The sequence below is a fragment of the Comamonas humi genome (genome assembly GCF_054782535.1).
In genome coordinates this window covers 225,603-283,273 of the sequence record NZ_BAAGSH010000024.1, presented here as the reverse complement: position 1 = coordinate 283,273, position 57,671 = coordinate 225,603, and the positions used below count along the sequence as shown (strand labels likewise).

Genomic DNA, 57,671 nt, shown 5'->3' with positions numbered 1-57,671 from the left:
GGTCGCCGCTCAGGCCCCGCATCAAGCCCACCCCTGTCACCCAGCGACGCTCATCGCCCCACTTGCGGAACACCCCCACATCGACGCGCATGCGGTACTGGAAGTCGGCGGTGCCGCCACCGATGCCGCCCATCACGAACCAGTCCGGCGATACATCCTGCAGCACCGAAAGCGCGCCCAGCGTGCCACGCTGATTGAAATGGCCCTGGCTGGCCAGTTCCGCGTTGAGCGTGGTGCCGGGTGCCACGCGGTACATTCCGCGCACGTAGGCATCACGCCAGTCACCGCTGGCTCCGCGCAAGTGAGCCATTCCTACGCCGGCTTCAATCTGACCCCGCGATGCCACCGGCGCAGGCACTGGCGCCGAAGTGGCAGCCTCCGGCAGGAGTGGCTGTGCAGGAGGCATGTCGACGACGTCCGGTGCTGTCTGCGCTGCACAGGTAGCGCCCACGCCCAGCAGTCCGATCAGGACCATCAGCGGCAACGAGGCAACGGTCGTACCCCAAAAGGGCGATAAAAGCTGGAATGAACGGGGCATGTGGTTTATCCATGGAGTGGTCGCGCCTTCAGCGCGGGCATTGGGTGCCTATGCCACGCTTTTCCAGCGCGGCGTCGGCGGCGGCATCCAGCACCGTCCAGCCAATGTCGAAAGAAAAGGGACGCACCGAGCGCCGCCAGCAGGCCGCCTCAATCGGTGCCAGGCGATGCAGACCCCATGCCACCAGCCCCCACGCGAAGTTGTCGTCGGCGCGCCTGCGCCAGCGATCGCCATACTGCGCCATCCAGCCTGCCATGTCGGCACCGGCTTCAGCCGTCGGCAGCAGCCCGTTGTTCCATAGGTAGCTACGCGCCAGCCCGTGGGGATAAAAGCTTTCTTGCTCATATTTTGGTATCGCCGGCTGCCACGCCATGCCTTGCCGGAACCCTTGTTGCATGGCCTGCGCGAGGTTTTCGGCCTCCGTGCTCTTGCCGCTGGCGCGCAGGGCCGAGTAAATCTCAGCGTTGTCCATCAGGTAGTAGAGTTCCTTGTCCTCGAACACGCGATAGAGGCCGCTGGCGGGATTGCGCAGGCGCCCCAGCATGCCTTCGCTGCCGCGCACGGCGGTCTGCGTGCTGGCCCGCATGCGCGGAGGAATCCAGCGCTTCTTCTGCGCCAGGCTGATCATCTCGATGACAGAGGCAGCGGTGGCGTCGTCGGCATCCGCTACCTTGCAGGCGGACCAGCGCTGCTCCTGGTCGCGGCAGAAGCGATCAAAGCCACCATCGGCACGCATGCGCGGCAACAGCCAGTCCAGCCAGTCACTCAATGGCGCACGCACGTTGACATCTGCTTCCAGCAGGATGATGAAGGACTTGTTGACGAAGTACGGGTCCACAATGCCGCTGTCGAAAGTGGTCATGTAGGCGCCGTCGCCGGTATGGAAGGCCTGGAAAGCTGGCGGTTCGCCACCCGCAGACACCTGTGCGCCACCCAGCAGCGCCAGCCCGGCCAACAGCTTGCCCACCCAGCGCAGCCTGAACCAGACGCGCTGCGGCCGCACGGGCACCACCTCGCCGCGCTCAACCGCCACGATGTCGCCGTGCACGGCCACGCCCGGTTGCAACAGTACTTCCCATCCCGTCACGCTGCAGGGCTCCTGCCTGCTGCCGGCAGCGCTGCCCTCGCCCAGGAATATGCGGTGGCCAGCCGCGACCGGACCAGACAGGCAGTTCTGGCCCTGACAGTAGATGCTGCCCTCGGTGAACAGCGCGCCGTGCAATGCCGCGCCAGTTCCCAGCCGCGCGTCGCCATGCACCTTGACATGCCCGATCAGGCGCGCACCGTCCCCCAAGGTAAGGTCACCCGTCACCACCAGATCTGCCATGGTGATGGTGCGGGCCTTGAGGCGCAGGGTTCCGAAGTGGCGTCGGTGCTGACGGGGCAGCGCCGGCGGCACGGGCAGCGCTGGCGCAGCCTCACCCGCGGCTGGACCGGACTCGGTCACGACAGCGATAGTCGGTGAGTGCAGCCGGTGAAAGCGCGAGCCCACCCGTAGCTCGATGCGCTCGGAAGCTTGCAGCACAGGCGGCAGCGGCTGGCCCGGGCAGCGCAGCACGCGCGTACCGCCGAGCATGGGATTGCCCGGACTTGGCAGAATGCCTACTTCGCCCTGCCCCTCAAGGTCCAGAGGCTGTGCATCCGTGGGATGGCGCCACTCTTGCCAAGCCGGCCACAGGGGCAGCAGAAAGGTCAACAGTGTGGTGCTCAGCCAGGCAGCCACTTCCCAGCCAGGCATCAGATCTAGTTCCATGCTGTGCTCACAATTCCGTGCCCGGCCGACGATAGCGGACGGTTTTGTCCCAGATGAGGGGGCGACGCAGCAGTTTGTCTGCCACCCAGCCGTCCCAGGCGGCCTTGGACACTGCCACCAGGCTGACCACGAAGCCGGCCAGCAACCAAGGCATGAGCCGCAGGCGAGCGTGGTGGCCATCCAGATGCACGGCCGCAGCCACCTCGAAGAAAGCGGCAAAATTGCCCAGACAGCCGCAGGCGGCGACCATCGTCAGCGCCAGCAGCGCGGTCAGAGGTGCCGGTGTCGCATCACCGCCCATCAACAGCGCCAGTACCGCGGCCACCCAGCCCACCAATAGCACCGGGGCCATGGCATACACACCGAGCAGCGCCAATCCATCCAGGCGCGCCGCCCAACCGATCGGCCCGCGCACCGCCACACCCAGCGCATGGTTCGTCAGGGCCTGGTTGTGTCCCTTGGCCCAGCGCCCAATCTGGCGAAAGCGCACCGCCCAGTTCTGCGGCACTTCCTCGTGGCACTCTGCATGTGCCAGGTAAGCCATGCGCCAACCGCGCAGCAGCAACCGGTAGGTGAGATCCGTATCTTCTGCCAGCATGTGCTCGTGCCAGCCACCCACCTGCGCCAATGCCGACAGACGCACCCCGCCAACGGTACCGCCGTACTGAGCCACCGCGCCCAGGCTGAAGCGCGCCTGTTGGTCGACCTGGTAGCCAGCCGAGCGCTCCAAATCCAGCAGCCGGGTGAGCAGATTCACACCCGTGTTCTGCGGCACGACTCGCCCCATCACCGCCCCGACTTCGGGGTCCAGGAAAGGCACGGCCAGTTGTTTCAGGAGTTGCGGGCCGGGCAGATAGTCCGCATCGAACACGACGATCACGTCGGCCAATTTCTCGCGCACCACGATGGCAGTGGCATCCTTGAGCGCGGCTGCCTTGCCAGGCGTGCCACCCAAGCGGTGGAGCGGACGCAGGAGCGCCGGGTGCGTGCTGGCGTAGCGATCGATGATGGCTCGCGTGCCGTCCGTCGAGCGGTCGTTCATCGGCATGATGAGCAAGCGATCGGGCGGGTAGTCTGCGGCCAGCAGACGCGAAATGCAGTCCGCGATCACTGCTTCTTCGTTATGTGCGGCCACCAGCACTGCCAACCGAGGCCAGGGGGCCGACACGATACCCGCATATAACGAGCGCTGGCGCGCGAACATGCGGTGCAAGGTGAATAGGTAGTGGCGCGCGGCGTAGACCGCCAGCAGGCAGGCCACCACCGCCAGTACGGTGTATGCACCGTTCAACACCATTTGCTGAGCGGGCGTCAGAACAATCACTTCGGCCTGCACGGCACCAGCGTGAGCGGCGGGCAAAGTGGGTTGGTCTTGCCCATGTGTGCTCATCTCAGGATTCGATATAGACATGACGCCCCCCGACTGCAGCGGGCCTGCATCCTCGCCGCTCCAGGCTCCCCGGCGCGGTCCGCCCTGTGGGATCGGTTTGGCAGCATCCCGGCAGTTGGCCTATGGCATGGACGATGCCCTGCGCAACGTATAACCTCATGGGAAATCGCCCTGCATGGCCGATAATACCGTCGATATCGAAAGATTGGCATTTCATTATTCTTACCACCTGTACATGCCATAGAGCGGCAATAAAACGATTGCTACCGAATAACCAGCCGATCAGAGAGAAGAGATTTCATTCAAACGACATCAATTGCCGAAAATCCCTCAATTGCCTCAATGGCTTTTGTTTTTGACTCCTCATCGCCAACAAAAATTCTCTGACCGAGCGGCTAGTGCAACGATATGACCATATCGGACGATATCAAACACACAAAGCATTTTTTTACAAAACGTGATTTCTGAAGAATTACCGATCAATACTCTCAAAATGCGAGCATTAAATTGTGCAATATAAATTCACAAAGCAAATCAAGCCCAATAAATTCATCCACCCATTAATTCACAAAACCATAAAATATGTGAATTCGTGTATATTTCAGAGATAAAAGCGGTTTTCACCGCACCGCCCCACCGATTGCATCCCCAGCGTGTCATGGGCACACAGCGCTGGATTAGCCCTGGCACGTCCAGGTCGCTGACGCATACACCCTCACGGATCACGAGGGCTATGCGCCTCATGCCGTCGAGGCAGGCCATGCATGCATACAGGCCCCACCCTCTGCAGCCTCGAATCCTGAAGATATGCTTTCCGGCCTCAGCATTTGATACAGCCTCCTCTCTATGCGGTACGCTGCCGTTCCGTCGCCAAATGGATTGGCCGCAGCCTGCATGCCACGATAGGCGGCTTCGTCAGTGAGCAAATGGCGCACCCATTGCACAATCGCCTTGCGATCGGCACCGACCAACTTGGCACAACCAGCCTCCAAGACTTCCGGGCGCTCCGTCTCGTCGCGCAGCACCAGCAGCGGCACCTTGAACGTTGGCGCCTCTTCCTGTAGTCCGCCGGAATCCGTGAGTACCAAACAAGCATCGGCCAATGCCTGCTGCATGGCCAGGTAGTCCAGCGGTGCGGTCAGCTTCACATTGGGAAGGCCACCCAACAAGCGATGCACGGGCTCTTTGATGACCGGGTTGAGATGGACCGGGAACATCACCGTCAGCCTCGGGAATTCGCGAGCAATGTCGGCGATGGCGACGCAGACGTTCTCCACGTCTCCCCCCCAGTTCTCACGCCTGTGCATCGTCACCAGGATATGACCCGCGCCTTGCACCTGGCGCTGGATGCCATGATGCTCGCAGGCCCACAGTTGGGCATCCACGACGGTGTTGCCTGTCACCGCGATATCGCTCGCCGCCACGCCTTCATGCATCAGTGCGCGCGCCGCGCCAGTGGTCGGTGCGAGATGCAGACTGGCGATGCGCCCGATCATCTGCCGCAACCCCTCCTCCGGGAAAGGCCGCTGCAGGTTGTAGGTCCGCAGACCAGCCTCGACGTGCACTACTGGCGCCCCGTGGTAGAAGCCGCCCAGCGCACCCTGGAACGCACTTTCAGTGTCGCCTTGCACGATCACGGCATCGCAGTCCGCCTGCTCCAACACGGATTCCAGCTGGGTACGGCAACCGATGGTGAAGTCCAGCAACGAACTGCCGACCCTGCGCAGCACATGATCGGGTCGAATCTGGAAGCACTCCAGCATCTGCGTCGCCATTTCACCGTGCTGCCCGGTGTGCAGCCAGATGGGGCGAGCCCAGCCCGAGCGCTGCAAAGCGTGGTAAACGGGGGCCAGTTTGATGATCTCGGGCCGCGTGCCCGAGACAATCAACAGTTGCGCGACGCTTGACTGGGTGCCCAGAGGCATGGGTTTGGTATTCATCGCAGTTCCGAGGTTCGCTGGGAATCACGTGCACCCAGAGGTGCGGTTGCCCCGAAAACCATTGGCTCCTGTGGAGGTTGTATGGATGCGCGCATTCAGCATGCACGGACTGACTTGACTGCGGCCGCAGAACCGGGATGCCCTGCCGCACGCTCGTCCTGGAGTCGCAGCGCCCAGCGCAGCAGCTGCGCCACTGCGGAAGATCACCCCTCTCGCACAGCAACGGCTAGCCGCTCGGCGCAGCGGCCCGCCTGCTCCCTGTCACGCGCCTCCACCATCACGCGTAGCACCGGCTCCGTGCCGCTAGCCCGGACCAGCACCCGGCCGGCTTCACCCAGTTCGGCCTGCACCTCCTTGGTAGCCCGAACAAGCAATGTGTTGCTTTTCCAATCCTGGCCCGGCCGCAGCCGCACATTGAATAAAGCCTGGGGAAAGAGCTGTACCGGCAACAGCCACTGCGACAGCGAGCGCCCGGTCCGCACACAGGCTTGCAGCACCTGCAGCGCACTGACCAAACCATCGCCCGTCGTGTGCCTGTCCAGCACCAGCAGGTGACCCGAACCTTCGCCACCGAAGCTCCAGCCCTGGCGGCCCAGCTCCTCCAGCACGTAGCGGTCACCAACTCGAGCACGCACGAAACCAACACCTTGGGCAGCAAGCGCCTGCTCTACAGCCAGGTTGGTCATCAATGTGCCCACGGCCCCGGGCACCTTCTCGCCACGCGCCAGGCGATCTGCCACGATCAGATACAGCAATTCATCGCCGTTGTACAGCCTGCCGGTGGCATCCACCAGTTGCAGACGATCGGCATCGCCGTCAAGTCCCACCCCAAAGTCGGCATGGCAGACAGACACGGCCATCATCAACGCTTCAGGGTGGGTGGCCCCCACACCCTCGTTGATGTTGAGCCCATCGGGGGTGCAGCCGATCTCAACTACCTCGGCCCCCAGTTCATGGAAGACCTTGGGTGCGATCTGGTAGGCTGCACCATGGGCCGCGTCAACGACGATCCTTAACCCCTTCAGGGTGAGCGCATGATCAAAGGTGCTCTTGCAAAATTCTATGTAGCGGCCAGCAGCATCATGCAAACGACGGGTCTTGCCCAGCGCCGTCGGTTCCGCCCATATGGGCTCCTCGGCCAGCAGTTCCTCTACTTCCAACTCCCATGCGTCGGGCAGCTTCGTGCCCTGGGCGCTGAAGAACTTGATGCCGTTGTCCTCGAACGGGTTGTGGCTGGCGCTGATGACCACGCCCAGGCTGGCACGCTGCGCCCGCGTGAGGTAGGCCACGCCCGGCGTGGGCAGCGGGCCCAGCAGCACCACGTCCACGCCGGCTGAGTTGAAGCCCGACTCCAGCGCGCCCTCCAGCATGTAGCCGGAGATGCGCGTGTCCTTGCCGATCAGCACCGTGGGGCGATCTTCGGTACGGCGCAGTACTCGGCCTACCGCATGGGCCAGACGCAATATAAAGTCGGGCGTAATGGGAAAGTTACCCACCTGACCACGAATACCGTCAGTACCGAAATATTGGCGTTGCATCATCTTTCCCATCTGGGTCTGCCATAGCGCGTCGATAAAACGATCACTCCTAGGCAACCTGCCAGTCAGAGATGAGAAATTTCACTTTAACGACATCAACTACTGATATTCATTCAATTGGATCAACGGATGTTAATTTTCATTTCCATCGTCGATGAAATACATCTAGTCAGCACTAAGCGCCTACCTTAAATCCATATCAAATCATTTCAAACATACAAAACAAAGAATTACAAATGAGATTTTGCAATCCATCAACCCATCAAAACTCTTAATACAAGAGTACTCGTTGAGATATTAATGACAAATTTGCCATGCATAAGAAATCTGCTTTCAATACGATGGCATTTTCTCCATTCATTTATAAAACTTTCGAAAAATGAGCAACCACGTATGCAATTAAAAATCCGTGCGTTCTCTCCACCTCCCAGCGATGCTTGCCAAGCGCTTCGCTGCTTTCTATTCTTCGCTTGGTAAGCCGGCTGGTTACGTCGTCGGCGTGAAGCTTCGTAGGTCGCTTGCGAGGTCAGCCTTGCAAGCGACCTGCGAGTACGGAACCACGTCCAGCGAGAACCATCGTAGCCATCGCTACGGAATGCGCAGCCCCGGGCCTGCAGGCCGAGAGCCTACGCCACGGCGTTCTGTATCTCGATGAAACACCGCTGCAGACGCTTAAGCCCGGTGAGGGAAAGACGTACCGGGCCCACCTGTGGGCCTACGCTCCGGGGCGTTCGAGGACATGAAGGCCGTCGTGTACGACTTCCACGAGTCCCATGCGGGTGAGCTTGCCCACAAGTTCCTCGGCGATTGGAAGGGCGCAGCCTGCAGTGCAACGACTTGCTCGGCCACCGCCAAGGCACTGGACTACAGCCTGCGGCGCTGGGGCGCGTTCACCCAGTTCGTCGATGACGGGCCTACCGCAGCGGTGTGTTCGGCTCGGTTACCGCCACCCGCTATGCGCTCAAGGATGCGGCTCAGGCCCATGCCGATATCGCAGGGCGGCAAAAAGCGGGATCGCTGGTGCTGATTCCGTGAGACGAGGCCAAATAGCTCCCGGCCGCATCCATCTAGCCCGAAGCCCGTGTCCACGCCCATCGAACTGCGCCACGGGCCAGGCGTGGCGACCCACGGGCTCAGCGCAGGTGCAGCAGGAAGGCGTCCACCTGCCGCTCCTTGGTAGCCCATGAGGTGACCAAGCGAATCACCGAGCGCTCGTCATCCGCCTTGTCCCACACATAGAACGCAAAGGCCTCGCGAAGTGCCGCCACGACCGGATTCGGGACGATGGCAAACACCTGATTCGTTTCGGTCTCCGCGGCCAGGCCATACCCCGCAGACGTGATGCCTGTGGCCAGCTTCGCAGCCATCGCATTCGCATGCTGCGCCATGGAGAAGAACAACCGGCTGTCCCCGAACAACTCCTGGAACTGGATTCCCAGCAGGCGCCCCTTGGCCAGCATGCCACCTCGCTGCTTGAGATGAAAGGCGAAATCTTCTTGGAGCAAGGGATTGCATACGACAATGGCTTCCCCCAACAATGCGCCGACTTTGGTGCCACCAATCCAGAACAGGTCGACCATCGCGGCAATGTCGGCCAGCGTTGCATCGTTCTTGTGCGAGGCCAGCGCTGCAGCCAGGCGAGCCCCGTCGAGAAACAGGATAAGCCCGCGCTGCCTGGCGAGGGTTGAAATTTTGCGCAACTCCGTGAGCGTGTAGATCGTTCCGGTCTCTGTCGCATTCGAAAGATAGATGAGCCGCGGCTTGGCCATGTGCGGGAAATGCGCATTGGCCGCCAGCGCTGCCTCGATGGCTTCAGGAGTGATCTTCCCATTGACCGCGGGCACGACAATGAGCTTGTGGCCCGTGGCTTCGATCGCGCCGGCTTCCCGGGTAACAATGTGGCCGGAACTCGCCGCCAGCACGGCCTCGTGCGGCCGCAGGCAGCTCGCGATCGAAACGATGTTCGCCATGGTCCCGCTGGCCACGAAGTGGATCGCGCCATCGAACGTCTGGCCCAGGTGGGCTTTGATCCTTGACGCCGCATTGGAAGAGAAAGCGTCGCTCCCGTATGGCGCCTGCTGCGTGAGGTTGGTTTCCACCAGCATGCGCAGGATGTCGGGGTGCGCCCCTTCGCTGTAGTCGTCTAGAAAGCTGAAAGTACCCATGGCTCTATTCCCTGGAGGCTATGCCGACCCAGAACCAATCTGGGCATCTGCCTCCCAGGCTATCCCTCGAGTGCCCCATCGTCTTGTAAAAAATTGCCAGAGGGGCGCTGGAATCGAGTCGGGGTCACGCCGTATGCCCTGCGGAATGCATTCGTGAAATGGCTCTGATCGAAAAATCCCACCGCATACGCCACATCGGCCATCGGCACGCCGTGCTGCATCTTGATCAACTCCACGGCCTTCTCCAGCCTCCAGCGCAGCAGCCAGGCATGGGGCGTCATACCGACGGTGCGCTTGAAAAGCTTCAGAAACCTGAACCGGTCGAGATCCAGCATGCGGGCGAGATCGTCCAAGCTCACCTTATCGCTCAGATGCGCCTCCATGTAGTCGCGCACCTGCATGAGCTGCCGAGCTGTCAGTTTCCCAACGAAGCTTTGCGGCATTGGCCTCAGCAGCCGGGCAAACAAGGATTCGAAGAGCTCGATGACCTGGGTTTCTTTCAGCAGCGGGCTGGCTGATGCACTTTGCAGCGCGACATGCAGCCTGGCCAACTGGTCCGCAAGCTGCAGATCGTGCAGCACCATGGATGCTTGAGACGGCAAGTTATGCCTACCTGTGATCTCCTCGCCCAAGCCCTTGAGCAACGCAGGCGATAGCCTGAATGTCTGCAGCGTATAGGTCTCATCCGCGCCTGCGATTCCGTCGTGGACCTCTCCCGCCGGCATCAGCTGAATCGCACCGCGGGCAAGCACCAGCGACTCGCCCTTGAACGACTGGCGCTGCACGCCGTCGGTCACAAGTGCAATATGGCAGTCCAGGTGGTAGTGAGGTTCAAAGCGAAATGCGGAAAACCTGGCCGTGCTCAAGACCAGGCCCGGCAGCTCGGTCGCTCGGCTGTATTGAACCCTGTCACGCACGCAGTGCCTCCCGCAGCCCGGAGCGCCAACTATCGATCGAACGCGGCCTGCAGTTCCGCCTTGCTGTGCTTGCCCTGGTGCAGCAGCAGCATCAACAGCAGCCGCGCCTTCTGCGGATTCAGATCGCCTGCCATGACGGCTCCGGCATCGAAAGTGGTCTTGCCTCCGCCCGGAAACCCATAGACCGGCATGGTGCGACCGTTGGGTACCCGGGTCGCGATGACCACCGGCACGTTCTTGCCAAGGGCGTACTTCACGGCCTCGAACATCGACACGTTCATGTTGCCCATGCCTACCGCCTGCACCACGATGCCCTTGGCGCCCTGGTCCACGGCGTAGCGCAGCAGATCGCCATTGGCACCGCCGAACATCTGCAGGATCTCCACACGCGGCATCTCGCCGCTGCCGATGTCGATGTGCTGGCGCCGCAACGGCATGCGCGAAAACTGCACACGATCCTCCCAGACCTCGCCGAGAAAACCGAAATCACCCGACTTGAAGGTCTCGACATCAGCAGTATGGGTCTTGGTCGCCGTGCGCGCGGCATTGATCTGGTTGTTCATGGCCACAATCACACCCATGCCTCTGGCCTCTGGCGTCGTGGCGATCCGGATGGCATTGAGCAAATTGCGCGGACCGTCGAAATCGGGCGAGGAGGCATTGCGCTGCGCGCCTATCATGATCACCGGCTTGTCGGATTTCACGGTCAGATCGAGCCAGTACGCCGTCTCCTCCATCGTGTCGGTGCCATGCGCGATCACCACGCCGGCCACCTCGGACCTAGCCAGCGCATCGTCCACGGCCTTGGTCAGGCGCGACCACCATTGGGGTTCGACATAATTGGCCGACATGGACGAGAAATTGTTCACTTCGATGCTGGCGTACTTGGCGGCGTCCGGCACGGTCTGCATCAGATCATCACCGGAGATGGCCGGCACCACACCCTTGGTGACAGGGTCCACCTTCATGGCGATGGTGCCGCCCGTGGCGATGAACTGCACCACCGGACGGCCTTGGGCCGCAGCTCCGACCGAAATTGCACACAAGGCAAGCAGCGAGAGAATCCGTTGACGTAGCCGCATAGACCAGTTCCCAAGTCGTGAGTGAAAAATCATTCTAAGTGGACGCCAACCCGTTCCGCCACCTGCGCGTTGGCCATACCGCTATTCACGACACGCGCGCGCCATCGATCTCTGCGCTGGAGAACCCGTACTGTGCCATGCGCGCGGTGGTCTACGGAACCACCTGCGCCGCATCCTGGCAGAAAATCTGGCACACATGACGCGCATGATCAAGGCGAGCTTTCCGGCAGACACCAGGGTCAGTCTGCCGCCGGGCGGCTTCATCCTCTGGCTCGAACTGCCGAGGCGCTTCGATTCGCGCGCCCTGTTCAATGTGGCCCTGGAGCACGGCATTTGCTTTGCGCCAGGCCACGTGTTCTCCGCCAGCCGGCGCTTGAGCGCGGGCTCCGCATGGAGCGATCGCATCAAGGACGGCATCCGGCGCCCGGGCCAGTTCGCGCGCGCTGCTCGCGCATTGAAGCCATGCGCCCTTCGCGATGCAGCCATGCCCGCCCCCGCCCTGGCGACTCACCGGGAGTTTCCCCGCGATGACGCTCCAGCCAGGCCCTATTCGTGAACCAGCCCGATCAGCGCCCGCAGCCGCGCAGGCACGAAGCGATGGCCTGAATAGTAGAGCCTCAGCCCGCCAAACGACGGGCACCACGGCACCAGCACCCGCGCAAGTGCTCCGGACTTCAACTCATCCTTGATAAACCATTCGGAGATGAAGTCGATGCCCAATCCGACCAGCACCGCCTGCTTGATGGCGGCCAGTTCGTTGAGAGCTTGGCGCACGGGCAGGTCCATCTGCAGCTTCTGGCCGCCCTTCTCCAGCACCCAATGGTAGATACCGCTGTGCGACAGGCGCATGACGATGTACCCCGACGCCACGCACGGCTGGGACAGAACCGAAGACAAGAGCTACCGCGACCCCGCCGCCAACCAGGGGCGCGGCGCCCAGGTGCAGCACACGCGCAACCCTGCGGTGGCAGTACAGTCGCTAGAGTTCTCGCGGCGTTTTTCTCCACCGCGCTAACTCAGAAGTAGGTCAGAGCCACCGGCAGTGCCACGGCGGCCATTGCGGAACGGAGTGCAGGGACTCCTGCAACCACCCCCCAGCCCAAAGCCCCGGCCAGTACCAGCGATGCCAATGGCTTGCCGCCAAGCGGGATTCGCAACACACCGTAGACCGCCATGGCAAGCAGCAAGGCCAGCGCCGCTACACCCCACTTGGACAAAGCCGGTACGGCGGTGGTGACCGCTGCATTCAAGGGCTCATACCGCGTAGATGACGGATGTCCAGCAAATCGTGCATCTCGTGCATGGGTGCATGTGAATTGCGGGCTGCCCCCCGGTGCCCGAAACTGACTGCAAACTGGCAGTGGGACTGACGTGCTCTCGCCTGGGTGGCCAAAATACGGTCGAACTAATGAATTCAGGGTGCGATCGTCGCGGGCAGCGATTGCTGCAAAGCAGAATTTGGCGCTTGAAGGCAGCATTAGGCTGATCTGAGACGTTCGGCTTTGCCTGCTGAAAGCCCGCTCCGGCCAACTCCGGACATTGACTCAAAGAAGTCCAGGTGAGCCGTGTCGATGCATCTTCAGCACGACTACACCAGCAAAGCTGCGCCCAGCACATGGAAGCCTCACCCACCCCAAACGCCTTCGGGCAGTTTTTTGTGGTCCGGCCCACGCAACATGGCTAGTTAGCAGGATGCCAGACACTGATTTCCCTATTGCGGTGTTGGACCGCCCTACCCACCGCGTCCACGGCCTTCTTCACTACCACGTCCCTTTCAGCAGCCTCTACTTTCACAGCGCAGGTCCACAGCGTTGCACCAACCTGCATCAGCCCGGCAACCCTGGCATCGTAGTTCCTCTCTCCCGGCTCCAGGTCATTGACGAGCCTCGCAACGGTGTTCAGGGCCTCATAGGGATCGATCTGCTGCCCCGTCTTAGCCAACTCGATGATGGCATCTATGGTTTCAATATGGTTCACGGATCGCTCCTGAGTTGATCTGGCAAGGTGGCGCCTCGGCCATAGCCTCACAATCTACGGTACATGCCTATCTGTGTAGGCCCATTCCAGATCTATTCCAACGGGGTCATGAGGCGGCGTACCAGAGCACTGCGCAATAGTGACATGTGGTGCCAGCCATCACAAGCAAATGCCAGATCAGATGGCCATATCGCAAGTGCGCATCGGTCACGTAAAAGACTACCCCAGCGCTGTATGACAGCCCCCCTGAAAATAACCAAAAAATGCCCTCTCTGGGCATTCTGGAAAACAATGGATCGATCGCGACCACGATAATCCACCCCATGAATAAGCACAGACTGGTGGAAAATACGGGATGAGGTCTCACTTCTACTGTCTTGAGCACCACCCCCGCTATAGCGAGCCCCCAAACAACTCCGAAAATCGTCCAACCCCACGGCCCTCGAAGCACCCCGAGGGTGAATGGTGTATAGGTACCTGCGATCAGGAGGAAAATCGCGGAATGTTCAACGGCTCGCAAAACACCCTTTGCCTTGCCCATTGGCAAGGCATGGTAGAACATGGAGGCCAAGTAAAGCAGCACCATCGTCGCGGAGAAGATGCCTGCACTCACAGCGAATCCATCATCCCCCTCCTGCGCGGCGCGCCTGATAAGGACAGGGGCTCCCGCAAGTGCTGCGACCAGCCCTATCCCGTGACTAACGCTATTTGCAATTTCTTCTGACCGCGATTGCTCGCGCTTGAGATCTGCAAACAACAGGTGCATGCAAGCTCCTTTCAGTGCTTGAACGGTACAGCGCACTGTGCCTTGGCATGACACCTGCAAAAACTTGGCTGAAGAACACAGACGCTCAGACGCGCAAGACTATGCCGGATGCGCGCAGCCGACTGTGCGCCAGCACACGTAATGTAGATTTTTCTGCCGCGCCACTGGCTGATGTGCCAGTTGCCGCCCAACCCCGGCAATACACAGTCGCACTATCTGTTGATGTCCGCATCCCCGGTGGGTCAGATTTGTGTGGAAATCCGCCTGCTGAACTGACCTCAAGGCAAGAGGAAGGCCCAGCCCCACAGGGGCGCAGCAGAAGTTGCAGACTCGATGGATGAGCGCACATCGTCGTGCTCACCGAATCGCTTCTCACAAACGAGGGAAAACCGCTCATCGTGAGATGCCAGGCACCACGAAGCAAGGGAGAGTGCACTGACAGGACCCAATATAAATAAATCGAGCACACAGCAGCCAGTGCGAAGTTGGAGCATGCCGACGCGCTTAGATTTCAGGGCACTAAAACACCAGGGAGAGGTCAACACACGCACCCGGAACGTCTTGCGGGCAAACCGGCGCTTTGTGCGCAGAGTTGTGGCTTGAAGGTTCTGCAGCTTTTGCTAACACTTCGTGTGTGGGTATCGTTATTTAAAAGGAGTACCGTGGGTTCCGAACACATCCATTCTGAGCCCCCACCATAGTCCGGAGGTCTATATGTTCTCGCTTCTGATGTATCAACGAAACGCCGAATTCTGGCGCGACATGTGGTCGATCTTTCTGCAGCCAGTCTCCGAGTTCCCACCCAGCCCTTTGAATTTCGATCAAAGACCTTCGTTTGCGCCAGAAGAGCAACGTCAAAAACAGCGGGTAGACGGACAGCACGATATGCCTTAAACCGCCATCACTCCTGCCCCCTAAGGCCCGCCAAGTTCGTGGGCCTTTTCTTTTCCCGGAGCGCATCCGGGAGGCTGCCAGGAAAACATTTCCCACAGTGCCCGCTTGATTGCTCGGTGTTTCACGTTTCGTGAGAATTCACAGCACGTTTCGTAATGCCCGAACTGCAACGCTCTTTCGAGGTGTGATATGTCCCCCTTAGCCAGGGAAGGTCGATTCACCCTTACTTCTTCTGCTGGTGATCGTGGTCTTTCTGCCCGGGCTGTTGAGGACTGGACTGGTCTTGCTGCCTCTCTCTGGGTTTCTGGTCGCTAGGCGTTTTGTGGGGTTGCTGGGTGGTCAGACTGTAGCCCTATGGCGCCATGAACAGAAGGAGTTCCCAATGAAACACCTCTGGACTGATCCTCGGCAGGTAGACAAGCCTGGTCTCTCCTTGGACGATCCCCTAGAACCCCGCACTAGGCAGAGGCAATCCGCTGGCCACAGGAGATTATTCCTAGGTTTGAATCGGCTCTGGGATGGTGCCGCCAGTTGACTGCCGATGCCGCGCTGCGAACTTCGCAGGCAACATCCCGCCTGCTGGTGGCGCTGAACGAAGCAATGACTGATTGCCCGCCTAGTACATCCGTGGTCCATTGTGGAAATATCTGACGCGCTACTTGCCGTCTGAATCGTGAATGCTTGCGGGCGCAGCATGCGGCAGCAATGCCAGGATGGCCAAGGCAAGCAAAGTGCCCAATATTGCAATAGCCGCATGCCCCAGCCCGCATGCGACACCCAGGGCGGCCGTCATCCATATTCCCGCAGCCGTAGTGAGACCCACACAAGATTGCAGGATGCCCCTCCATCATCGTGCCCAACCATCTGCAGCGGCAGTTTAACGTGGACGTTCCAGACAAAGCATGGGTCACTGACATCACTTTATATCTTGATAGTGTGGCGAATAGCTTTCGCCGCTCGAGTCGGGGACAGCACGGACATTACGTGAGGCCTCGAGCCTGGGATGTAGATGTAGCGCCCCGCCTCACCTTCGCGCCAAACAGAGATCGGACGGTAGCAAAGGCCTCGCCGAGTGCGATGAGCCTGCATTGACAAGGTAGATCGGCCTGAAGGGCATGGCGCGCTACAACTCATGGAGAGCCGACATGCTTCATTTTGGAATTGACGTATCTTGCGACAAACTGGACTGCGCAGTGGTCGACGCGCAAGGTCAGCACGTCAAACGTGCACGCACCTTCACAAACGACGTCCAAGGCGTCATCGAGCTCATCGATTGGGCACGCACAGTTGCCGTTGAGCAGCCGCTCCACTTCGTCTTGGAAGCGACTGCGGCATATCACGAGTTGGCAGCGACGCGACTTCACTGCGCCGGCCTGGTCGTCTCGGTTGTATACCCGGCGCAAGTTCGTGCGCTGGCCAGGGGACTGGGAATGCTCAGCAAGACCGATCTCATGGATGCATTGCTATTGGCGCAGTACGCCCGACTTGCTCAGCCCAGGCAGTGGCGCTTCACGATGCCTCAGTTGCAAGAATTCAGCGCGATGCTGATGCGACTCGATTGCCTTGAAGCCGATCTTCGGCGCGAACAAGCCGCAGTGCGGGGGTCGTCTGATTGCGCGTTGTCTTCCATCGACGCTTGCATCGACTTTTTGCGCGCGCAGTGCAAGGCGATGAGCGCATGGCTGCGCGCCCCGTTGACTTCTGCATCTGCCCTGTATGTCTTCCCATAACACCTCCATGATTGAAGGTGTTGCGACGACCGGTTGAATCCGCCCAATACGGCAGCGATGACTTCAAGAGATTCTGCAAAATACATGGGCTGCTACCGAGCAAGAGTCGCAGGGGACAATGCCGTCATGGAATCGTTCTTCAGCAGTCTGAAGAAAGAGCGCATCCGCAAACGTATCTACAAGACCCGGGACATGGCCCGGGCCGAGGTATTCGACTACATCGAGGTGTTCTACACAGTCATCTGGGCGGAGTCAGCCCCGAGGCATTTGAGGACGCCCGGGCGTGAGGCTGGGATTTGTCTACCTAACTTAGGGCAGTCCACATCACCTTGGCGTACGCCAGCGTACAGACCCACTTGGAAGGTTGGGCTTCAATGTGGACAGAAAGAGGAGCGTCGCCGCCCCTGGAGTCCCGTATGAACATCGTCACCATCCTCGTTGCCCTTACCTTGGCGGCCATCGGTGCGGTTCTCTACTTCTTGGACAGTATCGGTCTGGGAATTGCGCTGATCGTGTCCGCCGCTGTGCTCTCGCAAACCGCAACCTTATCCAATATTTGGTGGCGGTATGTTTACCGTAGGCACGGCGAAAGCCTGAATTCACCTCCACAGAATGCCGAGGTGGACGAGGACATTCTCCAAAGCGCTGTATCTGAAATAGAAGAAAGCAGCCTGGACACGCGCAGCGCCCTCAAGAACTTCAAGGCGGCCTGGCATGAAACGGATGCGAACGCCCCGCCTCATAAAGACAAGAAGGGAGCATGAGTTTGCTCCCCCACGGATCTGCAGATTCCAGAGTTGTGCAAGGAGCTACCCATGTCCAGTTTTTCTTCTCTCGTACCCAACTGGGACACTTCGTCACTCGGCTATCCGGACAGAACCTCCCGCATTGAGCCTTTGATGCTCGGCAAACACCTGGCCCCCTGCTGCACGCTGCAGGGACCGCTTCAGGTGACGCGGGCCGGAATATCCAGACTTCACCACATGCTGGCGGAGCGTGCTCTCACAGGAACGCTGCTGACTACATTGATAGCCGGCACCGTATGGCTGGTGCTGTAGCACCAGGTCGCGGAAAACGAATGGAACTGCGGCGCCAATGGGCCTGGGTGCCACCACAGGTTGACCAGGTACTGCACGTAAGGGACGGTCCCATACTCGGCCCCTTCCGAGCGGAGCTCTTTGGCTGCGCTGGCTTCGAACAGTACGGACTCAGCCTGAGCCGCTCGCACCGTATTGGCAGAGCCCGCTTTGGGCAAGCCACGTTTTACCCACGCCTGCAAAACAACCTCCGGTCACTGCGCACATCATTGCGCTATATCTCCGATCTCACCCAGGATGGACATGAGGCCGGACCTGGGACCGAATGGCTGCTAGACAACCTTCCTCTGATCGAGGATCAGTTGAGGGAGATCACTGAAGGCTTGCCCACGCGCTATTACCGCGCCCTTCCCACCCTGCAAGGAGCACCCTGGGTCAGACTTCCTCGTATTTACCATCTGACATGGTCTTTCGTGGCGCATGTCGATAGCGCATTCGACGAAGACCTGCTGACCTCCTTTCTCAACGCCTACCAGAACGGGAGTGAACTCCGCCAAGGCGAGCTCTGGGCACTCCCCACGACGCTGCGGGTGGTGTTGGTGGAGAACCTGAGGCGCCTTGCCGATCGGATCGCCAGCCAGGGGGCTGCGCGGGAGCTGGCGGTTCTGTGTGCCCACCGCATCGAGCAATTGACGCTGGAAGAAGTTCAGGAAATGCAGCACCTGATGGACTTGCGCGGCGTGGAGCGGATATTTCTGGCCCACCTGGCACAGATCCTGACGGGACACCGGGGCGTCTTGGGCGGGACCTTGAACCCCACAATGGAGCGGTGGCTTCAGGAAGCCATCCCCGATCTGGCCTCCCTGCAGATACAGCAGCATGCCGACCAGGCCGCGGATCACCTAAGCGTGGCCAATGCCGTGGCATCTCTGCGGCTCATCGGCGCCAGCGACTGGCCCAGCATCGTGGCGCAGACCAGCCGGTCCATGCACGCAATGCAGGCATCCCCGGTGTTTGCCGCTGAAGACGATGCCAGCCGCAATACCACGCTACATGGGATCGAGCGCTTGGCTGCTCGCTGCAGCGGACAGAGCGAATCCTCCGTGGCACAGACGCTGATCCGATGCATGTCCAGCGCACGGGGCACCGGCACGCAGGCCGGATACTGGCTCCATGGCGGGGGGCGCGAACAACTGGAGCGAACTCTGGGCGCGCGGCGGCGCATCAGGGATCTATGGCATGTCCCATCCATCCCCCGCCTCCCCATCTACATGGGAGCCATACTGGCCGGCACGCTGGCGCTCGTGGCATGGCTGCTCCACCTGTCGATCAGTACGCCGATGGAGCGATCTGACTATGCAAGCCTCGGCCTGCTGGGGCTGCTGGGGCTGCTGATGTTGCTCCCGGCCTCCGAGGCGGTGATTGCCCTGGTCAATCGTCTGATCTGTGAGTCCGTCACACCGGCGCATCTTCCCAGATTTCTATTCGCCGAAGGCATTCCGCCATTGGCACAAACGATGGTCGTTATTCCGGCGCTGCTGAACCAGCGCGTCACAGTGGAGCAACTGGTGCATCGCCTTCACCTGCATTACCTGGCCAATCCGGAGGAGTGCACCCAGTTTGCACTGCTCAGCGATTGGAGTGATGCAGATGCCCAGGGCATGCCAGCAGACTCCCGCTTGCTGGCGCATGCGCAAGGGCTGCTGAAAGCGCTGAATGCGCAGCATCCCTCTGCACATGGCGCGCCACCCCGTTTCCTGCTGCTGCACCGTGCACGCAGTTACAGCGCCACCCAGCGCCAATGGATCGGATGGGAACGCAAGCGCGGCAAACTCGAACAACTGATTTACACCTTGGCGACTGGCATACCTGGCCCGTTCCTAGACATGGCCGAGCTCTCGCATATGGCACCCGGAACGCGCTACATCCTCACGCTCGACAGCGACACCGAGCTACCGCCCGGCCAACTGCGCGCCCTGGTAGGGGTTGCGGAGCATCCAGACAACCAGCCTCGGTTGGACAGCACGGGCCGCGCGGTGATGCAAGGTTACGGCATCTTGCAACCTCGCGTGGTATCGTCCCTGCCCCAGGCCGACGCTCAATCGCTATGGCAGTGGCTGTTCGCGGGGCAGCAGGGCATCGACCCCTATAGTGCCGCGACATCGGATGTGTACCAGGACTTCTTTGGCGAAGGCAGCTTCATCGGCAAGGGGCTGCTCAACGTACCAGCCATGCACGCGGTTCTGGGCCAAAGGCTGCCTCATGATCGCGTGCTCAGCCATGACCTGCTGGAGGGCGCCATGGTGCGCTGTGCGGTCGTGTCCGACCTGACCTTGGTCGAAGCAGCCGCCCCGCACAGCGACACCGCCGCGGCCCGCCAGCACCGCTGGAGCCGTGGGGACTGGCAGTTGCTGCCGATGCTCTGGCAGCACGAACGCTGGGGACTGACTCCCATCAACCGCTGGAAGCTGCTCGACAACCTGCGGCGTACCTTCGTGGCGCCCGCATCACTGGTTTTGATCGTCGCCGCCATGGCCGGGTATGGCCTGGCACTGCCGATGGCGCTGGCACTGGCTGCGATGGCCTATGCCACCGGGCCTGCGGTCGGCAGCCTCGCCAGCTTGCTGCCACGTCGCGCCCATGTGGCTGGAGCGCGCTTTGCCATCGCCGGCGCCCAGGATTTGCTGCGAGCGTCCCTGGGCGGTGCGTGGCACCTGGCGCAACTGCTTTCGCAAGCCCTGCTACATGCCGATGCCATCGCCCGCACAGCCTACCGCATGCTGTGGAGCCAACAGCATCTGCTGGAGTGGACTACCGCCGAATCCACGCATGCATCCATCAAGGCGGGCCTGCTCTCGGCACTGGCACGGCACCGAACCACCTCATTGACCGCACTGGCGTTGCTGGCAGGGCTGTGGTTATTGCAGGCGCCGATGGCACCACTGACCCTGACCGCGCTCGCGGTCTGGGCCTGCACACCCGTGCTGGTGTGGCTCTTCAACGAGCCATGGAGATATGCCGATCGTCCGCTGGCCCCGGGCGATCGCGAGCTGCTGGAGGGCATTGCGCGCGATACATGGCGTATGTTCGAACGCTGCGTGGGCAAGGACGACCACCACCTGCCTCCCGACAACCTGCAGACCGCGCCATTCGAAACCATCGCCCATCGCACATCGCCCACCAACATCGGGCTCTACCTGCTCAGCGCCGCCTGCGCACGGCAGTTCGGCTGGATCGGAACCAAGGATCTGCTGGCCCGCCTGGAGGCCACGTTGGCCACGCTGCAAGGCCTGGAGCGCCACAAAGGCCATTTCCTGAACTGGTACGACACCGAGAGCCTGCAGCCGTTGCATCCCCTGTATGTCTCCACCGTGGACAGCGGAAATCTGGCCGCCCATCTGCTCGCGGTGTCGCAGGCCTGCGTCGAGCTCTCACGCGACCCGTTGGAGCCGCATGCGGCGCAGGCAGCCCTGCGCGCATCGCAGCGACGGCTCGAGGCGCATTCTTGCGACGCGTCGCAATGGATCCGGGCCGACCAGCTTGCCACGATGCAATCGGCGGCGCTGGATGTCGCGGCCAACGCCGCCGGGGAAGGCCCACGCGTCACCCAGCAGTTGCTGGATCTTGCCCACAGGCTGGAGCAATTGGCCCTGGATGCGGATTTCCGCTTTCTGTTCCACGCCAAGCGCCATCTGCTGCATATCGGTTACCGGGTGGAAGAGCAACTGCTCGACGCCTCGTTCTACGACCTGCTGGCGTCGGAAGCGCGCACCACCAGCCTGCTTGCCATCACCAAGGGCGATGTGCCCGTGCTGCACTGGAAGGCGCTGGGACGGCCCTTTTTCGCTCAGGGCCGCAACGCCGTGCTGCAGTCCTGGTCGGGCTCCATGTTCGAATATCTCATGCCCACGCTGGTCATTGCCGAGCCCCACGGGAGTGCCCTGGACGAAGCCAATCGCTCGGCGCTGCGAGAACAGATGGCCTTCGTGCATGGCCAAGGCATTCCCTGGGGCATCTCGGAAAGTGCCTATGCCGGAAGGGATCAGACGCTGGCGTACCAATACGCACCGCAAGGCATTCCGCGCCTTGCGCTGCGGCGCACGCCAGCGACCGAAAAGGTGATCGCCCCCTATGCCACAGCCTTGGCATGCCAGATGGCCGCACATGCTGCATGCCAGAATTTCCGCGCCCTGGAGGCCCTGTCGACACGCGGTCGCTATGGTTTTTTCGAGGCACTGGATTTCACTCCGGGGCGGCAGGCCCAGGGTGAAAGATTCGCACTGGTCAGCACTTACATGGCACACCACCAAGGCATGACCATCGTGGCCCTGGCCAACGTACTGCGCCAAGGGGCCGCGCAACGCTGGATGATGGGCCACCCTCGCATCGAGGCGGTCTCATCGCTGTTGCAAGAACGTGCGCCGCGCGAGCTCTCCAGGCTGCACACCCCGCCGTCTTTGGGCTTGCCGCTGCAAGCCCTGCATAAACACTCAGAGCATTGCATCCGCACCGTGATCCCGGGAGCGCAGGCACTGGAGCCCACTCATCTGCTGTCCAACGGGCGCTACAGTGTCACCTTGCGCTCCAACGGAGCGGGCTGGAGCCGCTGGGGTCTTGCTGATATCACACGCTGGCGCGACGATGTGCTGCGCGACGCCTATGGCAGCTTCGTGTACCTGCGTCTCGGGCACCATACCGCGCCCGTCTCCGTGACGCGCAATCCGGCGCCCGACCCCGACGCCCTCTACCACAGTACCTTTCAACAGGACCGCGTGTGCTTCGAAGCTCGCTGGCTCGAATTGCGCGTGCGCACGACTGTCTGGGTCAGCCCCGAAGACGATATCGAGTTCCGCAAGGTGGTGCTGAACAACCTGGGCAGCCAAACCATCGAGCTGGATCTGATATCGGCCTTCGAAGTAACCCTGGCCAGTGCGGCGGCGGACGAGGCCCACCCCGCCTTTGCCAACATGTTCGTGAAGGCGCAGTGGCTGCCCGCCCAGCAGGCCCTGCACTTCGAAAGAGTACCCCGCCTGCCAGGCGAAAGCAATTTGCGGGCCGCGCATTTCGTGGCCCACGCGAGCGGAGAGATCCTAGGCCTTCACTACCAGACCGACCGTGCCCAGTGGCAGGGCCGCAACCACGCGGCGAGCCAGCCGCTGGCCCATATGAAGCCTGTGCCCGGGCTAGCGGAAGAACTGGTGACCTATCTGGATCCTGTCTCGGTTCTGGGTGTACGGATGCAGATAGCGCCGGGGGAGCAAGTGAGTGTGACATTCGCAACGGCCGCGTGCGACTCCGAAGCCAAGCTCATTGCGGTCGTGGACAAGTACCGCCAGCCCAGCTATGTGGAGCGCGCCTCGGTGATGTCCGCCACCCTGACACAGGGGCAGGCAGCGCCGCACAAGCCGCAGGCAGACGACCTGCCCACCCTGCAACTGCTGACCACTGCCCTGGTCCTGACCCTGCCCAGGGCGCAAACGCAGCACACCGTGGCCTCGGCCAGCGACCGGCGTGTGCTGTGGCCGCTGGGCATTTCCGGCGACCGGCCGTTGATCCTGGTGAATGCGGGTGCGCCGCAGGGCGCGGGCATGCTGCGCATGCTGGTGCAGACCCTGTGCGCGTGGTCGCGCGGCGGCGTCGTATGCGACCTTGTTGTGCTCAACAGTGAGGCCCACTCCTACCATATGCCCGTGCAGCAGGAACTGAAACTGCTGTGCGACCAGCACGAAACAGATCGCAATGCGCGTTCAGGATCAGCGGCGACAGGCCTGCATGTCTTGCGGCCAGAGGACATCACCAGCGAGCAAGTGGCCACCTTGCAGCGCCTGGCGCGTGTGCGGCTGCAAGCCGATGGCCGCCCCCTATCGCATCAGATCAGCGCATGGAGCGGGCACTATGCGGCCCAGTCGAGGCCCCTGCGGATGGAGGAGCCAGCGCAAAAAGTCGGCGTTCAACGCAGCCGGGGCGCCGCAACCACAGTGCCCACAGGGACCTTTACCGCCGGCACGGGCGACTTCCTCTTCGACGCGGGCGCCGGTCTGCGCCCTGCCCGGCCCTGGGTCAACATCCTGTCCAACCCCACCTTTGGCGCCCAGGTCACCGAGAGCGGAGGCGGCAATACCTGGGCCATCAACAGCCGGTTGAACCAGCTCACGGCGTGGTCCAACGACCCCGTGGCCGACACCCCCGCCGAATGGTTCCTGCTCCAGGACCGGCGCACGCTGGACGTCTGGAGCGTCGCCCCCTCCGCCTGGGGCGAGGCCGACGCCACCTACCGCATCGTGCACGGCCAGGGCTTTACCGACATCTGCCACCGGCGTGGCGACCTGGATGTTTCGGTACGCTGGTGCGTCGACATCGCGACCGCGGTGAAGCAGGTGCGCATCAGGGTCACCAACCAGGGCGCAGGCAAGGCCCACCTGCGCATCGTCGGCATGGTCGAATGGATGATGGGAGAAAGGCGTGCGGATCGCGCGACGACGGAAACGGAGCCTTGTTTTGCCCCTCCGCCAGCCCGGGGGCTAAGGGGATTGCTTTGCACACAGACGGAGGCCGGAGCCGGCTTTGGCGGTGGAACCGCATTCTTCTGCGAAGGCAGCAGCCCCGCAGGCGCCAGAAGCCAGGAAGGCCTGGACTGGACATGCGACCGCAGTGCCTTCTTCGACACCCGGGGACAGTTGCAGCTTCCGGCCTCGCTGGGACAGCGCAGCGGATACGGGCTGGATCCCTGCGCGGCGCTGTCGCGCCTTGCCACGCTGCGCCCTGGAGCCTCCATGGAGCAGGTCTATCTGGTCGGCTATGCGGCCAGCCCCCAGGCGGCGCGGGAGTTGCTGGCACAAGCCTCCCTCCTCCCCTCCTTCGAGCGCGAGCAGGCGATCCGCCAGCACTGGAACGCACTGCTGTCGGCTGCCCAGGTGCGCACGCCCGATCCGCTGTTCGACGCGATGGTGAACCGCTGGCTGCTGTACCAGGCCCAGTCCTCGCGGCTGTGGGCCAAGGCGGGCTTTTACCAAGTCAGCGGCGCGACCGGATACCGCGACCAGTTGCAGGACGCCATGGCATTCGCCTGGGCGGATCCGCACCTGCTGCGCGCACAGATCCTGCTGTGCGCCTCGCGCCAATTCCAGGCGGGCGACGTACAGCACTGGTGGCATGCGCCGGGCGGCGCGGGCGTGCGAACGCGCTTCTCCGACGATCTGCTGTGGCTGCCCTTCGCCTGCGCGCACTACCTCCGGGCCACGGGCGACACCGCACTGCTGCATGAGAACGTGCCGTTCCTTGACGCGCCCCCCATCCCAGACGGCGAGGAAGATGCCTATCAAACACCCCAGGTCAGCGAGATCTCGGCATCGCTGTACGAGCATGCCGCGCGCACCATGGACCGGAGCCTGGCCGTGGGGGCGCACGGCTTGCCGCTGATGGGCACGGGCGACTGGAACGACGGCATGAACCGGGTGGGCCATGCGGGCCGGGGCGAGTCGGTATGGCTGGCCTGGTTCCTGTGCGCCATCGCCACCGACTGGATACCGCTGGCGCGCAGTTTCGGCGACACCGCCCGCGCCGCGCAGTGGGAGGCTGCCTTGCAAGGCTGGCACCAGGCGCTGCAAGGCCCCGGATGGGATGGGCAATGGTTCATGCGCGCCTTTTTCGACGACGGCAGCCCGCTGGGCTCGGTTAGCCAGTCCGAGGCGCGCATCGACTTGATCGCGCAGGCCTGGTCCGTGCTTTCCACGCCAAAGTGGTCGCCACGCCAGGACATCGCCATGGATGCGGTCGAAGCGCAACTGGTGCAGCCAGACGCGGGACTGATCCAGTTGCTGGCCCCGCCCTTGGTGCATGCCATGCCCAACGCCGGCTACATCGAGGCCTACCCGCCTGGCGTGCGCGAAAACGGCGGACAGTACACGCATGCCGGCGTGTGGGCCCTGATGGCCGCGGCGGCCCTGGCGGTGCGCGAGCCGGCGCCCCCAACCGGCGAGCCCCCGGCCACCGACACGCCCTACCGCTACTTCACCTACCTGAGTCCGGCCCATCGGGCCAGCCATCCCGAGTGGGGCAAGCACTACGCCATCGAGCCCTATGTGATGGCGGGAGACGTCTACAGCCAGCCGCCTTATGTGGGGCGCGGCGGCTGGAGTTGGTACACCGGCTCGGCGGGCTGGATGCACCGCGCGGCGGTCGAATCCATCCTGGGGCTGCATCTGCAGGCCGAGGAACTGTTCTTCACGCCCTGCCTGCCCAGCCATTGGCCCGAAGCCGAATTGACGCTGGCACGCGACGGCCGCTCCATGCGCTTCATCCTGGTGCGGGGCAGCCCAGCGGCGACGCTGGAAAAAGAGGCGGCCGCAGATCCACAGGTGCTGCACGTGGCAGAGCCCCTGCGCTGGAAAAACCTGCCGGCGCACAGCTGTTTTGTCATTCCTCTTGCGCCGGGCAGCACGCAGGGCAGGCAGTAATTCCATCGGCACGTTCAATCAAAAAACAGAGCTGCTTGCGATTTTCCACAAACACTTTCAGATACTTTTTAATTGAAAACTTAAGTATGACAAGCGCCAGAAGCTATATTTTTTGATATTCCTGCGCGCGGAGTTATCAGGAAAACGCCCTTGCAATGTTTGCAATCGCACGGACACCCGGCAGGCGCGGGCCTACGCTGCAAGCACCTGCTCAGCCATTGGCCAAGGAGAAAGCTACCATGATCCCCCCTCGCAACGAACCCGACCCCCAAGCGCTCGCGGAACAAAAAAGAGACTTCACCGCCGAGGGCGCACCGGCCCCGGACCAGCAAGCGCCGACCTCTCTCCCGCGACAGAATCGCGCCGATGCGGCCACCCCGCCTCCGGCAAAACTCCATCGGGAAACCTTGACCCTGAAGCGGGCTTCACGGGCTCGCTATCCATGAACATTCGTTCCACAACGTGATCAACCGCGGCATCGATCTGCCGCACGGCATCTCATGGAAGGCGAGAGCAGCCAGCGAACGAAGCAACTTACCGCAAGGAGCGTGTCATGAGTCTGAGTACCATTTTGCTGGTCGTCCTGATCCTGGTATTGATTGGCGCGCTCCCCGCTTGGCCGCACAGCCGAAGCTGGGGCCACTTCCCGAGCGGCCTGATCGGCTTGGCCGTGGCGGTGTGGCTCATCCTGCTCCTGACCGAACGCCTCTGAGCTTCATGCGTGGGGCCTCATATAGTGCTTCATCAATGGCAGTATCGTGATGCCATGCATGATGATCGAGGCCGCCACGGTCCATAACGTCAGGCTCACCACAGTTGCCGCAGTTGCGGGCTCAATGCCGTGCCTCAATGCCAGCAACATGTAGAAGATCGAGCCGATACCGCGGATGCCAAACCACCCGATCATGGCGCGCAGCCGCCAATGCACCAGCCTGCCCCCTACGGCGGGCAGCGCGGACAGCGGCCTGAGGACCAGCAGCACCAGGGGGATGAACCACCAGATATGCGGCACCGGCCTGGCGTAGGCCAGCATGGCCCCCACCATGAGCACTACCGCCAATTCCGCCAGCCGCTCCAGTTGCTCGTTGAATCCGTGGACGGAGTCTTGCATATCGGTCGCATGGTGCATTGCGTCGGCAGTTCGGGCTTTCGGGGGCACAGGCATTTTTTCAGCCATTGCGGCTGCGGGGAGCTCCCGCACGCGCTGCAATGCAAGGCCTGCGGCGAATACGGCCAGAAACCCCGAAGCCAGGCACAACTGCGCAGCACCATAAGCCGCCCCGATGAGTCCGATGCCCAGAAACTCGTTCAGGCCCGCGGCCTCCCTATGCCGGCTGCGCAGATAGACGACGAACCTGCCCGTGCCCGCTCCCAGCGTCGCGCCGATCACCAGGCCCGCAACCATCGACCACAGGAACTCCATGGCCCACCAATGCAACATGCTTTCGCCCAGGGGATGCAGGCCCAGCAGCCCGAGCCCCAGCATCACCATGGGATAGGAGGTTCCATCATTGAGTCCCCCTTCGCCAGCCAGGCTGAACCCCAATCGATCCGGGCTCTCCCCGGGCTGCGACTGGACGCCTGAGGCCAGCACCGGATCCGTGGGCGCCAGGATGGCCCCCAGAAGCACCGCAGCGCCCAGCGACATGCCCAGGACCCAGACACCAACGACAGCGACCATCGCCACCATGGCGACCATCGAGAAGATGGCAAGGCGCAGCGGCAGCCACCACCGGGAATCTCGCACTGGCACCCCCAGTTGCATCCCCACGGAAAATAGCGATATGAGCACCGCGATCTCCGAGAAGCGTTCCAGCAAGGGGGCATACAAGAATGGATCCGGCCTCAACACACCCAATGCGGCAGGTCCTAGCAACCAGCCCAGCGCCAGATAGACCATGGCATTGCTCAACGGCAGCCGCCCAAGCCAAGTGCTCGAGAGCACCATCGCGATGAGGAGTAGGCCTATGAAAAGAGACCATTCGGAAAACGACATATCACCTACGGTGTCTTGTTGACGATAGGATAAGGACGAGAGTTCCGCCCGCATGGCTTCCGGTCGTCATGGCTGATGGCAAGCCCGTGCAAGGCGCCATCTCCGACGCCGATACCAGCACCGACTCCACGGGCCTCAAAGTCCATCATCGGTGCATGGCGAGAATCTCAGTTGCTCAACAGAATGCCGGCAATCACGCCAGTGGCGATGACCACGAGCAGGTAGTCGCTACCGCTTTGCACCCAGTACTGGCCACGCGGCGGTGCATAGAGGTGATGGCCACGCCAATCTTCCACCACGTACTGATAGCTTCGGTACTGCATAGGCAGGCGTTCGCCGCGATGCCATCTCCGGCTATTTCCGATCGATCCCTGGTCGGCGTGGTGGTAGTAATCGCTGCGGTACTGTTGGTCGCGCTGCCTGTTGCGCGTGGCGTCATGCCGCTCTTCTCGGTGGCCACGGTCAGCCCGATGGCCTCGACCGCCCCACTCAGACGAGTGTTGACCGCGTCGCTCGGCACCGCGCTCCGGTTGGCTCTGAGCCGGCGCCATGCTGTTCAAGCCAAGGGACAACGCGATGATGGTGATGTTGAGGATTTGGCTCTTCATGCTCCGCTCCAGCTGCCATGGGAAACGTTCCCAAGGCTGAAGCTACACGGTGCCCAGATGAAAGTCTGTGCAGCATCGCACGGAGGCCGAGAGGTGGTGCCTACTGCCAAAGCGGGGTTGCGCCAGCTTCAGTTTTCGGTCTCTCGATACCCCGGCACCTGCGCTGCATCGCTGGGTGTTCCAGCGCACTGACATCCGGTCGCACTGGCGCCATGCTCCAGTTGTGCTGATACAGACCGTGCCCGATTTCCACGCAACAGCGCCGCTTCTCCCAACTGTCCTGGCACGCGATGTTCAGGGCGTGAAGCCGGTGGTCAATGACATGAAGCTCAAGTGAAATGGACCGTGCAGTCTGCTGGTCGGAAACCATTTCCAAGATCCAAGGAATCGCCATGCACAGATCCTCACTGAACCCCATCGCCACATACGTCATGCTGTGCCTCGCGGCCTTTGGCTTCTTGCAGGCCAGCGCATCAGCCAACGATATAGAACAGGAACAGGTAGCCAGGGCCGCGTCGGAAATGAACCACCACCCGTCCGACAAGTATGCCTATGACCTAAGCATCGCCAAGGCCGATGCCCAGGAGAAATGCGATGAGCAGGCCGGCAACGCCAAATACCTGTGTCGCCAGCAAGCCAAGACCGCGCACATGGATGCCCTGGCCGCTGCCAAGAGGGCCGCCAGGAGGGCTGACGCGCAAGCGCGCGAGAACTCGGATGATGCGCGTAGCGGCGCTGCAATCGACAAGCACGATGCTGTCTATGATTTGGCCCGATAGCAAGATATTCAGGGATGTGTGAGTCCTGGCTGAGGTGGACGGATGGCTTCTACAACGCTAGGCATCTGCATTCCGCGCTCAGCTACCAGCCAAGGGCTTCGAAAGCAACCTGGCTCACCAAGAACCGTGATTTAACTCTGGCTCTCCTGTCCAACGAGTTGTCCAAATCAACAGCCACGCGCCCCAGTACCCCCACTCCTTGTGCCAATGCATGTCGCGCTGCCATGGACGGACGCCTTGCCTGGCATTGCCTTGTGTGCGGCAAAGCACCGACAAATACGGCGAGCTCGTGGATAGTGGGTCATGGGCTTTTCCTGTGCAAGCATTACTTGTCAACACCGCCGCACGCCGGAAGGACCTCCCTCCCAGAGGTGCTAACCCGCTGGCCCAGTCGGGCATCACACACGAGTTCCAAGGTTGGGCACCAGCGTTCAGCGCGCCGCTTCAATCACCTTCAAACGCTGAGTCTTTCAAGGAATACAAGATGAACTACCAAGAACAGGATACCTACGGTATGTACAAGGGTGATGCCATCGACGACGAGACCGGGCCAGGACCTGGCCTGATGGGCGCCAATACGCTCAATGGCAACGATGTCTACAACCGCAGGGGTGAAAGCCTGGGTGACATCAAAGAAATCATGCTGAACATGGCTGATGGCAGGGTTGCATACGCAGTCCTGTCCTATGGCGGATTTCTCGGTCTGGGCGAAAAGCTGTTCGCGGTGCCTTGGAGTGCCCTGAAGCTGGATACCGTATACAAGCGTTTCGTTCTTGACGTGGAAAAGGACCAGTTGAAGAACGCGCCAGGATTCAACAAAAGCGATTGGCCCGACATGGCTGACAAGGACTGGATCAAGACCATCCATGACTACTACGGAATCACCCCCCATTCCACTGGGCTGTGACCAAGCTCATCGCAGCTACAAGCTGTCCGCAACGGCTCCACCCCCAACAGCAATGCCCACTGGCATAGGAAGCCCATCATGAATGACTCTGTCAAAACCCTGGCCGATGAAGCCTCCACGCTGGCTCATCGGGGAATGGATGCCGTGTGCGAAGGAGCCAGCCAGTTGCGCAGCAAATCGCAGGATATGCAAGATGCCACCACCACCTATATCCAGCAAGATCCTCTCAAATCCATGCTGGTGGCCGTTGGGGCGGGGGCGGTACTCGTGGGGCTGGTGGCACTATTCAGCCGGCTCCTCCACGATAAGCCCTGAGCTCTTGCCTGCATGAAGCCATTGCAGCCACCTTTGGACAAGCCGTAAGCATGTACGCATGCCCGGCCTCTCTTCGGTCATCTAATTTTTAAAGAGGCAATCCCATGAAAACACAGCACAAATTTGCATCTGGCGCCGTCGTTGTTGCCATGCTCATGGTCATGGCCGGATGCAGCGGAATGACTCAGCGCGATAAAAACACGGCCATCGGGGCCGGAGCCGGTGCCATTGGTGGCTCCATCCTGACGGGAGGCAGTGCTGCCGGGGCTATCGGTGGTGCAGCGGTCGGTGGCGTCATTGGGCACGAAGTCGGCAAGTGAATGTTGAGCCATCAAAGCGTCATAACAGGTCTACAGCCGGCCCGTCATCCGCTAATCGCCGACCAGTGCTACGACTCGTCCATGTCAGCGCGCAGCGCGCTACGCCGGGTCGGCTGACCTCGCAGCAGGCCTTCCATGCCTTGCAGGCGATGCCGATCTGCAGCCCCTTATCGTCGATATGGAACTGCCGCAACTCGTTGGAATGCGCACTGTCTCGCAGCTTGACCACGGCCATGACGCGTTGCAAGCGGCTGTCAACCTCGATATAGCGCTGCACGATGATGGCGTCGGTCAGAAAAGCCGAGCCATAGGGCGAGAAGCGCAGATCCCCATAGCGGTCCTCCAACTCCGAAGTCATCAGTATCGTGGCACCAGTGCTGGCCAGGGCCGAGACCAAGCGTGACAGCGACTCGCGGAAATTCTGCTTGAAGGTCGGCGCCAAGGCCAATTCGAAGCCCGACAACGAATCGATGACGACACGACTGGCCTTGAGTATCAATTGCATCGCGAGCTCGTCCACCAAGTGCGCTGCTACCAGGAGCACGCCCACATCAACCCGCAGTACTTGAATGTGATCTATCAGTTCCGTTCGCCGAACACCGGCTACAGATGGATATCGCGCCAGGGAACACTATCGCCGTCAACGCGCGCGATGAATCGCGGCTTGACGAGCACCAGGAAACAATGCTCAGCCGTGGATGCGCACATGCGTTTAAACCTTGATCGCCCGCATGCTTATACTGCAGTGATCCAGTTCCCCACGGGGAGCCTTCCCCGGTACGGTGGACTCCCGCTTCCTTCAGTAGAAAGGCATCCGTGGTCACCGCCTACCATGCCCGAGGCAATCTGCTGTTGGCTGCCTTGCCTGAGCAAGAGTTGGCCCATTGGTTGCCGGATCTGGAGTCCGTCGAGATGCCCTTGGGCACTGTGCTCTACGAATCGGGCGGCCGCCTCAGCCACGTCTACTTCCCCATCTCCACCATTGTTTCCTTGCTCTATGTACTGGAGGATGGAGGCTCGGCAGAGATCGCAGTCGTCGGCAATGAGGGCCTGATCGGTGTTTCGTTGTTCATGGGCGGCCAGACCACGCCGAGCCGTGCCGTCGTGCAAAGCGCCGGCCAAGCGCTGCGGCTGAAGGCCCATCTCATGATGACGGAGTTCAATCGCGCGGGTGACGTGATGCATCTGCTGCTGCGCTACACCCAGGCCCTGCTGACGCAGATGTCGCAGACGGCTGTGTGCAACCGCCACCATTCTTTGGATCAGCAACTGTGCCGCTGGCTGCTGCTCAGTCTGGACCGCTTGCACAGCAACGAGTTGGTGATGACGCAGGAGCTCATCGCCAATATGCTGGGCGTTCGCCGTGAAGGCGTCACCGAGGCAGCCGGGCATTTGCAAAAGGCAGGCCTGATCCAGTACCGGCGTGGCCATATCACCGTGCTCGATCGTGTCGGGCTGGAGCAGCGCACCTGCGAGTGCTACGCCGTGGTCAAGCAAGAGTACGACCGCCTGCTGCCAGTCCCGGGATCCCACTGAGGCAGAGAGAAGTGGATTGAGCGGTGCACCCATCCTGCCCTCAGGAACGAGCGGCACGGGCTCGCGGCGTAAGTCTTTGTGCACCATCGTTTAAGGTCATTTAAAGGAGTACTGTGGGTACAGGCGGATCCACCCTGATTCGCTACCATAGACCGGAGGTCTATATGTTCATTCTTCCTCTCAGACACTCCAGCTTCCACTTTTGGGAAATGCTGAAATCAGTGTGCACACCCATTCCAGAGCCGATCACTTGTGAAGACAAGCCAACGCCTGCAAGTCCTGAACCCACTGAGCAAGCAAGAGCGCAGAACGAGATCGAGCAAAAGCGTTAGCGCTGGACAGTCGCCACCAACCGCCCGAGGGCGGTTTTTTCCTGCCCAGTCCTAGTTAGATGGCTAGTCAGCATGCCGCCAGACACTGACTATCTTACGAAGGTTTTTAACTGGCAAGCTCACCATTGTCAGGGTCCTCTTCACTGCTATGTCCAGCTCAGTGGTCACTACCTTCACAGCGAAGCGCCTGTTGCATGGGATTGGACTCCAAGCTCGCCTGCTACTCAATCCCGGGGGGACGTCGCTGTCATCACCGCGCCTGTATTCGCCGGCTTGGCGGCCTGTCAGTAGCTACGCTCACATCTCCTACGCCGAGGCTCAATTACCTGATGAGCACACAATAGGCCACTTTCGCGGGAGCCCTTCACCATGCACCAAGAGCCCGACTTTCTCCATAACCTGCACCAGGAACTGCGGGACGGGAGGCGCTGGCTGGATCGCACCATCGTGCTGGCCTATGCGGCGGCGGCCGGGCTTTGCGTGGTGGTATTCACGCTGATGGCTGACGCGGGCTTCGAACTGTTCCGGCACCTCTACCACTGGCAAGGTGGCTGGGCCGTGCTGCTGTGGATGCCAGCGCTCTCGGCCGCCATAGTGTGGCTGACCCGCCGCTGGGTTCCCGGTGCGGCGGGCTCCGGCATTCCCCAGGTGATGGCGACGCTGGATCCAGCCGTTGGTGAAGCCCAACGGGGCCGCCTTGTATCGCTGCTGCTGTCCTTCTCCAAGATGGTGCTGGCCAGTGCGGGCTTTGCGGCAGGCCTGTCGATCGGCCGGGAGGGTCCATCGGTGCAGGTCGCTGCCGGGGTGATGCACAGCGCCCGACGCTGGCTGGGCCCGCAATCGGGTATCAGCAGCCACGCCTTGCTGGTGGCGGGCGGCGCCGCCGGGATTGCCGCGGCTTTCAACGCGCCGCTAGCGGGCGTGGTGTTTGCCATCGAGGAGCTTTCGCGCAAGCTGGAGTCCCGCGCCAGCGGCCTGATCATTGCTGCCATTGTGCTGGCGGGCCTGATGGGCGTGTCGGCATTCGGGAATCTGAGCTATTTCGGGCGCATTCAGGTTCCAAGCCTGGGCTGGAATGCCCTGCTGCCCGGCTTGGGCGTGGCTCTGGCCAGCGGCCTGCTGGGAGGCTTGTTCGCCAAGCTGATGGCCGTCTCGCTCACCGCTCCGCTCAAGCCCATGAACCGCTTTCGCACCCGCTTTCCCATTCGCTTTGCCGCATGCGGTGCCCTGGCAATCGCTGCCATCGGCTTGCTGACCGGTGGCGCCACGTTCGGCGCCGGCTCCGAGGCGGTCAAGCACATGCTGGTCGGCGAGGCTGATGTGCCCTCGTTCTATGTGACGCTCAAATTCATCGCGACCTGGCTGTCTGCATGGATCGGCGTGCCCGGCGGTATCTTCGCACCCTCGCTGTCCATCGGTGCAGGGATCGGACACAACGTAGCCTCGCTCACGGGAGGCAATGCCATAGCGCCGGCACTGATTGCCATGGGCATGGCGGGATTTCTCGCCGCAGTCACCCAGGCTCCCCTGACGGCATTCATCATCGTCATGGAAATGGTCGACGGCCATGCGATGGTGCTCAGTCTTATGGCTTGCGCCATGCTGGCCAGCCTGATCTCGCGCATGCTGACGCGGCCGCTGTATGAGACCCTGGCGCACTATATGGCTAACTCAATCGCGGCCACTCTGCCCGAGTCAGTACAACCACCAAAGAACACATAGAGACATTAGCGATGGACCTTGGGAGCACAGCCCCAAAGACTGCAGAATTATCATTGCAACATGATCGAGAATTTAGCCAAGGAGGCCATCGCGCAATGTCGACTTCCAGGCTATCTCTGACGTTCAGATAAGTCTTCTGTGCCGTGATTGGTAGATGCAAGCGCATTCTGTAGATCCCTCAACTCGACGGGAGAACGTCATGGAATCCACAGACAACATCTCGCATTGCGAGCCATGGAACAAGGGCAAGATCCTTGGGCAAAAACTGCCTTTCAAGCTGAAGGATATCTTGGCTTTGCGCGTCCGCCTTCAGATGGAATCGCGGATGCGCGAACTCGCCCTCTTCAACCTGGGCATCGACAGCAAGCTGCGGGGCTGTGACCTCATATCACGAAAGTCCCGCCTCCGCGCTAATACCGGATAGGCGGGACTCGAATAGCTGATGCAAGGTCACTGCCCGCACTTACCCTCCCGAGCAAGACCGACCTATCAGCACGCATTCAAAGCAGCACGCTAATCTGCGACGTTCGGCTTTACCTTACCAGGGTCCGCTGCGTACGTTCCGGACACTGGACCAGCAGTATCTGGATAAGCCAGGTCAACTCACTCCGTCCGGGTTGCTTCCACCTTTGGCGCAATCATCAAGTGATCTTGCCCCCGTAGTTCCGGACACCGTCCAGTCGCTAAGTTAGCCCTGATGGGCGGGGTGATTCTGCCGTCGTCGGAACTCCCTGGGCGACATCATCTTCAAACTCGAATGCGGGTGGATCTCGTTGAAGTGCTCGAACGCACCCGGCAATTGCGCCAGCACCGTCGGCGCGTCACGCAGGTCCATACGGCTCATGTAGTCGCGCTTGAAGGTGTTCACGAAGCTCTCGGCCATGCCGTTGCTCTGCGGGCTACACACGGGCGTGTTGATCGGCTTCAGGCCCAGTGATCTAGCAATGCCACGCGTCTCGTGCGCGATGTAGGCGCTGCCGTTGTCGGTGAGGAACTCCAATTCACGCTCCAGGGGCACGGCTTCAACCGTGCCAAAGCGCCGCTCCACGGCTTCCACCAGCATGTCGCGCACAGGCTCTCCCGCAAGTCCCTTGCCCTCCCAAGCCCGCCAGGCCAGGATCTCCCGGTCGCAGCAGTCCTTGGCGAAGGTGGCTGTGACCGTCTCGCCAGAATCGCACTTGATCTCAAAGCCGTCAGAGCACCAGCGCATGTTGCTCATCGGCACACTGACCTGGCCATCGTGAACACGGCTCGAATGCCGTCGCTTGGGCGCCTTGGGCAACAGCAGTCAATGCCGCGCCATGACCCGGTAGATGCGCTTGTGGTTCAGCGCCTGTTGACCTTGTGAACGTCGCTCTCGATTGAGCAGCGCACCGGCGCGGCGATAGCCATAGCTGGGCAACTCGGCAATGTGGCGCCGCAGGTCGGCCAGCAAGAGCTCATCCTGGGCCGGGGTGCGGCCTCTGCGGCTGTCCTGCCAGTGGCCAGGGCGGTGATGCCGCACATGCAGATTCGAGCGCGCCACGCCCAGCACCGAACAGACCGACTTCATTGGTCGTCCCCGGGCAACAAGGGCGAGCGCGCAATCCATTTTTTTGCTGCAGCGATCTCCACGGCTTCCTTGAGTATCTCGTTCTCCAAGGTCTTCTTGCCCAACACGCGCTGCAGCTTGGCGATCTCGGCACGGGCGGCTGCCAGCTCCGATGCCGGCACAACGGCCTCGCCTGCACCGACAGCCACCAGCGCGCCTTCGCGCTCCAGCCGCCGCCAAGTGAACAGCAGGCTGGCAGAGACGCCTTCCCGGCGGGCCACGAGCGACACGCTCATGCCTGACTCATAAGTTTTGCGAACCAAGGCAGCCTTCTCGGCAGCCGACCAGCGCCGCCTGCGCTGGTCTCGGGTGATGACCTCAATCGTTTCTGTATGCCTAGTCATACGCACAGTCCTATGCCTATCTCGAAGATAAGCGATGGACCGTGTCCGGAGATTCAGGGGGCTATCTCACAAGCCACACCGGCGTGTGCTACTCCGCCAGCCAACTACGCCAATAGCGCCCTCACCGGTCAGATTGCCTTCCAGAAAATATAGTCCGCCTGGTACTGCACGACTTGCCGGGCACCCAGATTAGATCCTCCACAGGCCATGCTGGGAGCCGTGCCACCGTTGGTTGCCACGCGCTGGATATAGGTCACGCCTTGCATGGCGCCCATGCCATTGGCAGGGTTGGCCTTGACCAACTGCAGCGGGATGTTGCCCGCACCAGCAGGTGCCACAGCCACTTGCGTAGCGGTAACCTTGGAGCCATCGTTATGCTCCCATGTCGCCGGCGGCCCCCAGTATTTGCCGATGATGGTGCCACCGCGCGTTTGCAACTTGGCATCGGGTCCGACGAAAGCCCATTCATGCTCGGTAGCCATGTCTTTCTTGGCCCGGCATTCATAGGTGATTTGGCCGACGCCAACGGTTTCCAGGGCCACGTTGTATCCAGCAGGCACCTGCACGACTGCCGGAAGTTCGGCTTGTGAATACATGGAATGAGGAGCCATGGATGAGCAGGCGGTCAGGCCCAGCGCTGATATGCAAGCGACGGCCAGTGGGAGGGTTGGTAGATGCTTCATGAGAATTTCCTCGAACAAATGGGAGAAGAAATACACCGAGCGCGATGCTGCCCGGTGCCCGTGTGCCGCTACGTGTCAGCCGCCAAACGACAAGGCGTTGCTCGGCAGGGAGCGCCCCAGTGCCGATGTCAGTGCGGTGTAGTGCATGGTTTCATCGGCGGCCAGACGGCCGGCAACCTTGGCCAGATCCCGACTCTCAAAGGCGGGGATAACACCCAGATAGGCATTGGTTGCCCCCAGTTCGAGCCGTGCTGCAAGCGCCAGCACATCGTTCTGGCTCTTGAGGGATCCAGCCTTCAGCGACTCCGCGTAGGCCTGCATCGATGCTTCGGCGATCGGCTTGCCTCCCAGCTTCTGGATCGTGGCGATCAAGGCATCGCGGTGAGCCTTGTGATGGCTTTGGAACAACAGCGCCACATCCAGCACTGGTTTCTGCAGCAAGCCGCTGCCGGCTCCCAACTGGTACGCGTTGATGGCCTCATGCTCCAACCCCAGGGCCACATTGAGGATGGACACATCCTTGGCCGGATCGTTGCCCATCCCCTGAGCCAGCGCTTCGCTGCCCGCCAACATAGCAACGGCCACCGCCGACAAGGTACCGGTGGCCCCCAAGAATCCGCGACGCGAGGCCGTGGCGGAAGAGTGGACGTTGAAGTAGCTGCTGTTCATGATGACTCCTGGTTGCATGTGAGGTATGTCGGCGTATTGCAGCGCCTGACAACTGCAATACGCAGCCGGCATGGAGCTGGATTCAAGTTCTTGAAAATATTTTTTTCAAGGCGCATTGCCAAATCCTGAATCCGGAATGCGCAACGCCGCGTACTTGGATACAGGCAAAGCAGACAAAATCCATGGCACGAATCCAACAGCACCGCACCAACAAGGTGGTTCTGATCACAATAGCGGCATGAGAGCCAGTACTCCGGACGACGAACTGATGGGTCTGCTAGACCGTGTAGCGGCCGGTAATGAGGCGGCCCTCAAACTTTTGTACGACCAGACGGCCCCCCGGTTGTATGGGTTGGCGCTGCGCATCGTAGGCAACAAGGAGTGGGCCGAGGATGTGCTGCAGGAAAGCTTTTTGGGCATCTGGCGCAATGCAGGAAGCTATCGCGGCTCACTCAGCCCTCCCCTGGCCTGGATGGGCATGCTGGTGCGCAGCCGGGCTCTGGATTTTTTACGCCGACGGCGGGCAGAGCGCTTGCATGTCAACGTTCCGATCGAGGACACGGATGCTTTGCCGCAGGACGCCGACGCGCATGGCCCTCTGCAATTGGCGGAAGCCAGCGAACAGGCTGCCGCACTGCACCAATGCATGCAGCGCCTGGAGCAGGCCCAGCGTCAGGTGGTGAGTCTGGCCTATCTGCGCGACCTCAGCCACAGCGAGTTGGCCAGCCAGCTGAAACTGCCACTGGGTACGGTCAAGACATGGATGCGCCGCAGCCTGGAGCAGTTGCGCAAGTGCATGGCGCGCCATGTCTGAGCGCCAGGAGTTGCAATCATGAGACTCACGCAAAATCCCGAACTGCTGGATCGCATGGCCGCTGCGTATGCACTGGGTACGCTGCGTGGCGGTGCACGCCGTCGATTTGAACAACATGCTCGCGAGCATGCTCAGGTGCGAGCGGCAGCACTGCTCTGGCAAGGCCGGTGGTCCGCGTTTTCCGAAGTACAGGCACCAGTGCCGCCTGATCCGGCGGTCTGGGTTCGGATCAACAACCTCATCGAGGCCGACAAGGCGGATGCCGCGGCGAGTCGCCAGCGTGAAGCCTCAGCCACGAAACGGCTCGAGCGTGGGCTGGCATGGTGGCGCAGCGCGGCCTTGAGCGGCGGCTTGGCAACCGTCACAGCCGTGTCTGTAGGGTTATGGTCGCATCAGGGGCTGAAAGACGCTTCCCGGCAGCAACTGGCAGCGCTGCAAACACAACTCCAAAGCGCTCATGCCGCCTTGCAAGCGGCTCCTCAGATCCAATATGTGGCGGTACTGGCCGACGGCAAAGCTGACGCATCCGTGCTGGTAACCTTCGATCCACGGCTCAATCGGCTGACGCTCCAGCGCGTCGGAGATTATCAGGAAGCTGCCGATAGGTCCCTGCAACTGTGGGCCCTGCCCAGCCGAGGAGCCCCCCGCTCGCTCGGCGTGCTGGGCTCCGGGAAACTGGAAAACTTCACAGCGCAGGAAGCTGAGGTGCAAGCCGTGCCGGTCCTGGCCATCAGCCTCGAACCCAAGGGCGGGGTGCCCAGCGAGACTGGCCCGACCGGACCGGTGTTGTTCAAGGGAGCGCTGATTCATCGCGACCTCTGAGATATACCCGCTCATCAGAGTGGCTCAACATCCAGGCACTGAGCCTTCCCGGCATCGTCAATCTTGGCCGCGCATGAAGTGAAAGCGCATCAGCGTACGCTCACGAGCACGAGCGTGCTGAGCCACTGGCAAGGGGTAATCCAGGCCAAGCTGCAGCCCGCACGCTTGCAGCTCCAGCGGCTTCATGGCTGCAGGGAAGTGGATATATTGGTCAGGAACCTTGGCCAGTTCGGGGAGGTAGCGCCGGATAAACCTGCCATCAGGATCGAATCTCTGCGACTGCGTCACCGGATTGAAGATTCGGAACCAAGGCTGGGCATCGCAACCGGTAGAGGCCGCCCATTGCCAGCCGCCATTGTTTGCAGCCAGGTCGTAGTCATTCAGATGCTGGGCAAAAAAGCGCTCTCCTCGGCGCCAGTCGATTCCCAAGTCCTTCGTGAGGAAGCTCGCCACCACCATCCGCAGGCGGTTGTGCATATAGCCCGTCTGCAGCAACTGGCGCATGGCTGCATCCACCAGAGGATAGCCGGTGCGCGCTTCGCACCAAGCCTGCCATAGCTCCGGTGCCTCATCCCACTTCACACGGTCATACTCCGCTCGGAAGCAGTGCGTGACTACATGCGGGTGATGGCGCAAGATCATGAAGTAGAAGTCTCGCCACGCAAGTTCGGAAAGCCATGTCTGTGCCCCCTCGCAGCCAGCGACAGCCCGCTCCATGGCCAGCGCCGCCAACTGGCGAATGGACACGGTTCCAAAGCGCAGATGCACCGACAGGTACGATACCCCTTTGCGCCCGGGAAAGTCGCGCTCCTCTTTGTATCCGGCCATTCGTGGCAGGAAGTCATCCAACAGCTGGCGGGCACCGCGCATGCCTGGGGGCAGAGGCAGGCTGCAAAGGTTGGTGGCCGTAAAGCCCAGTTCACCAAGCCCTGGCATTTCCTCCTTGGCAGGCGGGGGAGCCAGATGCCTGGCGTAGCGCTCCACGGAATAGGGAGTGAGTTGGAAGGCATCGAGCTTTTGCAGCCAGGCGCGCTTGTAGGGGGTGAATACGCTGTACGGCTGGCCTTGCTGATTGAGTACTTCCTCATGCTCAAGCAATACCTGATCCTTGTAGTCGCTAAATGCAATGCCCTCCACGCGCAGTGCTTCGGCTACACATCGGTCTCGGGCAATGGCGGCTGGCTCGTAGTCGCGATTCGTCAGCACCTCCTGCACACCCAAGCTGCATGCCAATTGAACGATGCACTCCACTGCCCGGCCATGGCGTACTATCAAGCCTCCGCCTGGCGCTCCGCTGCGTGCCGCCAATGCGGACAACTCCTCGTGGAGCTCGCATACGCTTGCATGAATGAACTCCACACGCCTGTCGCAACGGGTGGGCAGTGCATCCAATATGTCGGTATCAAAAATGAACGCGCAGTACACGCGTCGAAAGCGCCGTAACGCATGATAGAGCGCAGCATGGTCGCTGCAGCGCAGGTCACGGCGCATCCATACAAGCGCGCTGGTTGTCATAGCTCAATGGTCTTCAGTGCTTCAAGAGGTCCGTATCATCCGAGGACCTGCCAACAAGGACTTGATCCAGAATGGCCGTCCTCGCTATCTCCGAGGATCGGCGCCATGCCGACAGGCGATCACGGCGCTATTGCGCCACGGTAACGACGCGATCCAGATCAACGCCAAAGCCTTGCGCTTTTTTCAGCAAATCCTGAACCTGGCACTCGGGTAGTGCCTTGCTTCGCGATAGCAACCAGAAATAGTCCAAGCTCTCTCCGATTACCAAGGCAGTTTGATAATCGTCATCAAGGCTCACCACGTTGTAACCCCCATAAAACGGGCCAAAGAACGATACTTTGAGTGCAGCCTGACGCGTATCCCCCAGGAAACGCGCCCTACCCCTGGCTTCTCGCCACTCTTGTTTGACCAGGTCATAACCACGATTGACCACCGTGACTGAGCCGTCATCATTGAGACTGTAGTGGGCGGAGACCGCCGTCAAGCCTTTCTCAAACCTGTTTTCAACCCTGGCCAACTCGTACCATGTGCCCATATAGCGCTTGACGTCGAATGCAGAGACCGGCCGCACACCGTCAGGCACGGAGACAGCGCAGCCAGCAACAACAGACACGGCAGCGAGGCAGGTCATAACTGCAGTCCCAAGAAAAAGCCCTCGCAACTTACCCATTGCTGTGTCCTCCATGGGCTTGAAGCCTTAGACCGTACACCGAAATAACATCGGTGGGAAAACGAAAATACTTGGGGGCGCGCCCCGACCCGGAGTTCAGAAGGCGAACACAGTCGCCATGAGTCAACATATGGCTATGGAGGGGACCTGCGCAAACTTCATAGGGTCCAATAGGTTCTGGACGAGGCGACATTGTGAGGTCGCAAACTGGCCATTTTTGTAGGAAAACTGCTCCTGCATATAGGAAGCCGCTGGACAGCGACCCCTTGGGTCATGCCTGTCATATGGGACTCTGCGCCGCTCCGTCAGATTTTTGCTGACCGGCAGCCGTAGGCTGTTAGGAGTCTGTCAATTTTGGTGTGCCAACGACCACTCAAGCCAAAACGGAACATTGCCAAGATCTGAAGGTCTATGCAATGACGCTGGCATAAAGAGCGGCTGGCGCCATTTCTTTACCGCCCGCGATGCCGCTTTGTCTACATAAATAGCCGATAGGGGTAGACGTTACCAGGCAACTCCTTCACATTGGCAATTGTCCTGGCCAACCGTTGCGAATACCGGATACTGACAGGCACAGGGTCATATAGCGCGTCATTATTCCAGTCCATCTTGGTCATTGCCAGTGCCTCATGTGCGATGAGCTCCAGTGGCCCACTACCAGCATGCCGGATCAGCTGAAGTGGCTTTGGAATGCTCTTGCTTCCCTGAAAGTAGTCTCCCTTTGGGGATGCCTCAGGCGCGTTGCCTGCTACCCAAACAAGCGCGGAGTTACTAGAACGTACAACCACCGTTCCCCTAGGTACAGGATAGCCCGACGGTTTAGTTGCCGGCTGCTCCGATCCTCGGCGACGATAGCGGTTCTGGATCAGCCACACACCTCTCCAGCATGAGGCACCGCCCACCTCGATGCATTCAACCTCCGGCACGCCCGACAGTGCGTCGAAGGCACCTTCGATCTCCTGGTCCTTGAAGGCAGTCGTCTTGTGGATGACCAAGCGCTTGGGCAGGTTGCCCCCATTGCGAGTTTGGTATAGACCTAAGCTGCGAGCAATTACCGCGCGCATGTCATCTCGGCTCAAGAACGGATTCCTACGAGCCTCGGCAAGATCCGTGACTGGATCGCGCGCCTCGAACGCAACGAACTGCATGCCCCCACCATCCATGTCAAACACCTGCGAGCAGCAAGTCACGTAATGAGCGTCGCGCTGATCGCCTCGCAGTGCATACGCGAGGCCAATGTAGGCAGTGTCCTGAGGAACGCCCTTTAATGGCACCAACTTCCATGGCGTACCAGCGGCTTTCACATACAGCGCTATAGCAAGGCGCCAAGCTAGCTGCGCCTTGTAGCCAAAGGTGAATGCCCGGTCATTGAGAACCTGAGTTGGAATGCTGTATTTCGCACCAAGCGCCTTGAGCACATCATGAGCATCAAAGTCTTTTGAACGGGTTGCCTGCGCCCAAGAATCCGGAAAGTGGAAAAGCACAACATCGAACTCGTGCCGTACTGTGTCCAGTCGACGAAGGGCCGACTCCATCGCGTTGTATAGACGCTGCTGCAGGTCGCCATCACCAGGGAATTGGCTCAACGACTCTGGCCACTTGATATGCGCACCGCGGGCAGCCTCAAGCCTTACGCCAAACAGAGCTTCAAATCCCGGGTACAGAGGAACATATTCGGTCTTGTCGATGGGGATATGCCTCTGCCGTAGCGAGTCCATCAATTCACCCCGGCGCTTGAATGCGCTCTCCGGCCCCACCGTAGCAATGCGTATTTCCGAGGTGTAGCCTCCGAAGGACCCGAAGGAATATGGACCATGTTTGGCAAGTCCTCTTAACGGGTGAATATCCACCTTCCCCGGATCTGACGGCGAAAAGGAAAGCAGAGGCTCCTCTAAAAGAATAAATGGCGGTAGCAGGGATGCTTGGGGACGAGCAGTCATCACTTGGACCTATCGAAGTACACATGATGGTGACCAGGCCGGCTCCAGCCGGTGTAAGGAGAGACAACAAAGGCTGCGTCAATTCCTGCTCCATCTGGAAGAGCAAACGCGCGTACCGAGCCGTTTCTTGTCGTCGTTAGCATCTTGGTCCATGCTTCAATGATTTTTGCCCAATTGCTGTTGTACCTCTGAGCCCAATGCTCGCGGCGCCAGTCGCCCGCAGGATCTCCGCCCTTGACGTCAAACGTCCGTCCTAGAACATCTCGCTCTGCGCTGGCCGGCACGCCCAATGCACCGGACACTTCTTCCACAGGCCTCGGAATGTCGACGAAGGTGTAGGGCTCAAAGCCACACCACCACCGCCCTTCAATCTGCTCAAGCTTCAAGAACACACCTTCCTGGTAGGGAAAGTTAAGCGTTGGAACAAACCCAGTGACGGGTCCGCCATAGGCCTCTCGTAGACGAAAGAGGTCTTCCTCCCTCTGCCGTGCACGATCCTCATCGTCCTCCTCACGAGGAACTGTGATCACCAAGGAATGGCCTGACCGCTTGAAGCGTGGAATAAGGGGCCGATACCTCGAAAGTGCCTTGACCAAAGCGTCGTAAAGCAGCCCCAGCGCCCAGCTATCTCGCGTGGCATCAAGGTCTATTGTTCCCTTGACCTGAGGGCCAAGCGGAGCAAGGACAGCTAGGACTTCCTCGTCCTTCCCGAAGACAGCTAATTCGTGGCCGTTCGCAGCCACGATAGCTTTACAGCCTCCAGCTCGCAGAAAATCTCGGACGATCGGTGTCGTCGTAGACTGATTCAGTGTGACTCGGCGTGCAACGCTAGGCACTGATTCGATTAAGAGGGCAGAGTACCTCAGCACCGGAAAACGTCGTGCCTCGACCTGCGGCAGAGTAACTGGCACCAAGCGCGGTTTGGAGCGTCCCTGCATGACATGATCCATCAAGACCTTGGGAAGATCTAGTCGCTTCAGAACATCCGCAGCCAGTTCATCGAACGTCTTGCACTCCACCACCGCGACATCAACGCCAGCGAGGTATGCGCTCTCCAGGAATTCGGTGACCGCCGGCAGTAGCCGTGAAGCCGACGAAGTGACCCAGTACAAACCGCTGGGAAATGGATCAGGTTCACGCAGGACCGATGTAAGTGCCTGCATAACCGAAGCATCTCTGCCGCTATATCCGACAAAGACCATTCCGAAACGCTGACCGGCCTCGACCAAGACGTGCTCCATACTTTCATCTTGGTTCGCAAGCTCCGCAGCAGTATTCTTGATACTGATGGACTGGTAGTCGCCATGCAGCTTGGCAACGAGGGGCCAGTCCGACTCGTTGAGACAGCGTCGTGCTCGACCTCCCGAATCAATACCAGCAACCGTTGGCCGCGATCTCCCTTCGATGGGCAGCAGAGAATGAGCCGCAACCGCGGCGTCTTCTACCAGAGGATCAAAGTTGGTAGTAAAGACACAATCGACCTTCCCGGCCGCGATCAAGCTACCCAGCACACGATGGCCAAAGCACGGTGTTCCTTTGGAGATGGCGTCGTCTATGAATTGACGGCGGTGCCGCGGCTGGGGATAGACAGCTTCAAAGGCGGCTGCGTACTCGTTGGGATCTCCATCCGGGGGCAGGATGGAGGTCTGCCGGAAGTAGCGGTCTATCCGATCAATCCAAATCTGGTCACCCGCGTCGATTTCTCGTGGGGACAAGTTGTTCTTTTGGCAGAAAATTTCTGCTTTGAACGTCCGGATCATGTCGTAGCCGGTGGGAATCCCAGAGGCAGCTGACGCACCAGCGCCAAGGAACCACGCAACAAGATTAGGCCGCAATGCAAGGGCAGTGGAGAACTGCGCGGCTGAAATGCTCTGGAACGACTGCGTCACAACACCCCTTCTTGGAATGAGGCCGCACTTTCTCACTATGCGGCATGCCGATCTGATGAGCTTTCAATATAGCTCAGATAGCGTCGCAATATTTGGACCTTGCAACCGTAGACGCACATGTTGTAGTAAGCCGGCTCTTACCAAACGCCGTCAATACTTGGTGCATCAAGCACGACCTCTTGCTTAGGTCCAAAAGGGCTGCCAAAGCGCCTCGCCATTGCAGGCATATTGGATGGAGGTCTCCGATACCACTGCTGGCATACATCTAGGATGTCAAAGAACTTTTGCGTCTGTCGATCAAGAAGCGAGTCGGCAACCGCTGTATCGTGAAGGCAGAAGAACTCTCCCTCATGCTGGATCGCCTGGATGTAGGGCTTGCGCTCTGCGAGCGGCTTCTGAAGCATACGGCGAGGGACCTCGAAACTATGGCCGTCCTCATTGAACGCTTGGCCCATGATAGGTGCCATAAAGTCAATCAACCACCCATCACATTCAACCCAGGCATGAAACCCTTCAGTGTTGCAGATCCATTCTCCATGCTCTTGCCGACCATAAAACAGGATAAGAGCCGACTCTTCATCAGCCATGAGCGCCATGCTCCCGGCACTTAGCTTGGCATTGAGTCCGTAGTGATTGCGCAAAACCAGCATGCCGGCGGTAGCGAATGTCAAGCACGCCCTATGTCTAGCAATGCCAGATGACTTGAGAACACTATAGATAGTCTGGTAGATGCGTTGGTAATCGGCGAACGGAAGCAAAAGTACAGACATATAAGTATCAGAGGTAGAGTGCCAAGCATATCTGTCCGCGACTACACGACGCAAGAGTATCAATCAGTCTGGCTAACGATTGCGAAGGACTGCGAAGTTAGAAAGGCTTCATTGGCTCGCCGATGGAGCGGATGCAAAAACAGTCATCACATAGCCGCAGCGTCCCCGGTCCGGCCGCTGGCATGCTCACCAAGACGTAGTCACGGACCGGCTCATCCGCGCAAATACTGCACACATCGGGACCTCCCGCCGCCCTAATTGCTGCCTCTGTCATTGCAGCTTGCTTAGGATTCCATTCGCGTAATGAAGCGAACCACTCAGGCGTATGGGGGCGGAGGGGTTGAAGCGACGCTGACTCAATTAGTCCCCTACGCTCAAGCCAGGCAGCTGCGGCCTTGATGCGCTTAGCATGAAGTTGGGCAAGGCGTTCATACAGTTCGACCATCAGCACGAAATATTGACGAGGATGTATCGTATTTAGAGTCACGTAGCCCGCATGATTCAATACGAAGCGGTTTTGGCATAGTTCCTCATCCGCTAAAAGCTCTTCGCAATATCGCTGCTTGCACTCCACCGACTCATCGTACCCCTCCATTAAGGCGACATGATACTGCCAGGAATTCCTTTCAAGCTCATCGCGCCACAACTCAAGGTATCTCGAGGATCTCAGAGCCTGCGCTAGGTGAGCATCACCCTCAGGATGCTCCACCAGATAGGCATTGATATCATTGAGGGACTCAATCTTAGAGGACATTTTGCGCGCCTCCTCAAGCAAAGCGTTGGTCGAGTTACGCATGACCTCAACGTTGTCAACATCTTCGCGCCGATATGTCTCTTCTTCTAGATTGAGACTTCTAAGCACATTAGGCACCTCCACAAGCGCCGAGCTCTTCAGAAGTTCTCCAGGATGGCAGAAATCAGCATCCGATACCAAACTCACACCGGCATCGCGATAGGCCTGCGCGACTAAACGCGAGCAGAACTGCCTCCGGCCGGCCACGAAGCCAGCCAACACGCTCTTGGCGGCACCGATCTTCGTGTATCGGGTACCAACGGCAGCCCTGGCGAAAGAGATGACGGAGCGCAATTGGTCAGGCGTCAGTGGTTTCACCGGGCGCAACACATGGCCGGCGCAGCCCGGGTCGAGAACAATCCGTGCTAGGTTGCGTGCATGAACGCCATCGCCAGTGGAGTCTATAACGCTCGACTTAGCCACACAAATCATTGCGTGAGATATATCCGCTCCTGTGGCCCTCCGGATAGCTTGGCTAATTGGTTCAGGAGTGGTCGTCAACACAACATCGCCAGGTTCGATCAGCTCGATGACGAAAACTCTAGGTCGCAGTTCAGATTCACTCATTTCACAATTCCGTCTGAGCGTCGATCCGGCGCAGGTACTGAATGATAGGGTCTCCGCTGTAGCTATCCAGTGCCTTCTTTATGGGAGCAGACAGCGCCCTCTCAGCCAGTCGTTGCGAGGCAATATTTTCCTCACCATGGACTGACCCTAGTCCAGTAAACCTTCGTCCAGATTGAGGTTGATAGTCACGGCGATCTCCGGTGATGGCGAACGATTGAGTTGACCCGCCTGCGTAGCAGGCCGGGTACAACAAAGGGTTAGGCCACCGCGGCACTGTGGAAAACCTCTTGCATGTTGAGCAGATCGCGCGACAGTGCAGCCGACTCATCGACACGACCGCGGAGCTCCGGTAGGCCGACGAGTTCTCCCATTTTTTGAGGGTCGTTTGGCGTGATGTTCAGAATGCCCTGCACGTGGTTCCTACCGTCAGCATGTCCAGTGATGATGATTGGACTATGGGCCACTATGTTTCTGAACCCGACATGCCTCGCAGCTACGTCGAAGACCGCCATTGCGCGGGAATGCTGTTCTCGCGGTTCGCGAGGGAACCTACGGCGCAAGTAGCCCAGTCTAGAAGGAAGATCTCCGTTCATGTTCGGCGAACTGTCCGACCGGTCAACAATGGAAATCAGTAGACGCGTGGCTGCCTCAACGCCCCCCATGTTGATGATGTACCTTCCGACCATGAGTATCCATTCATCGTCGGTGGCGTTGAAGAGAGGCTCGATCAATTGCTGCTTCCTAACGGAGTTGACCGGCACGCAGCGGCATTGCGTCCCGAGATGTATGCTCCCGTGCACGGCTCGCGGCGCAATGCCGCTGCGTTCCCTGGTCGAACAACTTGCTAGGGTGCATGCCCGCACCCTTCATCTGTGATCTCGTTGACGAGGTCCGTAAACTTCCGGCGCTTTCCTCGAAATCCGACGTTGTACACGCCGAGCGGCGTATGGCGAAAATCCTGAGCATTCATGAACTTCAGCGTGCGCCACACGATCTCGAACACCTTCCGTACGTCAGAACGGTCAACCCACGTTGGGCTGACATTGAGGCCTAACCTTCGGGTCTTCCGTGCCGCAACATCAACCACCTGCTCATAGTGCTTGTTCGTCTGAAAACCCAGCTCCTTTGGAGTAGCAAGTGTGGGAGCGCCGGCTTCGGCGAAATCCGAGACGTCTAAGTGCCAAATATGGTTGTGCGCGAGCACGTTCCGGATAAGGAACACTTCGACCAGTTCGTCTCTGGTCGGCAGCAAAGTAAAGTACTTGTCGAGGAGCTCCGGCGTGCTCAGACTTCCGGCGATTTGTTCCGCCCTCCGCACGAAGCGAAGACGTGCGGTGTATGACTCGAGAACTGCGACGAGAAGAATAACAAGAGCGGCCGAGTAGCCGTTTTCGTGCTCACTCACCCCAGCCGGGCCTATTCCCGAGATCGGCCTCTTAAGAAGCTTGTCCAGGAGGTCCGCAATCGGCTGTAGATATGCCGAGCCTACGACAGTGATGATGTCTGGAATGGCGGGATTCGACACGTCTGCCCTGCGCTCTAATGTGATGGGGGCTGTCGCCTACTCTGCCGCGGCCAAGTTAGGCAACGGCCTAACATTGCCCCCACTCGACTGATAACCTGCCATTTGCGTGCAGGCCTTGCCAAACCTTGGCGCCCTCGAAATACTGGATATAAATACAGGAAAACAATGCCATGCTATCCGATCTCCCAAATATTCCGATCCCGCGCCTGCTAGGTCAGGTGCAGGAGATGATTCGCTACAGGCACTATAGCTTGCGAACGGAGGAGACTACCTCGCCTGGGCCCGTTTTTTCATTCGCAGTCGCCAACGTCGATGCTCGGATGGCCGTTATGGAGCGGTGACCGACAGGTCGCGAGCAGCTACGAATAGCGGCAATCGCTGCAAAGCTGAATTACGACGGCATGAAACGACAAGGCGCTCGGCGTCGATTGCCGCCCGTGGTCAGCTCAAGCATGCTGGTCATGTCATCGCGCAATGGTGGTCAAGAAAGAACAGCTCCCGTCCTCTGGCGCTTTGTAGTGGGAATATTCAGAAAGTGGACGTGTCAGCGCGAAGCACCGCCGGGCTTTTGGCTGCGCCCCGTGCCGTCTTTGCGGTGACGGCTATTCGGCTCCTCTTTCACCTGGAATCTGTGTCGCGAGTGATGCACTCACCGCCGACGCTAACCCCGATATTTCAGCGCTTCGGCAAAGGCTGCAAACGCAGGCGATGCCTGGCGCCGGTTCGGGTAGTACAGGTGATAGCCCTGGAATGTCGGGCACCAGCCGGCTAGGATCTCCTTGAGCCGCCCATCCGCCAGGTAGGGGGCCACCAGTTGTTCGGGCACGTAGGCCAGCCCGATGCCATCCACGGCCGCGTTGAGCACGTGCATGATGCTGTTGAAGACGAGCTGGCCTTCGGCCTTCACGGTGAAAGCGTGGCCATCCTTCTCGAACTCCCAGGCGTAGATCGTCCCGGACGGCCGGTGACGGATGTTGACGCAACGGTGTTGGGTCAGGTCATGGGGAGTCTTCGGTGCCGGATGCCGCGAGAAATATTCCGGTGATCCCACCACCGCCAGCCGCCAGTCGGGCCCGATGCGCACGGCAATCATGTCCTTGCTTATGGACTCGCCCAGGCGGATGCCCGCGTCGAACCGCTCCTCGACCACATTGGTGAACCCGTAGTCCACATACAGCTCCAGCGTGATCTCGGGATAGTTCTTCAGGAACTCGGCCAGCATGGGTCGCAGGCACAGCTCGATCTGGTCGTCGGTGCAGGTGATGCGCAGGGTGCCCCGGGGCCTGTCCCGCAGTTCACTGAGCGCGTCCACTTCCGCGGTGATCTGGTCGAACAGCGGCGCAATGGCTCGCAGCAGCCGCTCCCCGGCTTCCGTGGGCGCCACATTGCGGGTCGTTCGGGCCAGGAGGCGCACGCCCAGCCGCTCTTCCAACCCCCGCATCGTATGGCTCAGGGCCGAGGGCGTGATGCGCAGCTTCGCCGCCGCCTTGGTGAAGCTCTGGTCCCGTGCGACGGCCACGAAGGCTTGGAGATCGTTCACTTTGGTGGTTGCCATTGCTGAAATTTTCTCACAACCGCATCAAGATTACACCCCCTAATCAGAATCTCATGGCTCCGTCAAGATTGAGGCAACTGATCTTCAAGGAGCATCGACCATGAGCATGACATTCGACATCCGCCGCGAATCCGCGGAGGTTTTGAGCGCTGAGGCTTCTGACCGCCGCGAGTTTGTGAAGGCCACGGGCGTTAGCCTCGCTGCACTGGGCCTCCTCTCTGCCGCCGCGACTTCTGCTTCCGCGGCACAGGCCCAGCAGACGGGTGTGCCGGAGGGCGCCGACAACTTCTACAAGAGCGACAAGGTGACTTTGCAGAAGGTCACCTTCCAGAACCAGTACGGCACGCAGGTCGTCGGCAATCTGTTCATGCCCAAGGACCGCACCGCCGCCAAGCTGCCCGCCCTGGTCGTCGGCCATCCGATGGGCGCCGTCAAGGAGCAAAGCGCGAACCTGTATGCCACCAAGATGGCCGAACAGGGCTTCGTCGCCATGTCCATCGATCTGCCGTTTTGGGGAGAAAGCGAAGGCGCCGCGCGCAACGCGGTGGCGCCCGACCTGTACGCTGAGGCATTCAGTGCGGCGGTGGATTTTCTGCGCACACAGGATGGGGTGGACCTCGAGCGTATCGGCGGCATCGGCATCTGCGGCAGCGGTGGATTCATCATCAGCGCCGCCAAGATCGACCCGCGCCTGAAGGCCATTGCCACGGTGAGCATGTACGACATGGGCGCGGTGACCCGCAATGGCTACGGCAAGTCGCAGACGCTCGCGCAGCGCAAGGACAAGCTGGCCCAGGCCACGCGGCTGCGCGATGAGGAGTACGCCAGCGGCAAGCCCATCTTCCAGAACTACCTGCCGGTCGAACTGCCGGCGGACGCCGATCCCGTGACCGCGATGTACCACAGCTTCTATCGCACCCCGCGCGGCATCGCCATTCCGGCCGGCCGCACGCTGGAGCAGACGCAGAACCGCACGCTGGCGAGCGAGGTGAAGTTCATGAACTTCTACCCGTTCAACGACATCGAGACCATCTCCCCGCGCCCGCTGCTGTTCATCGCCGGCGACCAGGCGCACTCCAGGGAATTCAGCGAGGACGCCTACCAGCGGGCCGCCGAGCCCAAGGAACTGCATTGGGTCAAGGACGCCAATCACGTCGACCTGTACGACCGCGTGAACCTGATCCCTTGGGACAAGCTCACGGCGTTCTTCAACCGGCACCTGGCATAAGCGTCATGACGGCTCAAGTTTCCGAATTGCCTGGGGGCGACACGACCACACCCCCTCAGAGTGGGCAGCAGCCCGCCTATTGGAGCGGCGTCTTTGCAATGACGCTGTGCGTCTTCGCGCTGATCGCCTCCGAGTTCATGCCCGTCAGCCTGCTGACGCCGATGGCGGCCGATCTCCACGTCAGCGAAGGCATGGCGGGCCAGGGCATTGCGATCTCCGGCGCATTCGCGGTGCTCACCAGCCTGTCGATCTCCGCGCTGGCCGGCGGCATGAACCGCAAGACCTTGCTGCTCGGATTGACGGCGCTGATGGCCGTCTCGGGCGCCGTGGTGGCGTTGGCGCCGACTTATCTCGTCTATATGATCGGCCGTGCGCTCATTGGTGTGGTGATCGGCGGGTTCTGGTCGATGTCGGCCGCGACGGCCATGCGGCTGGTGCCGGCCAGCCAGGTGCCGCGCGCCTTGGCGATCTTCAATGGCGGCAACGCGCTGGCCACGGTGGTCGCCGCGCCGCTGGGCAGCTACCTCGGCTCAGTGGTGGGCTGGCGGGGCGCCTTCTTCTGCCTGGTGCCGGTGGCCGTGATCGCGCTGGCCTGGCAGTGGGCCAGCCTGCCGGCGATGACGGCACAAGCTCGGGTGGCGGGTTCGCGCAATGTCTTCAAGGTGCTGGCGAGCCGACCCGTGGCTCTGGGCATGGCGGCCTGCGGCGCGTTCTTCATGGGGCAGTTCGCCCTGTTCACTTATGTGCGGCCATTCCTGGAGACAGTGAGACAGGTGGATGTGTCTACGCTGTCGCTGATCCTGCTGGTGATCGGCGTGGCCGGCTTCATCGGTACGGCGTTGATTGGCTCCATCCTCAAGCGCGGCCTCTACGGCACGTTGATCATCATTCCCATCCTGATGGCGGCTATTGCCCTGTCGCTGATTCCCTTCGGGGGCTGGGTCGTCGCCGTTTTCGTGCTGCTGGGGCTCTGGGGCCTGCTGGCGACCTCGGCTCCGGTGGGCTGGTGGAGCTGGATCGCGCAAGCCATGCCGCACGACGCTGAGGCGGGTGGCGGGCTGATGGTGGCGGTGATCCAGTTGTCCATTGCTCTAGGCTCGACCATGGGCGGCCTGCTGTTCGATGCGGCAGGCTACCGCAGCACCTTCATGGCAAGCGCGGCGGCGCTGCTGCTGGCCGCGGGCCTGGCCTGGCTGACGGCCATGGCCAGCCGTGCCGAGCGCAAAACTGGAGCGTGCCCGTGAGCCTCGATATTCCACGCAGACAAGTGCTGCGCCTGCTGCCCGGGCTGCTCGTGCCCGGCGTGGGCGCGGCCCAGCCCAAGGACTCCCGCATGTGGATGACCATCGGCGAACGCCGCTTCTCCATCACCCTGGCCGCCACCGAAGCCGCCCGTGCGTTCGCTGCGCTGCTGCCGCTCTCGATGGACATGGCTGAGCTCAACGGCAACGAAAAGCATAGCGAGTTGCCGAAAGCGCTGCCGGCCAGCGCCAGCCGGCCCGGAGCCATCCGCAACGGTGACTTGATGTTGTACGGGTCGAAAACCCTGGTGATCTTCTATTTGGGGTTCGAGTCGGCCTATGCGTACACGCGCTTGGGCCGTGTGGACGATCCGGCGGGTCTGGCCCAGGTGCTTGGTAGAGGGGCGGTGAGAGTGGAGTTTTGCGTGCGTTAGGTCCTGTCTTTGCCGTAACGGCCATCCGGCTCCAATCCCTCGCGCCTGCGGCGCTGCGCGCGTCCCTTGTCCCCAGTGGAAGCCCTGCAAGCTATCCCCGCCGCGCACAGCTTGGCGCGCCGACTCGGCTTGTGCCGAATCGGCAGTTAGGCAGATTGCAGTCTGTCATGGCTCCCCGGGCGCGTGTCATCTATCGCTGAAAGCAGACTCTACTAACTTTAACTTGGTATGCCCTATGGGGGAGGTCAGGCTAATGGCGCCCGTATTCCTCATGGTTCTACCTACCGCTAATTTGCCAAAATTGAGGGCAATTGGGGCTAATATTTACAAAATAGTAACTTGTCGTAATGCATGCTACAACGCAGGGTGTTATGGGGGATTCCATGGACGAGACACAACTGGAGGGTTCGACCACCGCTGCCGAACTGAAGATCGACGTTACGTTGATTGCCAAATTGAACTTGGCGGACTTTCAAAATGCGGTCCCGCTCATTCGGGACCTCTGGCTGATCAATGAGACAGACCAGGCGCATGAGCAGGTCGAATTACTCCTAACTTCCGACCCGCCCTTTCTGAAGCCGCGCCGCTGGCGGATTGATGCCCTGGCAGCGGGCTCGCGATATCCCATCCGCGATCTGGATCTGAGCCTGGACGGCGGATTGCTGGCACGGCTCACCGAAGCAGAGACAGCCACGGTCTCGCTGGCTCTGCGCGCTGCGGGCTCGGATGCAGCCACCCCAGCCCTGGCACAACGCGATACCCAACTGGAGCTGCTCCCACGCAATCAATGGGGTGGCATCTCCCACCTGCCCGACTTGGTCGCCGCCTTCGTCCAGCCCAACGACCCCGCTGTGGATCGACTGCTCAAGCGAACCGCCGAGGTGCTGCGCCAGAACGATCGCAACCCCGCGTTGGACGGCTATGCTGGCGGTGCCAAGCGCGCCTGGGAACTCGCTTCAGCCATTTGGGGGGCGGTGGCTGGCATGCAGCTGGACTATGCCTTGCCCCCAGCCAGTTTCGAACGCTCAGGCCAAAAGGTGCGCAGCCCTAGCCAGATCGAAAGCTCAGGTCTGGGAACATGTTTTGACCTCGCGCTGCTGTTTTGCGCCGCACTCGAGCAATCCGGATTGAACCCCCTGCTGGTCTTCACCGAGGGTCATGCCTTTGCTGGTGTCTGGCTGCAATCCGAGGAATTCTCCACTACGGTTGTCGACGACGTGACCGCCTTGCGCAAGCGCCTCAGGCTCAAAGAGCTGGTGCTGTTCGAGACCACTCTGATCACTCAGCGCCCTACAGTCCCCTTCAGCTATGCCGCCGAACGTGGTGCTCAGCAGGTGGACGAATCTCAAGATGCAGGTTTTCGCTTAGCCGTAGACATCCGCCGGGCGCGGCTGCAACGCATCAAGCCATTGGCCAGTGCGGAAGCGGCGGTTGCTGCGGCATTGGATACCGAAGCGTCACCATCCACATCGGCCGTGCTAACGATCGAAGATGTGCCTGATCTTCCCGACAGCGTGCCGACCCATGTGGAAGATGCCAGCCAGCTCGACCCCAATGACCGGCTGCTTCGCTGGCAGCGCAAACTGCTAGACCTTTCGCTCCGCAACAATCTGCTCAACTTCAAGGGTGGCAAGAAGGCCCTCAAGCTGGAAGCACCGGACCCCGGCGCGCTGGAAGATCTGCTCGCCAGCGGCCAGCCCCTGAAGCTGCGACCACGCCCAGATCTGATGGACGGCGCCGACCCGCGCGATCAGGCCATCTACGAGGCCCGTGAACGCGAGAACGTACGCCGCGTGCACGCGCTAGAAGCCCTGCAGAAACGCGAAGTTTTCGTGGGCGTTCCCGAGGTCGAGCTTGATTCGCGGCTGACGGAGCTATTTCGGGGCGCCCGCACGACCTTGCAGGAAGGCGGGGCCAACACGCTGTATCTTGCCCTGGGCTTTCTGTCCTGGACACGCGAAGACCGTGATGGTCAGCGCTACCGAGCCCCCTTAATCCTGGTGCCGGTCAGCCTGCACCGCAAGAGCGCTCGCTCAGGTTTCACGCTCAGCTTGCATGACGATGAACCCCGCTTCAATCCCACCTTGATCGAGATGCTGCGCCAGGACTTTGAGCTGAACCTGGGCACCCTCGAAGGCGAACTGCCGCGGGACGATAACGGCCTGGACGTCGCTGCAGTCTGGAAGGCCGTCGGCCATGCCATCAAAGACATCAAGGGCTGGGAAGTGACTGAGGACGTGGTGCTGTCCATGTTCTCATTTGCCAAGTATCTGATGTGGAAAGACCTGGCCGAACGCAGCGAGCAATTGCGAGAGAACCCGGTCGTGCGACACCTGCTAGATACACCGCGCGATGCTTATCCAACGGGCACTCCATTTCCGCAGGTGCGTGAACTGGACCAGCATTTCGACCCCAAGCAGGTGTTCTGTCCCTTGCCTGCGGACTCCTCGCAGCTGTCGGCCGTGCTGGCCGCCTCGCAAGGCAAAGACTTCGTGCTGATCGGCCCACCGGGGACTGGTAAGAGCCAGACCATTGCCAACCTCATCGCCCAATCCCTGGCACAGGGTCGACGCGTGCTCTTCGTATCCGAGAAGATCGCAGCGCTGGACGTCGTCTACCGACGCCTGCGCGAAATTGGCTTGGGCGAATTCTGCCTGGAACTGCACTCGAGCAAGGCCCGCAAACTCGACGTACTGGCCCAGTTGCAGTCTGCCTGGTCCAGTAGCGGCCAAGCGGATGCCGAGCAATGGCGGGCAGAAGCCGACAAGCTCAAGAGCCTGCGGGACGCACTGAACATCTATGTCGAACGCCTGCATCAGCGACGCCGCAACGGTTTGAGCCTGTTCGATGCAATCGGTACCGTCAGCGCAGCAAACGATATCCCGCCCCTTGCCTTGGCTTGGCCCTCGGCCGATGAGCATGATCATGCAAGCATGGAGCAATTGCGCCATGCAGTGGATCGGCTGGAAGTCAACGCACAAGCCATCACCCACGCCTCACTGGCAAATCACCCCTTGGCCCTGATCGGCCAGGGAGATTGGTCACCTACCTGGCAGCAACAACTGATCACTGCTGCACGTGATCTGCTCCCCGCTGCCCAAGCAACGATCGAATCAGCCAATGCGCTGGTTCAGGCCATTGGCCTGCCCCCACCCGCACTGACACGCGACATCTGCGAAGCGCTGCTAATCCTTGCGCAACGCCTGCCATCAGCAGCAGGGCACGATTGGCGCTTTATTTTGCGTCCTGACGCACGCACTTTGAGCCAGCGCCTTCAGGAAGGCGCAGCACTGGTGCGGCGCCATGCCGAATTGAACTCGCAGCTCTCCACACCATGGGCCACTTCTGTCGTGACCGCCTGTACAGACGGTCTGGCAGCGCTCACCGAATACCGACAAATCCATGGGCAGCTGGGCGAGCCCTGGGGCCCTCACACAGTCGCGCAACTGAATCAGGGGCTTGACCTGTTGAATCAGATCGCAGAACACCATGCAGCGCTGTCAGCCCCCTATAGCCAATCGATTGAACAGCTCGACGTCGCCGAATTGCATCAAGTGTGGGAGCAGGCCGAGCAGGCGTTTTGGCCCAAGTCCTGGCTTAGCAAACGCAATGTCACGGCACAGCTGTCCAGCGCCATCAAAGGAGGATCGCAACCTGACGTCAGCAACGATCTGCTGCATTGGATTGCCATCCGGGCCTTGCGCCAACAGCTTCAAGCGATCACCTTCGCCCAGGAATGTGCATCCGTCTGGGCAGGCCTGGATACCAATGCGGAAAAGGTGCGTACGTCCCTGCGCTGGCAGACTGCCCTGGCAGCTGTACGCGAAGGCCGGGCATGGGAAGACGATGGCTTCGATGCCATTGCAGATGGCCAATGCGGGGTTGCTCTGCAGTCTGATTTGCAGAGGGTGCGCAGGCTGCGC

At 60.6% G+C, this 57,671-nt stretch carries 45 protein-coding genes and 6 pseudogenes (2 of these 51 cut by a window edge); 22 read left to right on the top strand and 29 right to left on the bottom strand.

Annotated elements, in window-relative coordinates; genetic code table 11:
- The 6 genes and pseudogenes from ACYVKR_RS24045 to ACYVKR_RS24020 all read right to left on the bottom strand — a co-directional run.
- On the bottom strand, positions 1–538 hold the 5' portion of the coding sequence (locus ACYVKR_RS24045; RefSeq protein ID WP_460483500.1) for a YaiO family outer membrane beta-barrel protein. 377 nt of this gene lie to the left of the window's left edge; 538 of the gene's 915 nt are visible here — the first part of the coding sequence; the start codon lies at positions 536–538; its stop codon lies off the left edge, out of view.
- 28 nt (positions 539–566) lie between these two features.
- On the bottom strand, positions 567–2,291 hold the full coding sequence (locus tag ACYVKR_RS24040; RefSeq protein ID WP_460483499.1) for a hypothetical protein: 1,725 nt from the start codon (positions 2,289–2,291) through the stop codon (positions 567–569).
- A 7-nt stretch (positions 2,292–2,298) separates the two neighbouring features.
- The gene (locus tag ACYVKR_RS24035; protein WP_460483498.1) at positions 2,299–3,627 is read right to left on the bottom strand and encodes a glycosyltransferase family 2 protein; all 1,329 of its coding nucleotides are present in this window, start codon (positions 3,625–3,627) and stop codon (positions 2,299–2,301) included.
- Positions 3,628–4,421: 794 nt separating this feature from the next.
- On the bottom strand, positions 4,422–5,621 hold the full coding sequence (gene wecB, locus ACYVKR_RS24030) for a non-hydrolyzing UDP-N-acetylglucosamine 2-epimerase (protein WP_460483497.1): 1,200 nt from the start codon (positions 5,619–5,621) through the stop codon (positions 4,422–4,424).
- Positions 5,622–5,824: 203 nt separating this feature from the next.
- Positions 5,825–7,159, bottom strand: a complete 1,335-nt coding sequence (gene glmM, locus ACYVKR_RS24025; protein ID WP_460483584.1) for a phosphoglucosamine mutase — start codon at positions 7,157–7,159, stop codon at positions 5,825–5,827.
- A gap of 412 nt (positions 7,160–7,571) precedes the next feature.
- Positions 7,572–7,685 (bottom strand): annotated as a pseudogene (locus ACYVKR_RS24020) (IS5/IS1182 family transposase); the annotation flags it as partial.
- Positions 7,686–7,770: 85 nt separating this feature from the next.
- Between ACYVKR_RS24020 and ACYVKR_RS24015 the strand changes: the two are divergent.
- A pseudogene (locus ACYVKR_RS24015) lies at positions 7,771–8,011 on the top strand (IS66 family transposase); the annotation flags it as partial.
- Between the two features lie 281 nt (positions 8,012–8,292).
- On the opposite strand, the gene ACYVKR_RS24010 reads toward ACYVKR_RS24015, so the two are convergent.
- Genes ACYVKR_RS24010 through ACYVKR_RS24000 form a run of 3 tightly spaced genes read right to left on the bottom strand, consistent with a single transcriptional unit; the run spans position 8,293 to position 11,323 of the window.
- Positions 8,293–9,324, bottom strand: coding sequence for a threonine aldolase family protein (locus tag ACYVKR_RS24010; RefSeq protein WP_460483496.1), 1,032 nt, complete (start codon positions 9,322–9,324; stop codon positions 8,293–8,295).
- Positions 9,325–9,383: 59 nt separating this feature from the next.
- Positions 9,384–10,241, bottom strand: a complete 858-nt coding sequence (locus ACYVKR_RS24005; RefSeq protein WP_460483495.1) for a helix-turn-helix domain-containing protein — start codon at positions 10,239–10,241, stop codon at positions 9,384–9,386.
- Between the two features lie 29 nt (positions 10,242–10,270).
- Positions 10,271–11,323 carry an asparaginase gene (locus ACYVKR_RS24000; protein ID WP_460483494.1) on the bottom strand — a complete coding sequence of 351 codons (1,053 nt, stop codon included), beginning with the start codon at positions 11,321–11,323 and terminating at the stop codon, positions 10,271–10,273.
- Between the two features lie 196 nt (positions 11,324–11,519).
- Here ACYVKR_RS24000 and ACYVKR_RS23995 point away from each other — a divergent pair, with 196 nt between their 5' ends.
- Positions 11,520–11,879 carry a hypothetical protein gene (locus ACYVKR_RS23995; protein ID WP_460483493.1) on the top strand — a complete coding sequence of 120 codons (360 nt, stop codon included), beginning with the start codon at positions 11,520–11,522 and terminating at the stop codon, positions 11,877–11,879.
- Here the strand turns inward: ACYVKR_RS23995 and ACYVKR_RS23990 are convergent.
- A complete protein-coding gene (locus tag ACYVKR_RS23990; RefSeq protein WP_460483492.1) occupies positions 11,870–12,172 on the bottom strand; it encodes a type 2 periplasmic-binding domain-containing protein in 303 nt (100 codons plus the stop codon). The two genes, ACYVKR_RS23995 and ACYVKR_RS23990, sit on opposite strands and share 10 nt — an antisense overlap.
- Here ACYVKR_RS23990 and ACYVKR_RS23985 point away from each other — a divergent pair.
- Entirely contained in the window at positions 12,171–12,338 is a 168-nt protein-coding gene (locus ACYVKR_RS23985) for a hypothetical protein (RefSeq protein ID WP_460483491.1), read from the top strand. The genes ACYVKR_RS23990 and ACYVKR_RS23985 overlap by 2 nt on opposite strands.
- Before the next feature lies 1 nt (position 12,339).
- On the opposite strand, the gene ACYVKR_RS23980 is transcribed toward ACYVKR_RS23985, so the two are convergent.
- The 4 genes and pseudogenes from ACYVKR_RS23980 to ACYVKR_RS23965 form a co-directional block, all read right to left on the bottom strand.
- Positions 12,340–12,801, bottom strand: a complete 462-nt coding sequence (locus tag ACYVKR_RS23980) for a midcut-by-XrtH protein (RefSeq protein WP_460483490.1) — start codon at positions 12,799–12,801, stop codon at positions 12,340–12,342.
- 202 nt (positions 12,802–13,003) lie between these two features.
- Positions 13,004–13,300 (bottom strand): hypothetical protein, encoded by a 297-nt coding sequence (locus ACYVKR_RS23975; protein ID WP_460483489.1) that lies wholly within the window; start codon positions 13,298–13,300, stop codon positions 13,004–13,006.
- Positions 13,301–13,406: 106 nt separating this feature from the next.
- The gene (trhA, locus tag ACYVKR_RS23970; protein WP_460483488.1) at positions 13,407–14,066 is read right to left on the bottom strand and encodes a PAQR family membrane homeostasis protein; all 660 of its coding nucleotides are present in this window, start codon (positions 14,064–14,066) and stop codon (positions 13,407–13,409) included.
- Between the two features lie 1,549 nt (positions 14,067–15,615).
- A pseudogene (locus ACYVKR_RS23965) lies at positions 15,616–15,780 on the bottom strand (MgtC/SapB family protein); the annotation flags it as partial.
- Positions 15,781–16,105: 325 nt separating this feature from the next.
- Between ACYVKR_RS23965 and ACYVKR_RS23960 the strand changes: the two are divergent.
- From ACYVKR_RS23960 to ACYVKR_RS23935, 6 genes and pseudogenes are all read left to right on the top strand, one after another.
- Positions 16,106–16,690 (top strand): IS110 family transposase, encoded by a 585-nt coding sequence (locus ACYVKR_RS23960; RefSeq protein WP_460483487.1) that lies wholly within the window; start codon positions 16,106–16,108, stop codon positions 16,688–16,690.
- Between the two features lie 35 nt (positions 16,691–16,725).
- Positions 16,726–16,977: pseudogene (locus ACYVKR_RS23955) on the top strand (IS3 family transposase); the annotation flags it as partial.
- 129 nt (positions 16,978–17,106) lie between these two features.
- Positions 17,107–17,454 carry a hypothetical protein gene (locus ACYVKR_RS23950; protein ID WP_460483486.1) on the top strand — a complete coding sequence of 116 codons (348 nt, stop codon included), beginning with the start codon at positions 17,107–17,109 and terminating at the stop codon, positions 17,452–17,454.
- Positions 17,455–17,505: 51 nt separating this feature from the next.
- Positions 17,506–17,748: a hypothetical protein gene (locus ACYVKR_RS23945; protein ID WP_460483485.1), complete on the top strand. Its 243-nt coding sequence runs from the start codon at positions 17,506–17,508 to the stop codon at positions 17,746–17,748.
- 20 nt (positions 17,749–17,768) lie between these two features.
- Positions 17,769–26,183, top strand: a complete 8,415-nt coding sequence (locus tag ACYVKR_RS23940; RefSeq protein ID WP_460483484.1) for a GH36-type glycosyl hydrolase domain-containing protein — start codon at positions 17,769–17,771, stop codon at positions 26,181–26,183.
- A 553-nt stretch (positions 26,184–26,736) separates the two neighbouring features.
- Positions 26,737–26,895 (top strand): DUF3309 domain-containing protein, encoded by a 159-nt coding sequence (locus ACYVKR_RS23935; protein ID WP_460483483.1) that lies wholly within the window; start codon positions 26,737–26,739, stop codon positions 26,893–26,895.
- Positions 26,896–26,898: 3 nt separating this feature from the next.
- On the opposite strand, the gene ACYVKR_RS23930 is transcribed toward ACYVKR_RS23935, so the two are convergent.
- Both ACYVKR_RS23930 and ACYVKR_RS23925 read right to left on the bottom strand, forming a co-directional pair.
- A complete protein-coding gene (locus ACYVKR_RS23930) occupies positions 26,899–28,233 on the bottom strand; it encodes a cation:proton antiporter (RefSeq protein ID WP_460483482.1) in 1,335 nt (444 codons plus the stop codon).
- Between the two features lie 113 nt (positions 28,234–28,346).
- Positions 28,347–28,787 carry an RcnB family protein gene (locus tag ACYVKR_RS23925; protein ID WP_460483481.1) on the bottom strand — a complete coding sequence of 147 codons (441 nt, stop codon included), beginning with the start codon at positions 28,785–28,787 and terminating at the stop codon, positions 28,347–28,349.
- A 338-nt stretch (positions 28,788–29,125) separates the two neighbouring features.
- Here ACYVKR_RS23925 and ACYVKR_RS23920 point away from each other — a divergent pair, with 338 nt between their 5' ends.
- The 4 genes from ACYVKR_RS23920 to ACYVKR_RS23905 all read left to right on the top strand — a co-directional run bounded on the left by ACYVKR_RS23920 (position 29,126) and on the right by ACYVKR_RS23905 (position 31,108).
- Complete coding sequence (locus ACYVKR_RS23920) at positions 29,126–29,566, top strand: hypothetical protein (protein ID WP_460483480.1); 441 nt, start codon at positions 29,126–29,128, stop codon at positions 29,564–29,566.
- Between the two features lie 484 nt (positions 29,567–30,050).
- The gene (locus tag ACYVKR_RS23915; RefSeq protein WP_460483479.1) at positions 30,051–30,473 is read left to right on the top strand and encodes a PRC-barrel domain-containing protein; all 423 of its coding nucleotides are present in this window, start codon (positions 30,051–30,053) and stop codon (positions 30,471–30,473) included.
- A 78-nt stretch (positions 30,474–30,551) separates the two neighbouring features.
- Entirely contained in the window at positions 30,552–30,788 is a 237-nt protein-coding gene (locus ACYVKR_RS23910; protein WP_460483478.1) for a hypothetical protein, read from the top strand.
- A 104-nt stretch (positions 30,789–30,892) separates the two neighbouring features.
- Positions 30,893–31,108 carry a hypothetical protein gene (locus ACYVKR_RS23905; RefSeq protein ID WP_460483477.1) on the top strand — a complete coding sequence of 72 codons (216 nt, stop codon included), beginning with the start codon at positions 30,893–30,895 and terminating at the stop codon, positions 31,106–31,108.
- A gap of 19 nt (positions 31,109–31,127) precedes the next feature.
- Here ACYVKR_RS23905 and ACYVKR_RS23900 read toward each other — a convergent pair whose 3' ends face one another.
- On the bottom strand, positions 31,128–31,628 hold the full coding sequence (locus ACYVKR_RS23900) for an RAD55 family ATPase (protein ID WP_460483476.1): 501 nt from the start codon (positions 31,626–31,628) through the stop codon (positions 31,128–31,130).
- 341 nt (positions 31,629–31,969) lie between these two features.
- Between ACYVKR_RS23900 and ACYVKR_RS23895 the strand changes: the two genes are divergently transcribed.
- The 3 genes and pseudogenes from ACYVKR_RS23895 to ACYVKR_RS23885 form a co-directional block, all read left to right on the top strand.
- Positions 31,970–32,644 carry a Crp/Fnr family transcriptional regulator gene (locus ACYVKR_RS23895; RefSeq protein ID WP_460483583.1) on the top strand — a complete coding sequence of 225 codons (675 nt, stop codon included), beginning with the start codon at positions 31,970–31,972 and terminating at the stop codon, positions 32,642–32,644.
- Between the two features lie 701 nt (positions 32,645–33,345).
- The gene (locus tag ACYVKR_RS23890; RefSeq protein WP_460483475.1) at positions 33,346–34,698 is read left to right on the top strand and encodes a chloride channel protein; all 1,353 of its coding nucleotides are present in this window, start codon (positions 33,346–33,348) and stop codon (positions 34,696–34,698) included.
- Positions 34,699–34,897: 199 nt separating this feature from the next.
- A pseudogene (locus tag ACYVKR_RS23885) lies at positions 34,898–35,101 on the top strand (integrase); the annotation flags it as partial.
- 285 nt (positions 35,102–35,386) lie between these two features.
- On the opposite strand, the pseudogene ACYVKR_RS23880 reads toward ACYVKR_RS23885, so the two are convergent.
- From ACYVKR_RS23880 to ACYVKR_RS23870, 3 genes and pseudogenes are all read right to left on the bottom strand, one after another.
- A pseudogene (locus ACYVKR_RS23880) lies at positions 35,387–36,633 on the bottom strand (IS3 family transposase).
- A 128-nt stretch (positions 36,634–36,761) separates the two neighbouring features.
- Positions 36,762–37,316: a DUF3455 domain-containing protein gene (locus ACYVKR_RS23875; RefSeq protein WP_460483474.1), complete on the bottom strand. Its 555-nt coding sequence runs from the start codon at positions 37,314–37,316 to the stop codon at positions 36,762–36,764.
- 75 nt (positions 37,317–37,391) lie between these two features.
- Complete coding sequence (locus ACYVKR_RS23870) at positions 37,392–37,985, bottom strand: ferritin-like domain-containing protein (protein WP_460483473.1); 594 nt, start codon at positions 37,983–37,985, stop codon at positions 37,392–37,394.
- Between the two features lie 238 nt (positions 37,986–38,223).
- On the opposite strand from ACYVKR_RS23870, the gene ACYVKR_RS23865 reads away from it, so the two are divergent.
- Positions 38,224–38,799 (top strand): RNA polymerase sigma factor, encoded by a 576-nt coding sequence (locus ACYVKR_RS23865; RefSeq protein WP_460483582.1) that lies wholly within the window; start codon positions 38,224–38,226, stop codon positions 38,797–38,799.
- 18 nt (positions 38,800–38,817) lie between these two features.
- Positions 38,818–39,621, top strand: coding sequence for an anti-sigma factor (locus tag ACYVKR_RS23860; RefSeq protein ID WP_460483472.1), 804 nt, complete (start codon positions 38,818–38,820; stop codon positions 39,619–39,621).
- A 57-nt stretch (positions 39,622–39,678) separates the two neighbouring features.
- Here the strand turns inward: ACYVKR_RS23860 and ACYVKR_RS23855 are convergent, their stop codons facing one another.
- The 9 genes from ACYVKR_RS23855 to ACYVKR_RS23815 all read right to left on the bottom strand — a co-directional run bounded on the left by ACYVKR_RS23855 (position 39,679) and on the right by ACYVKR_RS23815 (position 50,845).
- Entirely contained in the window at positions 39,679–41,136 is a 1,458-nt protein-coding gene (locus ACYVKR_RS23855; protein ID WP_460483471.1) for a cryptochrome/photolyase family protein, read from the bottom strand.
- Positions 41,137–41,263: 127 nt separating this feature from the next.
- Positions 41,264–41,707, bottom strand: a complete 444-nt coding sequence (locus ACYVKR_RS23850) for a lipocalin family protein (protein ID WP_460483581.1) — start codon at positions 41,705–41,707, stop codon at positions 41,264–41,266.
- Between the two features lie 575 nt (positions 41,708–42,282).
- On the bottom strand, positions 42,283–43,746 hold the full coding sequence (locus ACYVKR_RS23845; RefSeq protein ID WP_460483470.1) for an argonaute/piwi family protein: 1,464 nt from the start codon (positions 43,744–43,746) through the stop codon (positions 42,283–42,285).
- On the bottom strand, positions 43,746–45,635 hold the full coding sequence (locus tag ACYVKR_RS23840; RefSeq protein WP_460483469.1) for an SIR2 family protein: 1,890 nt from the start codon (positions 45,633–45,635) through the stop codon (positions 43,746–43,748). The genes ACYVKR_RS23845 and ACYVKR_RS23840 overlap by 1 nt, the downstream gene beginning before the upstream one ends.
- Before the next feature lie 137 nt (positions 45,636–45,772).
- A complete protein-coding gene (locus ACYVKR_RS23835; RefSeq protein WP_460483468.1) occupies positions 45,773–46,405 on the bottom strand; it encodes a DUF2026 family protein in 633 nt (210 codons plus the stop codon).
- Positions 46,406–46,502: 97 nt separating this feature from the next.
- Complete coding sequence (locus tag ACYVKR_RS23830; protein ID WP_460483467.1) at positions 46,503–47,765, bottom strand: YiiX/YebB-like N1pC/P60 family cysteine hydrolase; 1,263 nt, start codon at positions 47,763–47,765, stop codon at positions 46,503–46,505.
- 257 nt (positions 47,766–48,022) lie between these two features.
- Entirely contained in the window at positions 48,023–48,496 is a 474-nt protein-coding gene (locus ACYVKR_RS23825) for a hypothetical protein (protein WP_460483466.1), read from the bottom strand.
- A gap of 113 nt (positions 48,497–48,609) precedes the next feature.
- Positions 48,610–49,290, bottom strand: coding sequence for a hypothetical protein (locus ACYVKR_RS23820; protein WP_460483465.1), 681 nt, complete (start codon positions 49,288–49,290; stop codon positions 48,610–48,612).
- Between the two features lie 661 nt (positions 49,291–49,951).
- Positions 49,952–50,845 (bottom strand): LysR family transcriptional regulator, encoded by an 894-nt coding sequence (locus ACYVKR_RS23815; RefSeq protein WP_460483464.1) that lies wholly within the window; start codon positions 50,843–50,845, stop codon positions 49,952–49,954.
- A 100-nt stretch (positions 50,846–50,945) separates the two neighbouring features.
- On the opposite strand from ACYVKR_RS23815, the gene ACYVKR_RS23810 reads away from it, so the two are divergent.
- The 4 genes from ACYVKR_RS23810 to ACYVKR_RS23795 all read left to right on the top strand — a co-directional run.
- Positions 50,946–52,073, top strand: a complete 1,128-nt coding sequence (locus ACYVKR_RS23810; protein ID WP_460483463.1) for an alpha/beta hydrolase — start codon at positions 50,946–50,948, stop codon at positions 52,071–52,073.
- Positions 52,074–52,171: 98 nt separating this feature from the next.
- Complete coding sequence (locus tag ACYVKR_RS23805; RefSeq protein ID WP_460483462.1) at positions 52,172–53,317, top strand: MFS transporter; 1,146 nt, start codon at positions 52,172–52,174, stop codon at positions 53,315–53,317.
- Entirely contained in the window at positions 53,314–53,748 is a 435-nt protein-coding gene (locus tag ACYVKR_RS23800) for a cyclophilin-like fold protein (protein WP_460483461.1), read from the top strand. The genes ACYVKR_RS23805 and ACYVKR_RS23800 overlap by 4 nt, the downstream gene beginning before the upstream one ends.
- A gap of 383 nt (positions 53,749–54,131) precedes the next feature.
- Positions 54,132–57,671 carry the 5' portion of a DUF3320 domain-containing protein gene (locus ACYVKR_RS23795; RefSeq protein ID WP_460483460.1) on the top strand. Its footprint extends 3,102 nt past the window's final position, so 3,540 of the gene's 6,642 nt are visible here — the first part of the coding sequence; the start codon lies at positions 54,132–54,134; the stop codon falls past the right edge of the window.

Excerpts from the sequence above, each read along its gene's own strand:
- ACYVKR_RS24040 (WP_460483499.1), bottom strand. The coding sequence starts at position 2,291 with ATGGAACTAGATCTGATGCCTGGCTGGGAAGTGGCTGCCTGGCTGAGC.
- wecB (WP_460483497.1), bottom strand. The coding sequence starts at position 5,621 with ATGAATACCAAACCCATGCCTCTGGGCACCCAGTCAAGCGTCGCGCAA.
- glmM (WP_460483584.1), bottom strand. The coding sequence starts at position 7,159 with ATGCAACGCCAATATTTCGGTACTGACGGTATTCGTGGTCAGGTGGGT.
- ACYVKR_RS24010 (WP_460483496.1), bottom strand. The coding sequence starts at position 9,324 with ATGGGTACTTTCAGCTTTCTAGACGACTACAGCGAAGGGGCGCACCCC.
- ACYVKR_RS24000 (WP_460483494.1), bottom strand. The coding sequence starts at position 11,323 with ATGCGGCTACGTCAACGGATTCTCTCGCTGCTTGCCTTGTGTGCAATT.
- ACYVKR_RS23995 (WP_460483493.1), top strand. The coding sequence starts at position 11,520 with ATGACGCGCATGATCAAGGCGAGCTTTCCGGCAGACACCAGGGTCAGT.
- ACYVKR_RS23985 (WP_460483491.1), top strand. The coding sequence starts at position 12,171 with ATGACGATGTACCCCGACGCCACGCACGGCTGGGACAGAACCGAAGAC.
- ACYVKR_RS23990 (WP_460483492.1), bottom strand. The coding sequence starts at position 12,172 with ATGCGCCTGTCGCACAGCGGTATCTACCATTGGGTGCTGGAGAAGGGC.
- ACYVKR_RS23980 (WP_460483490.1), bottom strand. The coding sequence starts at position 12,801 with ATGCTGCCTTCAAGCGCCAAATTCTGCTTTGCAGCAATCGCTGCCCGC.
- trhA (WP_460483488.1), bottom strand. The coding sequence starts at position 14,066 with ATGCACCTGTTGTTTGCAGATCTCAAGCGCGAGCAATCGCGGTCAGAA.
- ACYVKR_RS23960 (WP_460483487.1), top strand. The coding sequence starts at position 16,106 with ATGCTTCATTTTGGAATTGACGTATCTTGCGACAAACTGGACTGCGCA.
- ACYVKR_RS23950 (WP_460483486.1), top strand. The coding sequence starts at position 17,107 with ATGAACATCGTCACCATCCTCGTTGCCCTTACCTTGGCGGCCATCGGT.
- ACYVKR_RS23945 (WP_460483485.1), top strand. The coding sequence starts at position 17,506 with ATGTCCAGTTTTTCTTCTCTCGTACCCAACTGGGACACTTCGTCACTC.
- ACYVKR_RS23940 (WP_460483484.1), top strand. The coding sequence starts at position 17,769 with ATGGAACTGCGGCGCCAATGGGCCTGGGTGCCACCACAGGTTGACCAG.
- ACYVKR_RS23935 (WP_460483483.1), top strand. The coding sequence starts at position 26,737 with ATGAGTCTGAGTACCATTTTGCTGGTCGTCCTGATCCTGGTATTGATT.
- ACYVKR_RS23930 (WP_460483482.1), bottom strand. The coding sequence starts at position 28,233 with ATGCGGGCGGAACTCTCGTCCTTATCCTATCGTCAACAAGACACCGTA.
- ACYVKR_RS23925 (WP_460483481.1), bottom strand. The coding sequence starts at position 28,787 with ATGAAGAGCCAAATCCTCAACATCACCATCATCGCGTTGTCCCTTGGC.
- ACYVKR_RS23920 (WP_460483480.1), top strand. The coding sequence starts at position 29,126 with ATGGACCGTGCAGTCTGCTGGTCGGAAACCATTTCCAAGATCCAAGGA.
- ACYVKR_RS23915 (WP_460483479.1), top strand. The coding sequence starts at position 30,051 with ATGAACTACCAAGAACAGGATACCTACGGTATGTACAAGGGTGATGCC.
- ACYVKR_RS23910 (WP_460483478.1), top strand. The coding sequence starts at position 30,552 with ATGAATGACTCTGTCAAAACCCTGGCCGATGAAGCCTCCACGCTGGCT.
- ACYVKR_RS23905 (WP_460483477.1), top strand. The coding sequence starts at position 30,893 with ATGAAAACACAGCACAAATTTGCATCTGGCGCCGTCGTTGTTGCCATG.
- ACYVKR_RS23890 (WP_460483475.1), top strand. The coding sequence starts at position 33,346 with ATGCACCAAGAGCCCGACTTTCTCCATAACCTGCACCAGGAACTGCGG.
- ACYVKR_RS23875 (WP_460483474.1), bottom strand. The coding sequence starts at position 37,316 with ATGAAGCATCTACCAACCCTCCCACTGGCCGTCGCTTGCATATCAGCG.
- ACYVKR_RS23870 (WP_460483473.1), bottom strand. The coding sequence starts at position 37,985 with ATGAACAGCAGCTACTTCAACGTCCACTCTTCCGCCACGGCCTCGCGT.
- ACYVKR_RS23865 (WP_460483582.1), top strand. The coding sequence starts at position 38,224 with ATGAGAGCCAGTACTCCGGACGACGAACTGATGGGTCTGCTAGACCGT.
- ACYVKR_RS23860 (WP_460483472.1), top strand. The coding sequence starts at position 38,818 with ATGAGACTCACGCAAAATCCCGAACTGCTGGATCGCATGGCCGCTGCG.
- ACYVKR_RS23855 (WP_460483471.1), bottom strand. The coding sequence starts at position 41,136 with ATGACAACCAGCGCGCTTGTATGGATGCGCCGTGACCTGCGCTGCAGC.
- ACYVKR_RS23845 (WP_460483470.1), bottom strand. The coding sequence starts at position 43,746 with ATGACTGCTCGTCCCCAAGCATCCCTGCTACCGCCATTTATTCTTTTA.
- ACYVKR_RS23835 (WP_460483468.1), bottom strand. The coding sequence starts at position 46,405 with ATGTCTGTACTTTTGCTTCCGTTCGCCGATTACCAACGCATCTACCAG.
- ACYVKR_RS23830 (WP_460483467.1), bottom strand. The coding sequence starts at position 47,765 with ATGAGTGAATCTGAACTGCGACCTAGAGTTTTCGTCATCGAGCTGATC.
- ACYVKR_RS23815 (WP_460483464.1), bottom strand. The coding sequence starts at position 50,845 with ATGGCAACCACCAAAGTGAACGATCTCCAAGCCTTCGTGGCCGTCGCA.
- ACYVKR_RS23810 (WP_460483463.1), top strand. The coding sequence starts at position 50,946 with ATGAGCATGACATTCGACATCCGCCGCGAATCCGCGGAGGTTTTGAGC.
- ACYVKR_RS23805 (WP_460483462.1), top strand. The coding sequence starts at position 52,172 with ATGACGCTGTGCGTCTTCGCGCTGATCGCCTCCGAGTTCATGCCCGTC.